A 40,938-nucleotide genomic window follows, 5' to 3' on the forward strand; every position below is an offset into this window, starting at 1 on the left:
GCGTGCAGGCCATGTTGAGCATCAAGGTCGGCAGCATGATGGGGGAGGTGCCAGGATTGGCATCCGATGCCACCGCCATGGCAACGCCCGCGCGGCGCATGGCATCGATGGGCGGATGCTGGGTCTCACGTAGCGTGTAGAACGCCCCCGGCAGCAGGACGCCCACCGTGCCGGCCTCGGCCATGGCGGCGATACCGGCGTCGTCCAGGTATTCGATGTGGTCGGCAGACAGGCCGTGGTGTTCGGCGACCAGGGATGCGCCGCCCGACAGCGATAGCTGTTCTGCATGAGCCTTGACCGGCAGGCCGAGTGCCCGAGCCGCCTCGAACACGCGCAGACACTGCTCCCGCGAGAAGGCGATACGCTCGCAGAAGACATCCACCGCATCGACCAGGCCTTCGGCGTGGGCCGCGGGCAGAATCTCGTTGCATACCAGGTCGATGTAGCCGTCGGCATTGCCGTGATATTCCGGCGGCAGGGCGTGGGCCGCCAGCAGCGTGGTGCTCACCCGTACCGGCAGTTCGCGGCCGAGGCGGCGAGCGACCCGCAGCATTTTCAGCTCGTCGTCGGTCGACAGTCCGTAGCCGGACTTGATCTCCACGCTGGTTACACCGTCGTCGATCATGGCGCCAAGGCGCGCTGCGGCTGTCGTGAACAGTGCCGCTTCATCGGCGTCACGGGTGGCCTGTACGGTGCCAAGGATGCCGCCGCCACGTCGCGAGATGTCCTCATAGGAAGCGCCTTCAAGGCGCAGCTCGAACTCGTCGCTACGCTGGCCGCCGTAGACCAGATGGGTGTGGCAGTCGATCAGGCCTGGCGTCATCACGCCGCCACTGCCCATGTCGATGCAGTCAGCCTGTTGTGCCTGATCCAGGCTATCCATGGCGCCCATGGCAGCGATGCGTCCGTCCTCGACCTTGACCCAGTAGCGGCCTGGCTGGGTGGTCAGGCCATCAAACAGGCTGAGGTCGCGCCACAGGCGTGAAGGGTGTTGGGGTTGGGATGTAGTAGCCATGAAGAGCTCCCGTGTCGTAATGTATATACAAATAAGCGCTCCGGAGCCTTTCGTCAAGCCAGGCGTTCGCTTGTCAGGTCATGTCCTTTGGCTAGGAGTAGAGCGCTAAGTCACGGAAACCGTAAGAGAAAGGCAGGTTCTGGAAGAGCTGATGGGTGCCCCTTATAGGTTGGCTTAGACCATGGTCTAGAGCGAAAAAATGGTCTCTGCGGGGCGAATTATCGGCAGGGCAGAAGCGGCGCCATAACGGCGCAAGGACGCTAGGAGATGACGTGAATCATGGGCCTCTTATGGATCTTATTGGACTATAGTCTAAAGGCGGTCTCTGGTGGTGTTTTGCCAATATAGCGCCATAGCTGTATATACAAACTACGTGACGCATCGCGACGTCGACGACACTCCTGCGAGGCTTCCTCCATGGCGACGACTCCACACTCTTCAGCCAGCCGGCAATCGCCCGGGCTGTTGCTGTTCAAGCTGCTGGTACCCAGTGCCATCGGCATCTTCATCTTCTTCATCCCGGTGACCTGGGCAGGGCGCTCAACCATACCGCTGGATCATCTGGTGACGGCGGCTCGCGCGGGTCTCGGTGATGGGGCGAGGTACTATGCGCTGGCGCTGATCGTGGCTGGCGCCGCCTATCCGTTGATCAAGGGCGAGTGGCGGCGCAGCGCGACCGATATCGTGTTCACCGTGCTCAAGCTCCTGGGCGTAGTGGCGGCGGTGCTGACCATGACCTCCGCTGGCCCCGCATTGCTGCATCAGCCGGACATGCTGCCGTTCCTGTATGACAAGCTGGTCATTCCGGTCGGGTTGATCGTACCTATCGGCGCAATCTTTCTGGCGCTGCTGCTCAGCTATGGCCTGCTGGAGTTGATCGGCATCCTGGTCCAGCCGGTCATGCGACCGCTGTGGCGGACGCCTGGACGCAGCGCCATTGATGCGGTGGCGTCCTTTGTCGGCAGCTACTCCATTGGACTGCTGATTACCAGTCGTGCCTATGCCAGCGGGCAGTATTCCGCCCGGGAGGCAGCGATCATTGCGACCGGCTTTTCCACGGTATCGGCACCCTTCATGATCATCGTGGCCAAGACCCTGGGACTGATGGAGGTGTGGAACGCCTTTTTCTGGCTGACGCTGGTCATCACCTTCATCGTATCGGCGGTGACCGCAAGGCTCTGGCCGTTGTCGCGCATGGACAATCATGCCTCCGATGGCGAACCGGAGGCCCAGAAGGGCGATCGCCTGGGCCTTGCCTGGCGCACCGGGATCAAGGTGGCTGAGCAGGCTCCGCGGCTGAGCGCCAGCGTGCGCAAGAACCTGGCAGAAGGGCTGGTGATGGCGATCAGCATCCTGCCGTCGATCATGTCGGTGGGACTGCTTGGCCTGCTGGTCGCCAAGTACACCCCCGTCTTCGAGTGGCTGGGCTGGTTGTTCTATCCGATCGTTGCGCTGTTCGGCATCGAGCATGCCCAGGAACTGGCCCAGGCCAGCGCCGCAGGACTTGCTGAAATGTTCCTGCCGGCGCTGCTGCTGGGTGGCGACGCCGGGATCGATTTCGTCGCGCGCTTTGCCGCCGGCGTGGTCTCGATCTCGTCCATTTTGTTCTTCTCTGCGTCGATTCCCTGCGTGGTGGCGACCCGCATTCCCATCACCCTGTGGCAACTGGTGGTCGTATGGGCCATTCGCGTGGCTCTGACGCTGGTGCTGGCCATCCCCATGGGCATGTTGCTTCAGTAGCCCTCAATCGATGGCGTAGCTCAAAAACGACGAAGGCCGGATGCCATGCATCCGGCCTTCGTCATTAGGGGGAGCGGCCAACAGCCGTAGAGGCCTGTATGCAGTGGTGCCCTAGTCCTTCCAGGCAGAGCGCAGCGTATAGCGGTCCCCTGGATGGATCAGCACGGCGTAGCTGATCAGCAGCTCGTTGGACCAGGTGCGACGGCGCAGGCGCAGGCAGGGCTCCTGGGTGGTAATGGACAGGGCGGCCGCCTGATCGGGCGTCGCCAACACCGCTTCTACCACGTGCTCGATATCGGTGATCGGCCAGGCCTGTATCAGCACCTGGTGAGGCGTCAGCTTAGTAAAGTCGGTGGCCAGATAGTCGGGGACATGGCGTGGATTGACGAAGCGCTCCTCCAACTGGATCGGCACGTCATTTTCATGGTGGACGATGCGAGTGTGAAACACCTTGCTGCCATGGCGCATGCCGAGCTGAAGCGCCACATCTTCGCTGGCGTCGATGGCCTCCGCCGCCTCTACCCGAGCATGGTAGCGATGGCCGCGACCCTGTACCTCCTCGGCAATGTTGTGGACTTCCATCAGCGAGGACTCGGCCTTGCGCTCGGTGACAAAGGTGCCGGCACCGGGCTGGCGCGTCAGGTAACCGCGCTGGACCAGCTCGCGAATGGCCTTGTTGGCGGTCATGCGGCTGACATTGAAATCCAATGCCAGCTGCTCTTCGCCGGGGATGCGATGATCCGTTGGCCATTCGCCCCGCTGGATCTTGGCGAGAATGTGCTGTTGAATCTCGAGGTAGCGGGGCTGGTTACGCGCCATGTGCCGTCCTTGGTGGTGAACAAGAGTACATGGCGTTAGTGTACCGAGGCAGGGCCTCGTTGGCACCGGCCTTCGTACATCCTGCCTACCTGTCATCGATTTTCTCTGAGGTACCTCTGCATGACCGATGCTCGGCTCTCCAGCCCGGCTGCCCTGCGCAATCGTGAACCCATCTTCGAGGTCCTTAAGGACTACCTTGGCCCTCAGGCGCGGGTACTTGAACTGGCCAGCGGCACTGGCGAGCATGCCCTGTACATGACCCAGCGCCGGCCTGGCTGGGTCTGGCAGCCTACCGATATTTCCGAGCCGGCGCTGGCGTCCATCGAGGCCTGGCGTGAATCGCTGACCGATGGTCGTGACAACCTGCTGGCGGCGCAGCGCCGTGACGTCTTGAGTGAATGGCCAGAGCAGCAATTTGACGCCATGGTGGCGGTCAACCTGATCCATATTTCGCCGTGGGTGGTGACGGCTGCGCTGATGGAGAAGGCGGCTCTTCATCTGGCCACGGGTGGCGTGCTGTTGCTGTATGGCCCCTATCGGCTTCATGGCGAGCACACGGCGCCGAGCAACGTTGCCTTCGATGAGGACCTCAAGCGGCGCAATCCCGAGTGGGGGATTCGCGACCTTGAAGCGGTGACTGAGCTGGCCGCGAGTGCAGGGCTGAGCCGTGAGGGGCTTCATTCGTTGCCGGCCAACAACCTGGCGCTGGTCTTCCGGCGGGGATAAGCGCCCGCGTCAGCCGAGGGCAGTGACAGACGAGGCCACCTACGCGGTGGCCTCGTCACGTTCAGCTGTCATGAAGCGCTCACAATGCGGGTCAGTCCGCGCAGCGCAAGCGGCGTTTCAACCCGCGTTGTTGAGCCATCGGTGGTAGTCCTCGAGGCCTTCGCGGATGTCGGTGAAGCGGGGCTCGAAGCCAAGGTCCTGCCGGGCGCGGGTGATATCCAGCGGGCTTCCACGCACCACGAACGGGCCAGGCCCCAGGCGCATGCCGCTGTCGTGCCCCAGCATCTCTGTCACCGTATCGACAATCTGCTGATGAGCCACCGGCACACCACAGGAAATATTGTAGTGGCGGTGCGGCACGCTGGGGGCGTCGAACAGCGCCAGGATGCCGCTGGCGGTATCTTCCACATGGGTCCAGTCGGTGGTCTGGTCGCGTCCATTGGCAGGGGTAACGTTGCTGAGCCCCTCCAGCGGGCCAAACATGGCCTGGTAGACCGCATGCATGTGCGAGGGACGCTTGCCGGGCCCATAGACAAAGAACAGCCTGGCCTGGCGAATGTCCATGCCGAAGGTTTCGCTGTACTGGTCACCGTAGAGTTCGCCGGAGATCTTGGTGGCGCCGTACAGGTCCGTGGCCTTGTAGGGCATGGTCTCGACCTGGGGGCCTGCAGCGTCTCCGTAGACAGCGCCGGAGCTCATGTTGACGACCTTGTTGATGCCCAGTAGCCGACAGGTCTCGTAGACGTTGAGGGTGCCCATGGCATTGATCGATAGATGCTTGAACGGACGAGTCTGGAAGAACGGGCCGGCGATGACGGAAACGCCGTGGATGACGCCTTCCAGCTCATCCTTGTAGCGCAGGAAGGTCTCGAACAGTGTGTGCGTATCCAGCACATCCACCGCCTCGAAGTGAATGTTGTCGCGAACGTCATCCAGATAGTCGAGGCCCATACGGTCAACGTGGGGGGCGGCCATGTCGCAGATGATGACCTTGGTGCCGCGACGGGCGAGCAGGGTGGCGACCCAGGAACCGACGTGACCGAGGCCACCGGTGATCAAAACAGCCATGACAGAACTCCTTCGCAAAGGTGCGGACTGGGGGTGATGAATGAGGTTGAAGGCTGAAACCAGAACTGAAACCAGGGCGGCGACCCGTGACCGGTCAGGCCACGGGCCAGGCCCGCGGTTGACTCATTGCAGCATCAGGTTGGGCAGGAACATCACGATGGACGGGAACAGCGTGATGATGATGAGCACCGCCACCAGCGGGATGTAGAACGGCAAGGTGGCGCGCACCAGGGCGGTAAAGGGCAGGTCGGTGATCTTCTGGATGGCGAACAGCACCGTGCCTACCGGTGGCGTGATCAGTCCGATCATCAGGTTGAAGATCATCACCACACCAAAGTGCACCGGATCGATGCCGTACTGGACCACCACCGGTACCAGCAGCGGCGTCAGCAGGAACAGCGCCGGTACCGAGTCGATGAACAGACCGATAAGCAGAATGAACAGGCTCAGCAGCAGTAACAGCACCACCGGGTCACTGACCGTGGCCAGCAGGAAGTCCGCCACCAGCGCGGTGACCTGATAGCGCGCCAGGATCCAGCTGTACAAGGCACTGCCGGCGATGATCAGCAGCAGCACCGAGGTATCGATGGCCGTATCGCGAAGGATCTGGAAAAACTCGCGCAGGCTGATCGAGCGGTAGACGCAGAACGAGATGATCAGGCAGTACAGCAGCGCCACCACCGACGCCTCGGTCGGGGTAAACAGGCCCGACAGGATGCCCACCAGGATGATCACCGGCGTCAGCATCGGCAGCAGTCCACGGGACAGCGCGCGCATGAACTCCGCCATGGTAGCGCGGGCGCGGGTCGGGTAGCCGCGGCGGTGTGAGATCACCGCGACCATGACCATCAGGCCCGCTCCCATGAACAGCCCCGGCAGAATCGAGCCAAGGAAGATCGCAGCAATGGAGGCATTGGCCAGCGCCCCATAGATGACCGCAGGAATGCTGGGCGGAATGATCGGCCCGATGGTCGCGGAACTGGCGGTGACCGCGGCGCTGAAGTCGGTAGGAAAGCCATCGTCTTCCATGGCCTTGATCTCGACGGCGCCCAGGCCACCGGCATCGGCCACCGCCGAGCCCGACATGCCCGCGAACAGCATGCTGGCGAGCACGTTGACGTGGCCCAGGCCGCCTTTCAAATGGCCGACGGCACAGCGTGCGACGTCAAACACCCGGTCCGAGATGCCGGCCGAGTTCATCAGTCTGCCGATCAGCAGAAACGCCGGAATGGCCAACAGGGTGAAACTGTTGACCCCGTACAGGGTGCGCTGGGCGATCATTTCCAGCGGAATCTCGGTAAAGCCACGAGTGTAGGCGAGCACCGCAGCCGAGGAGGCAATCATCGCGAAGGCCACCGGCACGCCGAGCATCAGCAGTACGATCAAGCCGATGAACATGATGGCGAATATTTCCATGGTGCTTACTCCTTGTCGCCGTCGCGAGGATCAGGTGTCGTCAGACGCTCGATAAAGTCCTCTACCAGCAGCAGCACCATCAGCCCGGCGGCGATCAGTTGCATCAGGTAGAGGTAGGAAAAACTCATGTCGAAGGTACTGGCGAACACGCCGGCGGTACGCTCCATCATGTTGAAGGCGCCGCCCATGATCATGCCCAGCACCAGGATGCTGACGATGTCGGCAAGCATCGCCGCCACGCGTTTCGCCCTGGCTGAGAGCAGGTCCGTGACGATGGTGATGCGAATGTGCTCCTGATAGCGCAGGGCCAGTACCGAGCCCAGGAAGATTTCGGCCAGGAACAGGTAACGCGAGACTTCGTCGGTCCAGGGCACGGCCACGCCGAGGGCGTAGCGGGAGATGACCTGAATGCCCATGACCAGCAGCATCAGGCCGAAGGCGCCGACCACGACAGCGGTCAACAGCCACCAGAAGGCTCCCAGCGCCTTGGCCAGGGTCGAATTGGTCGTCATGGATATCTCCGTGGGCCGCTGACGAATGACAGCGGCAGCAGGCGGTGTATCAGCTGTCCCGCCCCAGGCCTTGGCAGCCTTCAGGTACCGGGGCGAGACGGCCGCTGCCCCGATTACTGGATCAACGAGAGCACGTAGTCACGCACGGCGGGGTCGTATTCCTGGGCGATCTGCTCGACCGCTGGACGTGCCGCCTGGCGGAACGCGGCCACATCCGGCTCCACGATTTGCATGCCTTCTTCCTCGAGCTTCTGATACAGCTCGGCCTGGCCATCGGCCACCAGCTGGTCGCCCCAGGCGGTGGCATCGGCTACCGCATCCAGTACTACCTGGCGATGCTCGTCGGACATCTCCTGATACAGGTCTTCATTCATCAGCCAGTGGAAGAAGGAATAAACGTGCTCGGTGCGACTGACGTAGTCCTGCACCTCGTAGAGCTTACCGGCGTAGATGTTGTCGACCGGGTTCTCCTGCATCTCGATGACGCCGGTCTGCAGTGAGGTGTACACCTCTGGCCAGGCGATGGGGCTGGGCAGGGCACCGATCTCACCCCACACCGCGACCCAGGGCGCAATCTCCGGCACCCGCATGCGCACGCCGCTGACATCCTCCGGCGTCTCGACCGCTGTCTTGGCGGTCAGGTTGCGAGGGTTGCGGGCAGACAGGCCGACCAGGCGCATGTTGCCCTTGGCGATCAGGCTCTGGTTGAGCGCCTCGCCCATCTCTCCCTCATAGATCTTGCGCGCCTGGTCGCTGGAGTCATAGACGAAGGGCAGGTCGGCGGCAGCGAACTCGGGGGCGTACAGCGTCATGGGCATGGAACCGCCCAGGGCAATGGCGTACTCGCCGTAGCTGGCTCCCTCGAGGTGGTCCCGTTCACCGCCCACCTCGGTACCCAGCAAGGTGACGGTCAGCTCACCATCGGTATTGGACTCGATGGTGTCCTTCAAGCGTTCACCGATCTTGAACATCGCATGGGAAGGATCGGTATGGATGGCGATAGCCAGATCCTCGGCTGCGGCGGTGCCGGCGGAAGCCAGAGAAATGGCGGTGACAAGCGCAAGTGGGGTGAGGCGGCGTGGGTTCATTGTGATTATCTCCTCGGGACGTGAGCGGCGTGACGGCTCAGCGGGAAAGTCGGGCAAACGAGGGTATGCCCTGGCGTCATCCACCAAGGTAGTCGATGGACTTTGGGTAGCGCTACCATTTTGATGGTAGCGCTACCCATACTTTGGTCTTGGGTTACACTGCGCAGCAGGACGGGGATGATGTCCTTATGTGTTTTACAGCCCGAGGCCGCTTTCCCGCAAAGCGGACGGTCGCGGGCACGACAAGCGAGATCGAGGAACCCCATGGACAGACAGGAAGGTCGTTCACGCAAGCGTCACCGTGGTCAGGGTCGCGTCACTCTGGCGGATGTGGCTCGCCAGGCTGGCGTGGCGCCCATCACCGTATCGCGAGCGCTGAACACGCCGGGGCGGGTCTCAGAAGCGGTAAAGGCACGGGTGGATGCGGCGGTAGAGGCACTTGGCTATGTGCCGAACCTTATTGCGGGGGGGCTGGCCGCCGCGGGTACCCGGGTGATTCCGGTGATCGTGCCATCGCTGGCCATCCTGACCTTTATCGAAGTCATCGACGCCATCCAGAAACGGCTCGAGGCCGCCGGCTATCAGATGCTGCTGGCCACCACCGACTGGGATCTGGATCGCGAGGCAGGGCTGGTCGACACCGTACTGGGCTATTCACCCTCGGGTGTCATCCTGACCGGATTGCGCCATCACCCTCGGGTGATCACCCGCCTCAAGGAATGGGGGCGTCCGGTGGTCGAAATCATGGAGGTGGGGGAAGATCCCATCGACATGAACGTGGGCGTCGATGGACTGGCGCTGGGGCGTGCCATGGCGCGCCACCTGCTGGACAAGGGCTATCGCCGGATCGTATTTGCCGGGTCCCATCTGGGGCATGACTATCGTGCAGCCCAGAGGCTCGAGGGACACCAGCAGGCGCTGGCTGAGGCAGGGCTTTCACAAGGGCAGGTACTTGAATACGCCGAGCCTGCGTCCTACGCGGTGGGGGCGAGGGCGCTGGCAGACCTGCTGGCGATGACTCCCCGGCCGGACGCGGTGGCCTGTTCCAACGACATCCTGGCGAGCGGCATCTTGCTGGCGGCGAGCAAGCAGGGCATCCGTATTCCGGACGAGTTGGCGGTAGGGGGGTATCTGGGACTGCCGTTGGCCGAGCACCTGTCGCCCCCACTTACGACACTGGCGGTGGCGCGCAGTGACATGGGACGACAGGCAGCCGAGCTATTGCTGCAGCGACTGGAGGGAATGACACCAGCGGAGCCTGTGCGGGACCTGGGCTTCACCCTGGTGGAAGGGGGCAGTACCTAAGACGCTGCTCAGTTATCCGGTACCACCCCGGGCTCCCGGTAGATCACCCCTTCACGCTGGCGCTCCTGCTCGGACTTGTGCTCATCCACCGGCGGCACCCCCCAGACGGTTTCCTTGCGGCCGTCATCGTAGGAGTAGGTGGTGCACCCGCTGAGACTGGCCAGCAGCACGCAGGCCAGCAACGAGCAGGACAACACCAGGCGCGCGCTACGTCCTTGCGCTGCAGGCGTGCGGTCAGTGCTGCGGCCTGACCTGGCCAGGTGAAGCGGTGTGAAATCGGGCATGTTGACTCCCTGTCAGAGGCGACGAGGCCTTGGGACGGCTCGTGATGCATCAGTATACCTGCTGAGGGCTAGATCAGCAGCGGTACATAGACCACCAGCAGCAGCACGCCGATCAACCCCAGCAGATAGGGCAGAATCGCCCGAGTGATGCGCTCAAGCGGTAGCTGCGTCACCGACGATGCGACATATAGATTGATCGCCACCGGGGGCGTGATCATGCCAATGGCCAGCCCCACCACGATGATCAGGCCGAAGTGCACCGGGTCGATGCCGAGTTGTGTGACCAACGGCAGCAGTACCGGTGTCAGGATGATCAAGGCGCTGGCGGTCTCGATAAACACCCCCGTCAGCAGGATGACCGCCACGACCAGCAGCAGCACGATGTAGGGATTGGTCGACAGCGACAGCACCGATGACGCGATCTGAGCCGGAATCTGCGCACTCGACAGTGTCCAGCTGAGCACCGCGGAGGTGGCGATGACCAGCATGATCACCGAGGTGGTGATGGCCGACTGGATCATCACGCGGTAGACGTCCTTGAGACTGAGGTCGCGATAGACGAACAGCGACACCAGCAGCGCATAGACCACCGCGACGACCGCCGCCTCGCTGGGGGTGAAGATGCCCGAGAAGATGCCACCCAGGATGATGACCGGTGTCATCAGTCCCCAGCTGGCGGCGCGCAAGGTGCGTGCAATGGTCGCCAGTGATAGCGGACTACCGTGGGGATACTGACGTCGATGGGCCTGGACCAGAGCAATCCCGCCGAGTCCGAGTCCCATCGCCAGGCCTGGCAGGAAGCCCGCCAGAAACAGGTCGGACACCGACTCCTGGGCGATCACCGCATAGATGATCATCGGCACCGATGGCGGGATGACCACCCCGATGGTGCCGCTGGCCGCGATCAGACTGGCCGCGGAGGCCGGATCGTAGCCCTTGCGCTTGAGCTCGGGCACCAGGCTGGATCCCACCGCTGCGGTGGTGGCAGCACCTGAGCCAGAGATGGCGGCGAAGAACATGCCGGCGAGTACCGAGACCAGGGACAAACCGCCCTTGAGGAAGCCGAACAGGCTGTCGGCGAAGTCCACCAGCTTGCGACTGACCGCGCCCTGTGCCATCAGGTCACCGGTCAGGATGAACATCGGCACCGCCACCAGCGCAAAGGTATTGATGCCCTGGAACATCTGTTGCGGCACGACGGCCAGCGGCGTGCCCTGCATGACCAGCGTGGCCAGGGTGCTGGCACCGATGGTGAAGGCGATGGGCACGCCCAGCAGCATCAGCACGAAGAAGGCAATGAGCAATAGCAGCATCAGGCGTCACCCCCATGGTGGGCGGTCGTCCGTCCGGCGATCTCGTTGAGTATCGCGACAAGGGTGGTCCACGCCATCAGCACCGCCGTCAGCGGCATCACCGCATACACCCAGGTCATCGACAGGCGCAGTGAGGCTGACTTCTGAAAGCTCTGTAGCTGCATGTAGTTCCAGCCGATGATGGCCAGGGCCACCAGGAACACCAGGACGCACAGGTGCGCGCACAGGCGAGCCGCCTTGCCGCTGACGCCGGGCAGGGCATCCACAACGAAAGTGACGGCGATGTGGCGGCCGGAGCGATAGGCCAGGGTGGCGGCCAGGAAGGTGATCCAGACCAGCAGGAAGCGGGCGACTTCTTCGGTCCAGCCGACGGCGGTGAAGGCCACCCGTGAGACGATCTGCAGGGAAATGACGCCAATCAGCGCCGCCATGGCGATAAACACCACGGGGCGCGTGACGGCGTCGAGTCCCTGCTCAAGACGTTCGAGCAGGGACAGCACTTAGTTTGACTCCTGTTGCGCCTGTGCAGACTGCCCCAGCGCTTCCTGGATGCGCGGCAGATAGTCACCGAACTGGTCGCCGTAGGTCTCGTACACTGGCGTTACCGCCTGCTGGAAGGCGGCGATATCCGGCGATTCCTCGATGGTCATGCCTGCCTCGCGCAGCTCGGCCAACTGCTGTTCCGCCATGGCCGCGTTCTGTTCGCGCTCGTATTCTGCTGCCTGCTGCGCGGCCGATGCGACCACTTCCTGGGCGGCCTCGGGCAGCTTCTGCCAGCTGGGCATGCCCATCACGAAGATGGCGGGTGCATAGGTGTGGCGTGACAGCGTCATGTAGTCCTGGGTCTCGTTGAGCTTGAACGAGTGGACCACGTTGATCGGGTTTTCCTGGCCGTCGATGGTGCCTTGCTGCATGGCCGTCAGGGCTTCGGTCCAGGCCATGGGCACGGCGTTGGCACCCAGCTCGCGGAAGGTGTCGACGTAGACCGGGTTTTCCATCACGCGGATGCGCAGGCCTTCGATGTCTTCCGGGGTCTTCACCGGACGCTCGGAGTTGGTCAGGTTGCGGAAACCACGCTCAGCGTAGGCCAGGCCCTTGAGATTGACGTCTGCCAGCTTGTCGAGCAGCTCCTTGCCGATCGGTCCGTCCAGCACCGAGTAGGCTTCTTCCGGTGACGCGAACAGGAACGGCAGTTCAAACACCGCCATGGGCTCGACAAAGTTGGCGACCGGACCATTGGTGATCACGCCCATGTCGACGGTGCCGATCTGCATGCCTTCCAGCAGCGTGCGCTCATCACCCAAGGTGGCGTTGGCAAAGATCTCTACATCGACCTTGCCATCGGTACCGGCTTCCACCAGTTCCTCGAACTTGGTGGCGGCCAGGTGAAAGCCATCCTGCTCGTTGACCACGTGGGCCAGGCGCAGAGTGATCGGGTCCATGTCGGCGAAGTCGTCCGCCAGGGCGACAGGGGCGGCGAGCACAGAACCCGCAGCGATGGCAGCGGTGAGGGTAGCGAGGGCGAAGGGCGAGGACCGGCGTGACGCGAGATGGCGTGTCATGACACTTCCTTGGAGTCGTGTTCAGCGAAGCAGGGCGCCTCATCCCGAGCCGAATCATCGAGATGATTCGGACGGGAAGATAACGCACCTTGATTTTTAAGGGCTTTTATTTAGAGGCTGAAGGTCTTCAGCCACAAGGAATCATGCCGGAAGCGGCGCCACGCGGTCAATTCGGGGGGAGAGGTGCCATCAGCCCTTGAGGTGATCGGCGTTGTGCAGTTCACGCTGATCCGCGGGGGGCGGTGTCCACTGATAGATCCAGGTCTCGGTCAGGGGATTGCCGTCCTTGTCACGCAGGTACAGGCGCAGGTTGATCGGCTCGCTGCCGTCGTCCGGTGGTACGACGTCGAACATGGCGCGGTAGCCTTGGATCGCAGCCAGCGGGCGGGCCGAGGTGATTTCGATCTCGCCGGCGCTGGCCTCGATCACGGCCTCTACGTCCACCTCCTGGTCGTCGTCGAAGGGGAAAGGCCCGCCACGGAAGTCGACGGCAAACCGCCAGCTGAAGTACTCGCGCAGCTGGCCGACGACGCCCCCAAGCCCTGTACGGGTGGCGACGCAGCGGGCCAGGCTGGGCTGGCGGGCGGGCAGGTCATACCAGCTGAGGCGGTAGGAGTAGCGCAGCTCCTGGCCCGGCTCCACCGGTGTCTGTGGGCGCCAGTAGGCCACGATGTTGTCGAAGGTTTCGTCCTTGGCCGGCAACTCCACCAGGTCGATGCTGCCTTCCCCCCAGCCTTCGGTGGGCTCGACCCAGACGCTGGGACGGCGATCGTAGTAGACGCCGTCATCCTGATAGTGGTCGAAGTCGTGATCGCGCTGGGCGAGGCCAAAGCCCTGAACATCGGTGGCGGCGTAGGCGTTGTAGCGCAGGCTGGAGGGGTTGACCAGGGGACGCCACAGCCATTCGCCGTCGCCGGTGTGAATGCTCAAGCCGTCGGAATCATGGATCTCGGGGCGCCAGTCGTAGTTGACGTCGCGGTCGTTCTCGCCGACCAGGTACATGCTGGTCAGTGGTGCGATGCCCAGTCGTTCGATGGCCTTGCGTGGATACAGCGTGGCGGCGACATCCATCACCACACCTTCAACATTGCGGCGGATGTCGAAGCGGTAGGCCCCGGTGGTGCTTTCCGACTCGAGCAGCGCATAGACGATCACGCTATTGTCGCCGTCTGGCTGTTCCAGCCAGAAGCGGGTGAAGTCCGGGAACTCCTCCGGCGTATCGCGGGCGGTATCGATGGCCAGGCCGCGGGCCGACAAGCCGTATTGCATGCTCTGGCTGACCGCGCGGAAATAGCTGGCGCCAAGGAACGAGGCAATATCGCGCTCCGGCTCCTGATGATGGTGCAGGCGGAATCCCGCAAACCCGAGCTGCGGCGACAGCGCGTCGGTATCGACGACGGGGCTGTCGTCTTCACCGCCAAAGCGAAACAGCTCGGGGTCGTAGGCCAGCTCCTGGGCCTGCCCCTCGCTGACCTGGTAGATCCTCACCGGCGTGGTAAAGCCCCTGCCCAGATGAAACAGCTGTCCCGTGTAGGGGCCATTGCTGTCCTTCCACAGGGCGTGGTCGGCGCGATAGCCGATGGACTGGTAATCGTCCCAGGACAGCGACTTCAGCTGTTCAGGCAGTTCGCCCTCGTGATCGTCGTGGGGCTGCTGTGACAGGTGCCGAGCAAAGCCCTTGAGCCAGGCGTAGTCAAAGGCCACCTTGTCGCCGGTGGTGTTCAGGCGCTGGTCCATCGCCGCGAGCAGGGGGGAAATCGGCAGGGCATAGGCGCTTAGCGCGGTGGCGGCCTTCAGAAAATCACGTCGCTGCATGTCCATCATCCTTGTGGTGAGCAAATGCCGTGTCAGCAGGTGGCTGCTGTGAAGTGCGCGGTACGGGCCTGGGAAGACCCGAGCATCCAGCGCTACGACTGCTCGAATCAGCAAAGGTTCACCGATGGGAAGATCGTCGACGCGGTGACCGCCAGCAGCGGATGCGTCGATAGATCCGTGGGGAAGGCAGCGAAGGGGAAAGGCAGCGAAGGGGAAAGGTGTCGTAGGAAAGATGGCGGGGAAGGATGGCGGGGCAAATGTGTCTGTTATTGTTACCATGCTAATTAAATGCTAGTCTTCGCGGCCGCCCTGGGCGCTCGTCGAGTGAAGCATTGGGCACGTTGACCTGTGCATGGCGCATCACCGCCGCCCCCAGGGAAGGATGACGGCGAAGTGAGCGATTTCGAGCAAGAGGAACCCCATGACCCCCGATCAGCGCTTCAAGTGGCTAGTGCGCCTGGCCTTGGGCCTGTTTGTCCTGATGTTTGGCTATTTTGTGGTGGCCGATACCTACATGCCGATGACCCCGGAAGCGCGAGTCATGCGTCCGGTCGTGCGTATTGCGCCGGAAGTCAGTGGCCCGGTGGCCCGTGTCGACGTGTCCAACAATGTCCACGTCGAGGCTGGCGATGTGCTGTTTCGCCTGGACCCCGCGCCGTTCGAGCTGGCGCTGGAGCAGGCGCAGCTAGAGCGGGAGGCCGCGCGCCAGGAAAATGACACCCTGGGCGCGAGTATCGCCTCCGCCAGGGCGACCTTGGATGCCGCCAGGGCGCGAGCGCAGGAGAGCCGCCAGGAGCGCAGTCGCGGCGAGCGCTTGATTGGCCAGGGCAGTATCTCGCGGCAGCGGCTGGATGGCCTGGTGGCCACCGATCGCCAGGCTCAGGCAGAGGTCAAGGCAGCCGAAGCGGAAGTGGCGCGCCTGGAGGTGGAGCTGGGGGCTGAAGGTGACGCCAACCTGCGCCTGCGTCAGGCCCGTAACGCGGTGGAACAGGCGCGCCTGGACCTGGAGCACACAGTGGTGCGCGCCCAGCATTCCGGCATCATCAGTAACCTGCAGCTGGAAGTGGGCGACTACGCCACCCAGGGACAGCCGCTGGTGGCGCTGATTTCCGACGAGCTGGACGTGATCGCTGACTTTCGCGAAAAGAGTCTGCGCAAGGTCGCGGCCGGTGATGATGCCAAGATCGTGTTTGATGGCCTGCCCGGCCAGGTGTTCAGTGCCCGGGTTGAACAGCGTGATGCCGGTGTCCGCGATGGCCAGGTCAGCGCCGATGGCAACCTGGCTGACATACCGACCACCGACCGTTGGCTGCGCGATGCGCAGCGTCTGCGCCTGCATCTGACGCTGACCGATGACGTGCCTCAACGGCTGCCGACAGGGGCTCGTGCCACCGTGCAGCTGTTTCCCGGTGACCACCCCATCGCCCATCCGCTGGGGGCCTTGCAAGTGCGGCTGATGTCCTGGCTTCACTATGTCTATTGATCGCTCTCGATCCTCTGACAGCGCACGGTCGTCCGATACGCCCGTGCCGAGCGACAAGCCCGCACCGCGGCCGTCGAAACTAAGCCGTAACGACTTGCGCCAATGCCTGCGTATCGCGGTAGGCGCCTGGATCGGTTTTCTGGTCAGCCAGTTGATGCATTGGAACTACGGCGTCTTCTTTACCGTGTTTCCGATGTTTCTGCTGGGCATCATCCCCGTGTTCAATGCCCATGTGGTGCGTCAGTTCCTGGGCAATGCCTGTCTTAACGTGGTGGAGATCAGCTTGGTGGTGGGCCTGACCCAGCACCTTCCCGCAGTGATGACCGGCCTGGTGTTCCTGATGTTTCTAGGGCGCTTCACCTTGATGGCGCGCGGCCCGCTGTTCGTGTTTGGTGCCAATGGGGTACTGACCCTCAGCATCATGCTGCATTTTTCCAGCTATCCCGATCTCGACCTGTTCGACCTGCTGACCAGCAATACCGTAGCCAGCCTGTTGGCGGTGGCGATCGCGGCGCTGATGCATAGCGTCTTTCCTGACGTTGACCCGCGCCAGCCGCCTCCGCCCCAGCTCAAGAGCGTGTCGCTGCAGCGTCATCAGGCATTGATTGGCGCGATTACCGCGACGCTGTCGTTTCTGGTGTTTCAGCTGCTCGATCTGCGCGATTCCCTGTCGGCGCAGATGGCGACCATCCTGATTCTGTTCGCCCTTGGCTATCACGGCGCCAAGGCGTCTGCTCATCGTCGGGCGATAGGGACCTTGCTGGGCTGTAACCTGGCGCTGTTGCTGCAGTTGATTCTGTTCACCAAGAGCAGTCACCTGCCGCTGGTGCTGCTGGCCTACGGCATTGGCCTGCTGCTGTTTGCTCGCGAGCACGTTATCGAAAAGGCCGGGTCGGGTATCGGCTTTGGCGGGCTGACGACGCTGGGCATCCTGTTTGGCCAGTATCTTCGCCCCAACCAGGACCTGGTGGTGGATGCGCTGTACCGGTTCAGCTCGATGTGCGTCGCCCTGATGGCGACCTTGGTGGCCATGGCCGTGCTGCATCGATTGCTGGATCTGTGGCCGGCGGTATCCAGTCGCGGCGACGACGATCAGGGCTGAGGTTTCTCGGCGGACTATTAGTGATTGAGTGCTGGTGGGTGAGTGTTCGTGGATAAACGCCGCTGACGCTGTTGGCATTCTGCTTAAGACGCCCATCGCCTGGCCAGCCTACGCTTGCAGATAGGGGCCGCACCGCTATGGCCCCAATCCGTTCCTAATCGACCCTATTCGACGCTATCCGACCGTATTCGATAGTGCGCTTCAGTCACGTCCCGCTGGCGTCAGGCCGTTGGGCTCTGCGCCAATCTACTCCTTGCTGGCCAGCGTCTTTTCGCCCGGTACCGGTATGGTCACCAGCCCGTAGGAGTGCACCTCGGCACTGCCCGGATAGGCGTCGACCACCGACAGGCTGCCATCGTCGTGGTCGATCTCGAACACCCAGGTCTTGCCGGTGTTACCGCTGATGACGTTGACATAGTGGCCGTCGGCGCTCAGGTCCATGTCGGCGAAGTACTCGTTGTAGTCCTCGGCCCGATAGGCCGCTTCCTCGAGCAGGGCGATGCTGCCATCTTCCGGATCGATGCTGTAGGTCGACAGGCTGGACGTGTGGGAGTTGGTGGTCCAGGCGTAGCGTCCGTCCGCCGAGGTGGTGACCCAGCAGGCGGCCTGCTCGCCACCCCAGATGTCGGTTCCCGTCATCACATCCGCCGACACCATGGTGAGCTGGCCGTCGGCGTCGATGTCATAGGATGACATCGAGCCCGTCTGGCCCTCGTACTCCTGCAGGAAGGGGTATTTGGCCTTGCTCTCATCCGAGGATGGATGGAACTGATAACCCTGGGTGATATAGCGGGTCTCGGTAACCAGCAGGGTACTGTGGCCATCGGGCCGAGTGATCAGCTTGGTGCCGATGGGCAGCGCAAAGAAGCGGTCTTCCGACAGGTGCGGCGACGGCAGGCTGGATACTGGCGTCTGCGACAGCAGGCCATCGTCGTCGACCGCGTAGACGTGCACCATTCCTGTAAGAAAGCCCACCACGGTGAGGTACTTGCCGTCCTCGGTAAATTCCATGCTGACCGGTGAGTCGTCCAGTGGTCGCAGTGAATTCGCCAGCTCCGTCAGCTGGCCGTTTCCATCGATGGTGAAGCCCTTGATCACGCCGGGCTCGTCATTGGCCCCATTGGTGCTGGCGACGTACACCAGCCCGGCATGGCCATCGATGGCCTTGGGCTTGGCCCCGCCAGCGTCAACCACGTTGTTGAGGGTAAGGGTCAGGTCGTCTTGTACGTGCAGCGATGACAGGGTGCCATCGCCGATGTTGGCCACCAGCACATTGCGGTCGTCGGCGGAGCGCCAGACGCCATAGGCCGAGCCTAGAGGATCAAGGCCGCCATCCATGCCGTTGCCAGCGCCACCGGTGGGGTATTCGCCAATCTTTTCCAGGGTGCCGTCATCAAACTGACGCCAGGCCACCAGCGAGTTCTGTTGCTGATGGTTGGTGGCGACATAGACGCCCCCGGTCACTTCCTTGGCCATGGTCGGCAGGGAAACCGAGAGCAGCAGCGCTGTCATTACGACGGGTGTCTTCATAGGGGTGCCTCTTCCTCGGCCTGCTCCTGGGGCTGCCTGTCAAACTGTGCTCGACAGGCGCTTAGTTCAGGTAAATCTTAGGCAAGAATGGCGGCCATGAAGGCTTTTAACTGTCGTCAAACGAGCGTTGCTCGCGGAAGATGCGCAATTCCGTGCTATGGCTAGGCGATGTCCGAAAAGTCGGCGAGCGAAGGTTAGACAAGGCAAAAATCGGTGAAAAAGCGCAGTTTACGGGGTGTAAATGAGCATTTTGATCCTATTTTTAACGCTGTATTACCGAGCGCAGGCACTTTTCAGACGAGCCCTACGGCTCCTGGGACAGGGGACGGCGGTCCCATAGCGGCGGGTCCCCTACCTGTTCCGTGACGTAGTCGACGAACAGCGCCACCTTGCGCGGCCCCAGGCGAGACGCGGCGTAAAGCAGGTGAATGGACCGCTCTTCCGGGGCCACCTCCCACTGCCATTCGGTAAGTAGCGCTACCAGGCTGCCTTCATCCAGCTCCTTGGCGATCATCCAGGAGGGAAACAGCACGATGCCCTGGCCCAGTACCGCGGCGTGGCGAAGGCTCGGCGCGTCGTCACTGTGCAGCGAGCCGTCCACGTCCAGGCGCTGAAAGTCCGCCGTGCCAGGTTGGCGCCAGAACCAGCGCTGGCGGCCGTACTCACCCTGGTAGCGCAGGCAGTCGTGGTCGAGCAGGGCGGCCGGAGATGTCGGGGTGCCAGCTGTCGCAAGATAGTCAGGAGACGCCGCCACGATATAGCGCATGGGCGCCAGCGTGCGTGCGACCAGGTTGGAGTCGGTCAGTGGGCCGACGCGAAAGGTCACGTCGGCTGCGCTGCGCACCGGGTCGACGAACTGGTCGGTCAGGCGTAGTTCTGTCGTGATCTTGGGGTAGCGCCGGGAGAAGCCACGAATCAACGGCACGACCTGGCGCTCGCCAAAGGCGACCGGGGCGTTGATGGTCAGGGTGCCGGCCGGTTCATTCTTGGCCGCGGTGATGTTCTCCGTGGCGGCGTCCAGGTCGGCAAGCACAGGACGAATCGCCTCGATGTAGTGCTTGCCTGCCTCGGTCAGCTCCACTGCGCGGGTGTGACGGTGGAACAGGGCTTGCCCCAGGCTGCGCTCCAGCGTCTGAATCTGCCGTGAAATGGATGACACCGCACGATGGCTGCGGTGTGCCGCGGCGGTGAAGCCACCAGCATCCACGACCAGCCGAAAGGTGCGCAGCGCGTTCAGGTCAACGTTGCCTTTCATGCAATAAACCTTTGCCATCATAGCGATTGTCGCAAGTGTTTATAGGTCCACAATGGGACACCGTCAATCCACAACGACGGCTACCGTCTAGGGATATCTTCATGCAGAAAGGCAACGCACTTGTTGTCGGTGCGACCGGCATCACCGGTGGCAACCTCGCCCAGTACCTCGTCGCCAGTGGCTGGACCGTCTACGGCATGTCGCGCAGTGGCACCACCACCAGCGGCGTCATCCCGGTCGCCGCTGACCTGCTCGATCCGCAGGCCACCGCCGACGCCCTGGCAGGGCTGCCGATCAGCCACGTGTTCTACTGCACCTGGACACAGCGCAGCACGGAGCGGGAGAATGTCGAGGCCAATGGCGCCATGATGAACCACCTGTTCGCCGCGCTGGACCCTGCGCGCCTCGAGCACGTGTCTCTGGTGACGGGCACCAAGCAGTACCTGGGATCCTTCGAAGCCTATGGCAGCGGCCAGGTGGAGACACCGTTTCGCGAGTCCGCTGAGCGGGTGCCGGGTCCCAACTTCTACTACACCCTTGAAGACATCATGCTGGAGGTGGCGGAACGCTACGGCATCCGCTGGAACGTGCACCGTCCCCATACGGTGATTGGCTACGCCTCCGGCAACCTCATGAACATGGGCACCACGCTTGCGGTGTATGCCTCGATCTGCCGGGCCACCGGTCAGCCGTTCATCTTCCCGGGGTCCCAGCAGCAGTGGAACTACCTGACGGACCTGACCGATGCCCTGCTGTTGGCCCGCCAGATGGAATGGGCCGCGCTGGCGCCGGGAGCGGCCAACCAGGCCTTCAACACGGTAAACGGGGACACCTTTCGCTGGCGCCGGATGTGGCGGGAGATTGGCGAGTACTTCGGCCTCGAGGTGGGCGAATGCCCCCAGACCCCACAGCCTCTGGCAGAGCAGATGGCCGGTATCGAGGACACCTGGAAGGACATTGCCAAGCGCCATGACCTGGTCCAGGACGATGTCAGCAAGCTGGCGTCCTGGTGGCACACCGACGGCGACCTTGGCCGCACCCAGGAGTGCGTGAACGATATCAACAAGAGCCGCGAGTTTGGCTTCCACGAGCATCGCGAGACCCGGGCGGTCTTCCTCGACCTGTTCGACCGCTTGATCGCGGAGCGGGTGATTCCACCGGTGGCGTAAGCCAACATCGCTGTCGCCGCACGTTCGGGCCAGGCCATAACAGGCCTGGCCCGCTTGTGTTCTGCCCCTGGGACTGCCTATAGCCTGGCGACCGGCAGCTCGTCCCAGCGGGTGGTGTAGCGGGGTGTGCGGTGTTCGCACTTCAGTTGCCAGGCGGCGTTGTCACTGGCCTTGCCGAGGCTCAGTGCCCCGCGTCCGTGCTTGCGGTTGATCGCGTCCAGAGTATCCATCAGGCGTTCATTGCGCTGGGTATCGGCGCTTTCGCTGGCGAAGATGTCATGCTGCAGGGTGGCCTTGTCCTGCAGGTCGAGGAGCATCACCCCCGCCTTCATGTACTGGTGGCCCTGGCGATGCATGCGTGCCAGCGCCTGGGTCGCGGTGGCCACTATGGCCAGGCTGTCGTCGCTGGCGGTAGGGAGTGGCACCACCAGCGACGGATGATGCTGGGGCTGGTCGGGGCGGTGGCGATTGGTACGCAGAAAGACCTGCACCGCTCGGGCAACGCTGCCCTGGCGGCGAAGCTTTTCAGCTCCGCGCGTGGCGTGGGCGCGCACGGCCTGGCGAAGCTGCTCCAGGTCCCCGGTGGGGCGCCCGAAGGAACGGCTGGTCATGATGCGCTCCCTGGGGACATCGCTGTCTTCCGGGGCCAGGCAAGACTCTCCTCGTAGCTCGCGCACGGTGCGCTCCATCACCACGCTGAAGTGGCGGCGCACGTGCTTCGGGTCTGCTTCTCGCAACTGCCAGGCCGTGTGGATACCAAGCGTTGCCAAGCGCGCCGCGCTGCGACCGGCCACACCCCACACCTCGGCCACCGGCAAGTGCTCCAGCCAGCGTTGGGTGTCTGTGCTGTCTGCTTCCATCAGGCAGACGCCATGGCCGTTGGGGTCCTTCTTGGCGCGATGGTTGGCGATCTTGGCCAGGGTGCGGCTGCTGGCAAGACCCACGCCTACCGGAATCCCGGTATGGCGCTGCACCGTGCGTCGCAATTCAACACAGTGGCCGATCAGGCGATCGCTGGCGAAGCCCTCGAAGTCCAGAAAGGACTCATCGATGCTGTAGACCTCTACCTGGGGGCAGAAGGTGTTCAGGGTCTCCACCACTCGTCGTGACATGTCCCCGTACAAGGTGTAGTTGCTCGACAGCAGGACGCATTGGCGCTTCAGGCGCTGGTCGATCTGGAAGGTGGGGATGCCCATGGGCACGCCGAGATCCTTGATTTCCTGACTGCGAGCGATGACACAGCCATCGTTGTTGGACAGCACCGCCACCGGCTTGCCGCGCAGGCGCGGATCAAACACCCGCTCGCAGCTGACGTAGAAATTGTTGCAGTCGACCAGCGCGATCATGACGGCGTGCCCTGGTAGGCCGAGCTGGCATGACGGCGGGACGTCCCTTGCGGCAGCGCATGGATGCTGTGCGTCACCACTCCCCATACATCGCAGTCGTGGCCGTTCAGGGCAATCGGCGGGTAGGCCTCGTTGGCCGCCAACAGATAGGGCCGGTCGCCCAGCTTGCCCAGCTGCTTGCAGGTCAGCTCACCGTCCACGCTGGCGATCAGCACCGCGCTCTGGCGCGGCTCCAGCGACCGGTCGACGATCAGCAGGTCGCCGTCGAAGATGCCCAGCTCCTTCATCGACTCGCCCTTGGCGCGCAGATAGAAGGTCGAGCTGGGGTGGGGCACCAGGTGCGCCACCAGATCGAGCTGGCCTTCCAGATAGTCATCCGCCGGCGATGGAAAGCCCGCGCGAACCTCGCCAGCCGCCAACGGCAGCGGAGCCCCCGGCGCCCGCTCATCCACCCGGCCCAGCACCTCGAGATGCACCGTCATGGTTCCGCCCTCATCGGTATAGCCAAACGAGCAACAAGGTTGATGTGGTGCATGGTGCCTCCCGCAACGGATAGATACTGTTCGTATGTACAGTATCAGCAGCAGAAAGCCTCCGCCAGCCAGGCAGCACCCGGACCAAAGTTGGCTTGGTGGCCCTTTGGTGTGTCCCGGCGGGGTGGGTGGGGAGGGAGAGTCGGATGGCAGGAGAGGACTGGAGAGCAAGGTGGGAAGAGGTGGCGTAGGAATCATCTGAACTGATGGCGAGAGCGGAGGTGTTGGATAAGCGACTGCTTACCTGTGGAGGAGATTGTTTCGCAGTACTTTTCACGGAGTTAAGTCTGTGAGAAGCGATATAACTGGAGGTCGCTTGTTTTTATCGGTGACAAACGAGATTTTAACGTTTCAGCTACTCCGAAATTTTTTGGTCGTAATAAGACAAAAGGGAGTCTGCGAAAACTGGCGATATGGCCTGTTTCGCAGTAGTCTTCGATAGGCTGTGCTGATTTTGGTGGTGTGTTTGTGCCGAGAAGGCTGGCAATGGGATGTGTAGTGGTTGGCTGGTAATTGGAGTAGTGGGGGCCGGGCGCATGCGGGCTGAGATACAGAGGAGTGGTGTGAGGTGACCGCTTTCGACCCTAAGCGGTCATGCCTGCAAAGGCAGCAAGCGCGTTTATTGGTGTTATGTAGCCACGTCGACGAAAGTTCACATAAAAGTAAATGGGTTGGTGTGGCGGTATAAGAATGTTGAACGCGCGTGCTCGTTCAAGTCAATAAACGAGCGCGCTGTCTAATACCTGTTAAGCACAAGGAAGGTTCATGCACGCGAACATAGCCCGCTACGGAATAATTCTGAATACGGAACATTTCGAGGAGTGCGTGGCGTTCTATCGAGACCTCTTTGGATTGCGTCAGCTATTCGAGAAAAAGGAGGGTGACTTCAAGCTCACCTGTCTCGAGTATGGGCACGGCTACTTGATGATTGAGCAAGGAGGCAGGGCGAAGAGCGGCGTTAAGTCAGCGACTGAGGGTAGTTTCAAACTTCGCTTTAATGTCGAGGATTTGGAGGCGGCTCTGGCGGAAATAAGGGCATGGGGTATTCAGGCCGAAATCCAGGAAAGTTCTTGGGGCCGGACTATCAATATCAGCGATCCCGATGGTAACCGGGTAGGTGTCAGAGATGAAGCCGGTTTCGTCCACCAGCTCAATGCTTAACAAGCCGCTTAAGTTCGTTCCCGGCCTATCGGCCGTCCACCGGACGCCTTTGTCAGGGCGCCGCTTAGCTCAGCGTTAAGTGAACGAGTCAGCGCATGAGTACACAAGGATCAGTTATGGAAATATCGGAGAAGCTATTAGCTGAAATGGACACTTGGCCCACTAAGCCAGTACCCAAGGTTTTATTCCATGGGTGTCGGGATGGTGACCTCGGGTTGGACTTGAAGAGTGGCATCATATCTGGTGAGAAATGGTTTTCAACCGATCCATTTTACGCGGGAGAATACGCATGGCACTGGAGTCGTCCAGATGTTGGTGAGACTTTGCGTTTGGAAGTTGAAGTGACTCATGAGCATTTAGCTATTGAGTGTCCGCATCGGCTCGATGGTGCAAACTGGCCACCTTTTTTGGCTGAGTGTTTTCCAAATGTTCCGCTTGGCTACGAGCTGAGCTACCACTTTCAAAGTACCTTGAAATCGCATATTGATGCTCTAGCGGTAGATGGTCTGTGCTCTTACATTTCCAACGGTGGAAAAGAAGTTTGCATTCCTGAGGTTGAAAAATTTGTCGTAATCCGTCGGCAAGTGATCCTACCTAAAACCAAAGATGAGTATCGGGAGCAAAATGGACTTCTCTAAAGCACTTAACAATCGGCTGCACGGCGACCGGTTTTCCGCTGCTTCGCAGCTCCAAACCGGCGCGTGAGCCGGGCGTTAAATTCAGGGGGATTTGTGCCTGACTGGGCCATTAAGTTCTTTGGTTCGATCTCATCTGTGAAATCAGCAGCAAGAGCTCTAGGGACGGTCTTGCTTGTTCTATTTGTTTGGCAGCCAGCCTCGCAAGTATTCTCTAACATTGGCTTTCCCGATGATTACACAATTCTATTTCTTACAGTTGGGGCGCTCTCCGTTTCTTACCTTGTAGTTAGGTCGCTTGAGGTTGGATGCCTAAAGATCACAAATATGCAGAACGATCGAAAAGCCAGGATAAAAAGAGAGAGCGATCTGGCCAGCTTTGAAAAAAAGGTAAGAACATCCCTGCCACACCTAAAGCCCACGGAACTTAGGGTACTACGGGAACTGGTTGAATCTGAGCAGCGTATGGATATCCGACGTGAAGGAGTGAGCTGGCTGAGCAAGTCGGGTTGGATCTCAAAAATACATCAAGCATCCGCTACTGAGTTTGTTTTCCAGCTGAGCCCTGTGGTCAGCCAACTTTTTATTGAGTTCGAAGAAAATCGATTTAAAGAGATGGTGGATCAAACGATTTCCAACCTTACTGAGCCGCAGCGAGAGTTTATGAAGCTTTTTTGGCAAGAGTCGATAGTTCATGGCACGAGAGAAAGCCAAAACTTAATGCCCCATGAAATCTATCAGGCTGGCTCGGGATTGGTCACTTTACTTGGACTTTCAAAATCAGAATGGCGTGAAGATGGGCACCTGTGCGAGCGGTTTGTACTTAATGACTACGCAAAGTCGAGGCTAGAAAGTGAAATTTTTGGTATGCCTCCTGTTCGGATTGAAGCCGATCTGAATCTCGAATATGTAGAAGGGTCCCGTGCCACAGGTGGTGGAGCACGAGGTCGAATTTAACAACCACAGGCACGGCGACGGCTGCTGCATTGCGGCTTCGCCTCCATTCAGCAGCCGCGCGTGCTGTTGGCGTTATATCAGCTCTGGCTGAATGTCCGTTACTGGCCGATAGCTGTCATTACGCCGCTCAGGCGGCGTGATCGTCGGTTTTTATTACGCTAGTCCCTCTAAAGCAATATCAGTCGACCTTGCACCGTAGATCTAGTCGATTGAATTTTGTAACGCCCTATCGCCGTAGACAGAGTTGACTCATTCGGGGGCCTAGGGGCGAATACGGTGTGGGAACTAAAAAGCACTAGTTGTTATCACCATCTCCAGCGTCAACATCGCTCAAGCGGTCTGTGCAAATATAGTTGGGGGATATTCACAGAGGGCGACGTAGGCAGTGCAGGGGGCAGCGGCTACGGGGCATATCTCGCTCACCATATGCGCTTGCGTCGCTCTAACTGCACCCGTTTCATCTACGCCCCCTCACTCATACCTTTCCTGCCAGCGCTTGATGGCGATTCGGTCCTTCAACAGTTCCAGCATATCGACCAGTACCTGTTCGGTGATCTGCTCGGTTTCGGGGTCGGTGCGCAGCCAGGCGTCGAGGCCGCTTTCGGCCATATGCTCGACGAGGGTCGAGAACTGGGGGGAGCGCAGGCCGGCGAGGGCTTCGTCGACGATATGGCAGGCAAGGTCGGACAGGGAGGTTTCCAGGCCCTGGGTCAGCTGGCTACCCATGGGCAGGCGTTTGAGGCGCTGCAGTTCTGGGGTCTCTGCCAGGGTGCGGGCCACCAGTCCGCGCACGTAAGCCAGGGTTTCGAAGCGGTTACGGTAGGCGATATCGCCCACCATATTCTCCAGGCGCTGGCTGATTTCCCGTACCAGCGCCTCCTTGCGCGGCGTGATGATCTTGTCGATGGCGGGTGAGGCCAGGCCCTCGCCGCTGGTCAGTTCGCGCTGGACATTGTCGAGCAGGCGAGTGGCGATACGGTCGGTGAGTTCTTCCATCAGGATGTCGACGTACTTGGCGACAACGCTGTAGACGTACCAGCGGCGCACATCGATCAGGCCGAGACGCTGCAGCCGGTGCAGCAGCGAGATGACCCGCAGCACACGCAGCAGGCGAAAGCCCCCCAGCGGAATACAGCCAAGCACGTCATACCAGTGCACAAAGGGGTAGAAGAACCAGCGATGGTAGCGACGCTCGGCGATGGCGACTGCCCAGCCCAGCAGCACATCCAAGAGGAAGACCGTGACGAAGGCCAGGTCGATCGTAAAGAAATTGGCGTGGATGTAGCGGTCGTAGGCGGCGTGCAGGCCAGGGGCGATACCCTCGAAGGCGGCATTCAAGGGCGGTAGCAGGTAGAGGCTGTCGAACAGCAGCAGTCCCAGGTTGATCACCACCAGGACGATGATCGCCAGGTCCCACGCCAGGTGGGCGCGCTCCAGGATGAGTGAGCGGGTTCGCTGTGTCGACATGGGCTCTCCGGCTGTGGGCGATTTAGGCTGCGTCTGGGTGGAATTCCTGCTGCTGGTCTACTGAAACAGCCGGCTCTGGCGCTGAATCCGGCGTTCGATGGCGCGGGCCAGCACCTGGTCGTTGGCGCTGGCCAGGGTAAAGGTCTTCTTGGCTCGCGTGACGGCGGTGTAGACCAGCTCTCGTGTCAGGATAGGCGAGAGGGTGTCGGGCATCACCAGCGCGGTATGCACGAACTCGGAGCCCTGGGACTTGTGCACCGTCATGGCGAAGACCGTTTCGACCCGCTGCAGACGACTGGGCAGCACCCAGCGAATGCCGCCCTGGCCGTCACCCGCAGGAAACGCCACGCGCAAGATGGTGCCGGCTTCGGGGTTGCCGAACTCCGCCGGTACCTGCAGGGCGATGCCGATATCCCCGTTCATCAGCTTCAAGGCGTAGTCGTTGCCGGTGACCAGCACCGGGCGGCCTTCGTACCAATGGGTATACAGGTCGGGCTTGTCGATCAGGCCGTGGCGCGCCAGTGCCTGCTCGATGCGCTGGTTCAGTGTCTCGACCCCATGATGCCCGCTGCGCAGCGGTGTCAGCAGCTGGAACTGGGCGTGGGCCTTTAGAATCTCTGCCGCCCACTGGTCCCACTCGCTGCGGTCGGCCGCTGTCGCTGGGCGTTCGCGGCTACCGCTGGCGGCGTCAGTTCCTGCATCGCTGCGCGCTTCACGGGGGCGAATGGCGTCAAGGTAGTAGCGGTAGCCCCAGGCGTTGTCGTGGCCACGGCCTTCGAGCACCAGCGTCATCAAGGCCCGTTCATCGTTACGGCGCAGACTCAGGCGCTGGGCCTCAGTAAAGGAGGGGGCATCCAGTACCGCCATGGCTTGTCGACTGTCTCCCGCATTGATGGCGCGAGCCAGCTGGCCGATGCCGCTCTGGTCATCGAAGCGGAACGAGTGACGCAACATGGCGATGGACTGATCCAGCGGGCGTCCACTACTGGCCTGTTCCGGGGGGAGGCAGAGCGCTGGCGGCAACTCGATACCGGTGGCGTCCTGCAACCACTGGGCGGTGTCCGGCTGATAGTGGCCTTCCTCCGCTCGCGCACACAGGTTGCCCAGCACGGCCCCGGCTTCGACGGAGGCCAGCTGGTCCTTGTCGCCCAGCAGGACCAGACGCGCCCTGGGGGGCAGTGCCTCCAGCACTGCCGCCATCATGTCAATGTCCACCATCGAGGCCTCATCCACCGCCACCATGTCCAGCGGCAGCGGGTTAAGACGATGATGCCGGAAGTGACGGGTATCCGGGCGCGCCCCGAGCAGACGGTGCAGGGTTGTGACCTCGGCGGGAATCGACTCGCGGACCTGCTCGGCGTTGGGCAGGTCGAGGGATGCCAGGGCGGCGATCTGGTCGCGGATGGATTCACTCAGGCGAGCGGCGGCCTTGCCGGTGGGGGCAGCCAGGCGGATGGTCAGCGGCACGCCTCGTGTGGCGATGGCCTGGGCCTGCAGCAGCGCCAGCAGGCGGATGACGGTGGTGGTCTTGCCGGTACCGGGACCGCCGGTGATGACCGAGAAGGGCGTCCGCGCGCCCAGGGCGCAGGCGAGTTTCTGGGACTGTGCCTGTTGCGCACGAGGGTCCTGTGGTGGAAACAGGCTGTCCAGTACCGGGCGTAGCTGGCTGGCTTGGGGAACAGCGCCGCTAACGCTGGTCTGATTCGTGCTGGGATGGGCGGGATAGGCCGCTGCCAGTCGATCCGAGATGGCATCGGCGACCCGGCGCTCGTGACGCCAGTAGCGGCGCAGATACAGGCGGTTACCGTCCAGTACCAGCGGCGTGCTGCCGGGGCCCTGGCCCACCGCGGACCACTGCTCAAGGCGCTGGGCCCAGTCGTCGCCGATGGCGGCCAGCACCTCATCCGGTGGGGCTGGAGCGGTGTCGTCGGGTTCCACCGCGATCAGCGACTGAGGGTGCCGCCTGGCCTGGTCGAGGTCCACCAGCAGATGGCCCTGGCCGGCCTGGTGGCTGACCAGCATCGCGGCGACCAGGCAGCAGGCGTCGGCGTCCGGTGCCAGCGCGGCAAGACGATGGGCCAGGGCGGCGTCGAGGTCACGAATCCAGTCGTGTTCGGCCCAGGCGAACTGCAGGCGCAACATGGCCTGGGGATCGGCCAGGGCCTCACTGACGCTGGGGCTGTCAGCGGCGGTATCCGCGCCAGGGCGGTCATGGGGCAGCGTCTCGTTCATGCCGGAGTCTCCTCTTGGCGTTCCCCGGCCAGGCAGCGATCCAGCGCCTCGATGAAGGCCAGCGGTGGCTTGATCGCGGCAACGCCTCGTGAGGGGGCATCGATACCGCGCAGAAACACCAGCATGGCGCCGCCCACGTGCTGCTCGTAATCATAGTCCGGCAGCGTCTGGCGCAGGTGTCGATGCAGCGCCACCAGGTAAAGGGCGAGCTGCATGTCGTAGCGCTTGTCGAGCATGGCGTCGCGCATGGCATCGGGGTGATAGGCAGCGTCGTCGGGGCCCAGCCAGTTGGACTTCCAGTCGATGACGTAGAAGCGCCCATCGTGTTCCGCCAGCAGGTCGATAAACCCCTTGAGCAGTCCGTTCAGGCGCTGGAAGCCGAGCTGCGGCCGTGGGGCGCCAGGGAAAAGATGGTCCCGGGTGAGTCGGTCCATCGCTGGGGTAATCGCATTGTGGGTGGCAAACCAGAAGTCGGGTTCCGCCCGGTAGCGCGATAGCTCGCACAGCGTCAGCCCGTCTGTGAGTCCAGCCGTCGCTTCAGCCGCCACTTCAGCGGTGGACGAGGTGGCACCCGTGGGTTCCATGGCCCCAGGCGACAGGGGGGTGGTCAGCCAGCGCTGCATGCCTTGGGTCAGGGCGTCGATGTGGTCGTCCCAGCCTCGCCGTCGGCAGCGCTGTGCCATGCGTGCCTGCAGTGTGGTGTCGTCCACGGCGGCGGCAAAACCATGTTCGGCCATGGCTTCCAGCACGCCGTGGAGGAAGGTACCGGGCCCAGGTCCACGAGGAAAGGCATGCAGGCTACCGGGCTCGGGCTGGCGGGTGTCGGCGCGACTTACTGCCTGACGCTGGTCGCTGTCTTCTTCTTCCAGCACTTCGGCGGCAGGTGTTTCTGGTGCCGCCGCGCCCTTCTGGGCCAGTGCCGAATAGCTGGCAATCCACCAGGGGGCAAAGGCCTGGTGGGCGGCGGAAAGCGCCGGCTTGTGGGCTCGCGTCGACTGCCGGGGCACGACGTTGATGATGGGAGAAGCCACGCTTGAAGGGGCGGTCTCCAGCAGGACGTCGCCACTGTCCCCCTGCATCTGTTGCCAGCAGGCACGCAGGCTCTGTTCGTCCGGGATATTCGCGCCCCCGGCCAGCAGGTGACCAAGGGCCGACTTGTGCAGGGTCGCGGCCTTGCCATTGCCGTACTTGAGGGGCGCGAGGCCGATAAAGCTGGCGTGACGGGCACGGGTCAGGGCCACATAGATAAGTCGGACTTCCTCGGACAGCCGTTCATCATCGGCCAGCTCGAAGCCTTCCTTGGCCATCTCCTTCTTGGGCGCCAGTTCCAGCACCGGGCGGTCGTCAAGGTGGTAGAGCGGGGTCCCGGTCTTGCCGCTGACTTCCTTGTAGGTGCACAGGAAGGGCAGGCATACCACCGGATACTCCAGGCCCTTGGACTTGAAGATGGTGACCACCTGGATGAGCTCGGCATCGCTTTCCAGGCGCAGAATCTGTTCGTCGTCGGCGGGCTCCTGCACATGCTCCGACAGCAGGCGGATCAAGGCGTGGTCGCCATCCAGGGTATCACTGGCCTGCTGGGCCCATTCTGCCAGGTGCAGCAGGTTGGTCAGGCGCCGCTGGCCCTGGTCGGCATTCAGCAGGCGGGCAGGGATGCGATAGTCGTGCATCAGCTTGCGCAATGCCGGCAGAACGCCGCGCCGCTGCCAGCGCTGGCGGTAGGCCATGAAGCGCTCTTGAACGCGCTCCCAGGCGCTTTCGTCGCGCTGCAGGTGATCCAGCTCCACCAGACTGAGCCCCAGGGTGGCGGTAGCCAGGGCGGTGCGCAGGGTGGACACGGACTCGGGGTGGGCGATGGCCTTCAGCCAGTAGAGCATGTCACGGGCTTCTGCGGTGGCGAAGACGCTGTCCCGGTCAGACAGGTAGACGCTGGCAAGGCCGCGCTGGCTGAGCGCCCGGCGAATGGCGGTGGCCTCGACCCGGTCACGCACCAGAATGGCAATGTCACAGGCGTTCAAGGGCGTCAGGCGGTCGTCGCCCGGGCGGGCGAAGCCGGCGCGGGGCTCGCCACCCTCAGGATGGGACTGGTTGAGCCATTCGGCGATGCGGTTGGCGCAGTGATGGGCGGCCTCGCGCAGATAGCGTTCCTTGTTCAGGCAGCCGCTGTCGCTGTCGTCATCGCTGACCAGCCAGCCGGTCAGGGCCGTGGCGGGCTGGCCATCCAGCATCAAGGTTTCCTTGCGGCCGTTGGCCTTGACCGTGACAAAGGGCAGCGGGTTGGTGGCCTGCCCGGTGGCGTCGGCAAAGCGAAAGGCCCCTCGCTCATGGTGCTGCTCGGCGAAGGCGAACAGCTGGTTCACCGAGTCGACGGCGGCCTGACTTGAGCGGAAGTTGGTGTCCAGGCTGTGGTGATGACCCAGGGTGGCCTGGCGGGCCGCCAGGTAGGTATAGATGTCGCCACCGCGAAAGCCGTAGATCGCCTGCTTGGGGTCCCCGATCAGGACCAGCGCACTAGGGTCGTCAGCGTCGTCGATGCTGGCGTCCTCGGTCGCCTTCGCGTTCGCCTGGTCGATGCGGTAGATGCATTCGAAGATGTGGTACTGGGCCGGATCGGTATCCTGGAATTCGTCGATCATCGCCACCGGGAATTGCTGGCGAATCCGCCGCGCCAAGGCGTCTCCGCCCTCGCCATCGAGGGCCTCGGCAAGCCCGGTGATCATGTCGTTGAAGCCCATCAGGGCGCTGGCCTCAAGCTGCTCGCGCAGGCGCTGGCTGATCCAGCGGCTGGCATCGGCAAGAAACTGGGGGAGCAGCTCACGCTTGAGGTCATCGGCGTGCTGCTGATAGGTGCCCCACTCCTCCAGAGCGGCAAACAGGGCGATGTCCGGGACCTCTACGCCTTTCTTCACCTTCAAGCGGGAGCGCGCCAGTTTCTGCACGAACTTCGTGTCGCCGGTGGCGATGCCGCCCTGGGCCCAGTGGTCGAGCTCTTCCAGCCAGCCGGCAAAGGTCTCGTCGTTGTCCTTGCCGCGAAAGCTGTTGCCGTTGAGGCTTGGGCGCAGCGCTTGTAAAGCGTCGCGCACCTCCTGCGCTTCGTCGAGGTAGCGCTTGCGCGCCTGCGCTTCCAGGCTGTCGGCCTTGGCGCGATGGTCACTGAAGGTGGTCAGGGTAGCGGTCAGGTCGGTGCTGACCAGCGGCTCGCCGCAGAACATCAGCGCGGCGTCATCCCGGGCGAGCAGGTTGCGGACGTTGCTGTACAACCCCTGAGGCGATGAGAACAGCTCGACCACCGAAGCCGCCAGCGGCTCGCTGAGGGGGTAGACCCGGGTGCGCCAGTAGTCGTTGACGGCCTCCTGGGTCAGCTCACTCATGTCCTGAATGACTTCCTGACGAAACAGCTTGCCGCTGTCGAAGGCGTGTTCCTTCAGCATCCGCTGACACCAGCTGTGAATGGTGGAGATGGCGGCATCATCCATCCATTCGGCGGCCAGTATCAGGCGGCGGGCGCAGACAGGCCAGGCATCCGGGGCGAAGTCATTGCGCAGCTCGGCCAGTAGCGGGTCGCGGCCGGCCAGGTCGTCGTCGTGAGCAGGGTCGGCGCGAAAGGCTTCGGCGGCCTGTACCAGGCGCGCCCGAATGCGCTCTCGCAGCTCCTGGCTGGCGGCTTCGGTGAAGGTCACCACAAGGATGTCCGGGGGCACCAGCGGCTGTGAAAAGCCGTTGTCCGCGCGACAGTCGCTGCGCCCCGGCTGGCCATGGCCCAGTACCAGGCGCACGTAGAGCAGGGCGATGGTAAAGGTCTTGCCGGTCCCGGCACTGGCCTCGATCAACTGGCAGCCGGTCAGTGGCAGGGCCAGCGGTAGCGCCTTGGTTGACGGGGGCTGATGTGCGTCTGACACCAGGGGGCCGTCAGCGGTGGTCTTGGCTGAGCTCATGCTTTGGCCCCCTTGGTGGAGTGACGGTTGCCTTGCGTTGCAGGGGCAACCGCAAGGGGGGACTGACGCGCGCGGCTGATCCAGGTGTGCAGGTCGGCATACAGCTCCCGGGTGGCGTCGGCAAAGTCTGGGGCGGTGACCAGTGCTTCCAGGGTAGGGAACTCCCGCAACATCAGCGGGCTGCGTTCGGCCAGGCGTTCCCAGCGGTCTTCCCATGAGGTGCGAAGCTTGGGATCGGACGCCAGGTCAGGCGGTGGCCAGTCAGGGTCATCCGCCGCGGGATAGGCCTCGAGGGCGTTGAAGGCGATATCGGGATGGGTCGGGGTGGCATGCTGCATGGCATGCTGCCACCGCTCCATCAGCCGGTTCAGCCTCTGTTCGGCCTGGGGTCGGGTCATGCCCGGTATGGTGAGCTGGCCGCTGGGCGATACCAGGTGAGTGACGGCCCCCGGATAAAGGGTTTGCAGCGCCAGGTGAGCAGGCCAGTGGCGCAGGATCTGGCGCCAGTTGAAGTGCTCGCCCTGGTGGATCTGACTGGTCAACAGCACGATGCGGGCCACTTCGGCAGAGGCATCTGCGCTGGCCTTTTCTCCCAGTTTCTCTCCCTGTCTTTCGCCCAGTGAGAGGGGCCGGTCGGCGTGCAGCTGGGTCAGGGTGTCTTCCAGCCGCAGGGTGAGCGCCTGCGTGTCGTCATCAGCGGCCAGTCGGCTTGCATCCAGCGTAAGCCCGCTGTCGTGGCTGACCCGTGGGGCGATCTCCAGGGCATAGGGATAGCGGGCGAGCAGCGCCCGATAGGCCTCCAGGGCAGCGGGAATCCGTTCCAGCAGGCGTTGTCGAATGACCGGGCCCACCGGGGCCGGTGGATAGTGGCCGGCGCGCTGCTGGCGCAGGACCTGGCGGTCGATCAACTCGCTCAGTGAGGCGGCGTCGTCTGGCCGGTGCGCCAATTGCTGACCAATAGGCTGGACCAGGGCCTCGCGCTGTTGCCAGGCGGCCAAACCCGCAAAGCCAAAGGGCTCGTCGTCGTCATTCAGCACGTTGTCATCGCGCATGCTGGTGGACAGGCGCTGCTGAAACAGCGCTTCGACCGGGTCACGCAACAGCCCGGCCAGGTGCGACAGCTGAAGGGGGCCTTCCGGTTGCCATGGGCCCAGGCCGTTGGTCGCGGAATCTGCTCCATGCGGCCCGTGGGGATCCGTCGAGTCGACTGCCGACCCCGGCGAGTCAGCGGTCGCGCCAGTAGCGGCCCCAGCGGCAGTGTCCATGGTGCTGCCAGAGGCGGCGTGCAAGTCCTGCCACTCGTCGGCGTAGGTGAACAGTCGGGAATCCGCCTGGAAGTAGGCGGCGCCAAAGGGCTGCAACGGGTGCTGGGCCGTCAGCGCTTCAAGCAGAGCTTCGGCCATCTTGGCATCGTCGGCCAGGCTGCGCTGGGCGTGAGGCGGCTGATCAGGGAGGCGCCAGCCTTTGGCCAGGTGGTCGCGCAACTGGCCCACCAGCACGCTGGGGGGCTTTTCACCGTTGTCCTGTGGGCTGCGACCGCACCAGCTGATGGTCAGGCGCTCCCGTGCGGACAACAAGGCCTCCAGAAACAGGTAGCGGTCATCGTCTCGGCGTGAGCGATCTCCCGCGCGATAGTGACCGCGCATGGCCATCAGGTCGAAGTCCATGGCGGTGGCCTGGCGCGGGTAGGCGCCGTCATTCATTCCCAGCAGCACCACCTGTCGGAACGGAATGGCACGCATCGGCATTAGGGTGGCGAAGGTGATGCGCCCCATCATGAAGCTTTGGGACAGCTGCGGGTCATCGATACGCGATAGCCAGCTCTCGCGCACCACGGCCAGGGGCAGATCGGTGGTCACCGCTGCCGAGGTGATCTCTTCCTGCCAGGTCTCGAGGGAGGCCTGGATGCGACCCATCAGGGTCTGCTCCGCGCTGGTGCTGGGGGTCAGGGTGCGTTCGAGCATGGTCGATAGCACGCGGTCCCAGTCCGCCGCCGGACGGGGTGCGGACAGCAACTGGCGCAGCTCACTCAGGGTCATGATCAGCCGGTACAGGGGGCCGACCAGCGCCGCGTCAAGGCCTGCCACCTCGTCGTAGGGCACCACCTCGAGCCAGTCGTCGCCACTGTCTTCGGCCTCGCCGACGGCGTAGCCCATCAGCATGCGTTCAAGACCAAAACGCCAGGTATGCAGTTCGTCGTGCTCCGGCAGTCCCAGTTCGGCCCGCTGGGCGGCGTCCAGGCCCCAGCGCACGTTGGCCTCGCGGATCCAGCGCTGCAGGGTGGGCAGGTCGCCTTCACTCAGGCCAAAGCGTTCGCGTACCGCCGGGATGTCGAGCAGGTCGAGAATCTCGCTGGCACGGAAACGCATGCGCGGAAGCGACAGCAGCGTTTCCAGGGCGACCAGCAAGGGCTCCCGATGTCGCTGCTGCTGGTCGGCGACGTGGTAGGGCAGATGACGACGTTCGCCCGGGGCGAATTGCCCAAAGACGGCGTCGATGTAAGGGGCGTAGTCGTTGATGTCCGGCACCATGACCATGATGTCACGGGGCTCTAGCGTCGGGTCTGCGGCAAAGCTTGCCAGCAGCTGATCGTGCAGGACTTCGAGCTCGCGCTGGGGGCTGTGGCAGATGTGAAAGCGGATCGAGCCATCTTGCTCAGGATCCAGTGCCGGCCATGTCTGCTGGGTCTCGGACAGTGGCCGCAGGTTGAGGATGTCGTCCTGCAACTGGCCCAGTAGGTGCTCGGTAGGCGGTTCGAGAAACAGGTCGACGGCGCCATCGAGCAGGGCGCTCATGGCCTCGACATCGGTATGGTCATGTTCGCTCAGCAGCTGCAGGTAGTCGCGGCCCTGCTTGCCCCAGGCCGCCAGCAATGGGTGGGCGTGCAGGTGCAGGTGTTCCAGCGACTGATGCAGGTCGGCGGGCATGCCTTCACGCCGGCGCTGACGCACATGGCGACGCAGCACTTCCTGGGTCTCGATGATCTCGCCCCAGTAGAACTGGCAGGGATTGAGCAGGCACAGCACCACCTCGCAGACCCCGGAGAGCGCCGCGAGAACTTCAAGCGTCTGCTGTGGCAGCGACGAGATGCCGAACACCACGATACGTGGCGGCAGCTCGTCGGGACGCTGCTGCAGGGTCTCTGCGGCGGCCTTGAAACGCTGATGAATGGCGCCGCGATGGGTGTGACGCAGGCCGTCCTCCAGGGAGTCGCCGATCATGCGCCACAGGGCGGGTTGCCAGAGCTGCTCTTCTGGTACCGGTATGCGGCGATTGCCGGGCAGAATCAGGCTATCGTCACCCTTTTCCCAGGCGCTCAGCCAGTCTGCCCGGTATACCTGATACTGGTCGAACAGGTCGGCCAGGCGTTCCGCCAGCTGGTAGTGCTTGCGGCGCTCATCATCGTCGCGCAGATAGCGTTCCAGAGGGGCGAACAGCGGATCCATCAACGCCTTGGGCAACAGCTCCATCAGACGCCAGCGCAGTCGGCTCTTGTCGAAGGGCGACGTCGTGGGCACCGTACCTGGTCCTTCGACATCCTCGATGACCGCACGATAGGCCTGCCACTGTAGCCGCGCCGGCAGCGCCACATCCGTTCCCAGACAGATACCGTAGCCGGGAGCGCCCTGACGCTCGGCGATAGAGGTCTTGAGCCATTGTGCAATGCCGTTGCTCTGCACCAGGAAAAGCGTACGTGCGAGCGGATGGAGGGGGCGGCGGCCGAGCCATTTCAGCGTCAGATCGCGCAGGTCTTCCATGCGGTTGCCCTGCAGGACAATCATCCCGGAGGCGGCTGTATCGGTCATGGCTTGCTCTCTTTGCGGCGCGGGAAGGCCTGTGGCGGAGGCCTGCGTCGTGACTGTCTCGGCATAGCCTAATAGATGCAGCGCCAAGGATCATCTGCGGGCAGTCACGCTGCGACAGGTCGTCGGCTACTTCGGGTCACGTCGACGCTGGCGTTCACTGAAGAACAGCCAGATGCATAGGGCGGCGACCAGATAGACTACGAGGGGAATGGCCAGGCCGTAGGCCAGTACCTTGAAGGAAAAGTCGTTTTTGACAAAGAGGAACAGCAGAAGCACGGGGAACCAGCAGAGAGCGATGCCTTGCGCGAGCTTCTTTAGTGCGGTGATGACCACCGACGGTGCCTTGTCCTGCATTTACGCCTCGTCATATCCATATGGGCTGAAGAATTCTCCTGCCATGTCTAGGGGCACCTTGTGCACCCTAGTCGTCATGCACCGCAGCCATCAGGCACCACAGCCATCGTGCACAGAATGCTCGCACCCGCGCTAGTCGGTCTCTTTTGGAGGTGGCGGGAAAGCACGCTGTATCTCTCGTTGGTTGGTATGACACACCTCGAGAGGAAAGTGCGATTCGATCCAGCGGGTAAAGCGCTGGCCTTGCATGGCGTTACGCTGTGCGCCTAGCCCGCGGCATAGGTTCAAGGCATTTCCCACCTCGCCGCCGACGATAATGACCTTGAACAAGGTGCCGGCAGAGTAGCACATGACCGCATGCGCAGGCCGGTGTGGGCGGCTCACGTCCTTCACTTCGAAGTCGTGGACGTGATCGGTGTATTGGTATTCGGGGAAGTCGGAGAGTGCACCTAGCATGAATCATGGCTCCTTGTGCGGTGTCTTCACGTCATCCGTGACGTGAACAGCGAAGGACTGCGTCAGGTTGCCCAGGGGCGATGGCTTGGGGCTGTTTACCCGCTTGCCTGGGGTCGATAATGCCAGAGCTGGCGTCACGATCAATCACCAGGCAAGAGGACTTCCTGTGCCCCTTCCTTGTGCCCCAGGGCCTCTAAGGGTCTCCCGGGGCTCAAGACAGGTTGAGTCGTCCCGGTGGCTCGGAGAGCAAGCGGTAACGCTTAGATGAGCTCTTCGATGTTGTCGACGGTGGGCTCGAGGATGAGCTCGCCAGTGCCTTGCTTTACCACGCGGTTGGGTTCGATAAAGCAGGTGACGAGGCACCTGGCGCTCTCGCCACCGTCAGAGATGGTGTAGGTCTTCTTGGTCGATACAACACGACCCTGGACGAAGACCAGGCTTGTCTTTCCTTCTTCTTCCGCAGTGAAGGGCAGTTCAAGCAGTTCGTCTGTGCCGGGTACTTCCAGCAAGGTATCGATCTGATGTTCGGGCATGTCCAGCGGTGACGGTTTCAGCGTCAGGGGTTCGAGAGACTTTGTGTTGAGGGAGTCTGTGAGTTGGAACATCAATCGGTAGTTCATGTCTCGTCCTGGTTGGTTTCCTTCCGGCGTAGTGCCTTCACACGCCTGTTCCCTGCGGTGCTCACTCACCCTCCGCGGCGCTGAGGGCCCGGCCGATCTAGGAGGTTCCCGACCATGGCTACAACGCCTGCAGTATCAGTGACTTAAGAATTATACAGCGAGCGCCCCTTGTATAGCATTTGTGATGCGTCAGGGCTAATACTTTATGCCGAGGCGGGCAGAAGCTGGCTGGCACAGCCAGGGCTGGGCGTGTTGCATCACCCCCTTTCGAAGGGTGTGGCTGTGTCGTGGTTGGGTCATATGAGCGTGTCGTAAAACAGGGCGTGGTGATTTTTTGCTCATTTTTCCCGCTTTCTGTCGGCACTTTCTATCCCCACTTTTTATCAGCCCTTCCTATCAGCCCTTTCTGTCTACACTTGCTATCTGCCTATCAGGTGAGGTTAGGAAATAAGAGTTTTCTTTGTAGGAAATATTGGACAATTCAAGATGTGGTTGAATGACCTCTTTTTCCTAACTGCTTTCCTTTCTTCACCCTTCCTATGTCAATTCTCCTATCGTTGTGCTTTTCCGCTACGACATTCATTTCTGCTGCATTTTTTCACTTCCTTTTCTTGGGGTAGTATCTCGATAATATCGAGTCTCCTCAGCATGTCTTGTCAGCCAATTGGCGTGACGCTAGGTGACGATAAATATACGTCTGGAAACGTTGAGCAGGGTCACCATATTCAGGCATCACGGCCGTTGAGTGAGGTCTTGCGGTAGCCATTGCTACGCCGTATGAAGTGGCAAAGTAATAAGCAGAGTTAAGTTTAGCTATGAGTAATATTATTTCAAAAATACATGGTAGTCAGGCAGTGGCGCAGCGCATTTTTATCGGCGACATGCCAGAGAAATTATGGCTATAGCGTTTGATCACTGAGTGTAAATTCCGGGACAAACCGTTGCCAAAATTTCTTGGATGAAGACGACGTTTTACGTCCCCCCTCCGGTAGTGCTCTGGTCGACCGGCGTGATGACACCCTTGCCTATGAGGCGGGCGTCATCCAGGCCGATGCCATCGATCATCGCGAAAGTCCCGTCTACTTCACCGTTCAGGCGCGCTTCTAGTGGCTGCGCCAGATACGTGCCATGCCCTCCAGGAGGGACGTTTGATGAACCCACGCCGTCCGCTGTTTCGCCATCTGGCTATCGTCATGATCAACGCCCTGTTCTGGCATCCCGTGGTGGTGCTGGCAGACGGCATCGTGGTGGCGCCGGGGGGCAACACCCGGCTCGATCAGGCGGGCAACGGCGTGCCGGTGGTCAACATCGCCACCCCCAACGACAAGGGCCTCTCCCACAACCGCTTTCGCGACTACAACGTGGACGCCCGCGGGCTCATCCTCAACAACGCCACCGGCAAGACCCAGTCGACCCAGCTTGGCGGCATCGTGGTCGGCAACGCCAATCTGCGCGGTCAGGCGGCCCAGGTCATCCTCAATGAGGTCAATGGCGGCAATCCGAGCCGACTGGCGGGCTACACCGAAGTGGCCGGCCAGGCCGCCAAGGTGGTGGTGGCTAATCCCTACGGCATCTCCTGCGATGGCTGCGGTTTCATCAACAGCCCCCGGGTCACCCTGACCACCGGTGCGCCGGTGATCGAGGACGGCCGGCTGGACCACTACGCGGTGGACCAGGGGCAGGTCGCCATCGAGGGGCTGGGGCTGGACGCCCGTGAGGTGGATCAGTTCGAGATCCTTACCCGGGCCGCGGCGCTCAATGCCGAGCTGCACGCCCAGGACCTGACGATTGTCGCAGGCGCCAACGATGTCGACGCCGCGAGTCTCAGCACCACGCCGCGTACCGGCAAGGGCACGCGCCCGGCCCTGGCCATCGATTCCTCGGCGCTCGGCGGCATGTACGCCGAGCGCATCCGCCTGGTCGGCACCGACGCCGGAGTCGGCGTGCGCTTGGCCGGTGACATGGCCGCCAGTGCCGGCGACATTCGCATCACCGCCGATGGCCAGCTGAGGCTTGCCGACGCCTCGACCCCGACGCGCCTGATCACCCAGTCCAGTGACGCTAGCTTTGGGGGTGACGTGCATGCCGACCAAGGGGCCGACATTCAGGCCGACAATGCCCTGGACATCTCTGGCCGGCTGACCAGCGGCGGGGATATCGCGCTGTCAGCGCAGCGCCTGACCACCACCGGTGATGTAGTGGCCGGCGTCCGCGGCGGACAGCGACGCGCGGGG

Annotated in this window: 33 protein-coding genes (1 of these 33 only partly in view); 11 read left to right on the forward strand and 22 right to left on the reverse strand. The window is 62.4% G+C overall.

Translation table 11 applies throughout. The features are described from left to right. Positions 1-1,015, reverse strand: the 5' portion of a protein-coding gene (gene hutI / locus KUV41_RS13715; RefSeq protein ID WP_222486533.1) for an imidazolonepropionase. It extends 209 nt beyond the left edge of the window; the window shows 1,015 of its 1,224 coding nt (coding positions 1-1,015); its start codon is at positions 1,013-1,015; its stop codon lies beyond the left edge, outside the window. A 417-nt stretch (positions 1,016-1,432) separates the two neighbouring features. Here hutI and KUV41_RS13720 point away from each other — a divergent pair, with 417 nt between their 5' ends. Next, a complete protein-coding gene (locus KUV41_RS13720) occupies positions 1,433-2,755 on the forward strand; it encodes a YjiH family protein (protein WP_206938369.1) in 1,323 nt (440 codons plus the stop codon). A gap of 111 nt (positions 2,756-2,866) precedes the next feature. Here KUV41_RS13720 and hutC read toward each other — a convergent pair whose 3' ends face one another. After that, a complete protein-coding gene (hutC, locus tag KUV41_RS13725; RefSeq protein ID WP_222484591.1) occupies positions 2,867-3,574 on the reverse strand; it encodes a histidine utilization repressor in 708 nt (235 codons plus the stop codon). Between the two features lie 120 nt (positions 3,575-3,694). Between hutC and KUV41_RS13730 the strand changes: the two genes are divergently transcribed. After that, positions 3,695-4,300 (forward strand): DUF938 domain-containing protein, encoded by a 606-nt coding sequence (locus KUV41_RS13730; protein ID WP_222486534.1) that lies wholly within the window; start codon positions 3,695-3,697, stop codon positions 4,298-4,300. Positions 4,301-4,417: 117 nt separating this feature from the next. On the opposite strand, the gene KUV41_RS13735 is transcribed toward KUV41_RS13730, so the two are convergent. From KUV41_RS13735 to KUV41_RS13750, 4 genes are all read right to left on the reverse strand, one after another. Beyond that, entirely contained in the window at positions 4,418-5,368 is a 951-nt protein-coding gene (locus KUV41_RS13735; protein ID WP_206938375.1) for an NAD-dependent epimerase/dehydratase family protein, read from the reverse strand. Positions 5,369-5,491: 123 nt separating this feature from the next. Then, complete coding sequence (locus KUV41_RS13740; RefSeq protein ID WP_222486535.1) at positions 5,492-6,784, reverse strand: TRAP transporter large permease; 1,293 nt, start codon at positions 6,782-6,784, stop codon at positions 5,492-5,494. Between the two features lie 5 nt (positions 6,785-6,789). Beyond that, a complete protein-coding gene (locus tag KUV41_RS13745) occupies positions 6,790-7,296 on the reverse strand; it encodes a TRAP transporter small permease (RefSeq protein WP_206938379.1) in 507 nt (168 codons plus the stop codon). Positions 7,297-7,409: 113 nt separating this feature from the next. Continuing rightward, positions 7,410-8,384 (reverse strand): TRAP transporter substrate-binding protein, encoded by a 975-nt coding sequence (locus tag KUV41_RS13750; protein ID WP_206938381.1) that lies wholly within the window; start codon positions 8,382-8,384, stop codon positions 7,410-7,412. 264 nt (positions 8,385-8,648) lie between these two features. On the opposite strand from KUV41_RS13750, the gene KUV41_RS13755 reads away from it, so the two are divergent. Next, complete coding sequence (locus tag KUV41_RS13755; RefSeq protein WP_222484581.1) at positions 8,649-9,689, forward strand: LacI family DNA-binding transcriptional regulator; 1,041 nt, start codon at positions 8,649-8,651, stop codon at positions 9,687-9,689. A gap of 8 nt (positions 9,690-9,697) precedes the next feature. Here KUV41_RS13755 and KUV41_RS13760 read toward each other — a convergent pair whose 3' ends face one another. From KUV41_RS13760 to KUV41_RS13780, 5 genes are all read right to left on the reverse strand, one after another. Continuing rightward, positions 9,698-9,973, reverse strand: a complete 276-nt coding sequence (locus KUV41_RS13760) for a hypothetical protein (protein WP_224852013.1) — start codon at positions 9,971-9,973, stop codon at positions 9,698-9,700. Positions 9,974-10,041: 68 nt separating this feature from the next. Next, positions 10,042-11,289, reverse strand: coding sequence for a TRAP transporter large permease (locus KUV41_RS13765; RefSeq protein ID WP_222239428.1), 1,248 nt, complete (start codon positions 11,287-11,289; stop codon positions 10,042-10,044). Next, positions 11,286-11,777, reverse strand: coding sequence for a TRAP transporter small permease (locus KUV41_RS13770; RefSeq protein WP_224852048.1), 492 nt, complete (start codon positions 11,775-11,777; stop codon positions 11,286-11,288). The genes KUV41_RS13765 and KUV41_RS13770 overlap by 4 nt, the downstream gene beginning before the upstream one ends. Positions 11,778-11,786: 9 nt before the next feature. Beyond that, positions 11,787-12,848, reverse strand: a complete 1,062-nt coding sequence (locus KUV41_RS13775; protein ID WP_206938385.1) for a TRAP transporter substrate-binding protein — start codon at positions 12,846-12,848, stop codon at positions 11,787-11,789. Positions 12,849-13,037: 189 nt separating this feature from the next. Further along, entirely contained in the window at positions 13,038-14,663 is a 1,626-nt protein-coding gene (locus KUV41_RS13780; protein ID WP_222486536.1) for a glucan biosynthesis protein, read from the reverse strand. Positions 14,664-15,084: 421 nt separating this feature from the next. Here KUV41_RS13780 and KUV41_RS13785 point away from each other — a divergent pair, with 421 nt between their 5' ends. Continuing rightward, on the forward strand, positions 15,085-16,146 hold the full coding sequence (locus KUV41_RS13785; protein ID WP_222486537.1) for an HlyD family secretion protein: 1,062 nt from the start codon (positions 15,085-15,087) through the stop codon (positions 16,144-16,146). A gap of 43 nt (positions 16,147-16,189) precedes the next feature. Beyond that, complete coding sequence (locus KUV41_RS13790; protein ID WP_315900592.1) at positions 16,190-17,248, forward strand: DUF2955 domain-containing protein; 1,059 nt, start codon at positions 16,190-16,192, stop codon at positions 17,246-17,248. Positions 17,249-17,494: 246 nt separating this feature from the next. Here KUV41_RS13790 and KUV41_RS13795 read toward each other — a convergent pair whose 3' ends face one another. Both KUV41_RS13795 and KUV41_RS13800 read right to left on the reverse strand, forming a co-directional pair. Further along, positions 17,495-18,778: a lactonase family protein gene (locus tag KUV41_RS13795; protein ID WP_222486539.1), complete on the reverse strand. Its 1,284-nt coding sequence runs from the start codon at positions 18,776-18,778 to the stop codon at positions 17,495-17,497. 304 nt (positions 18,779-19,082) lie between these two features. After that, positions 19,083-20,033, reverse strand: coding sequence for a LysR family transcriptional regulator (locus KUV41_RS13800; RefSeq protein ID WP_222486540.1), 951 nt, complete (start codon positions 20,031-20,033; stop codon positions 19,083-19,085). A gap of 101 nt (positions 20,034-20,134) precedes the next feature. On the opposite strand from KUV41_RS13800, the gene KUV41_RS13805 reads away from it, so the two are divergent. Continuing rightward, positions 20,135-21,202 (forward strand): SDR family oxidoreductase, encoded by a 1,068-nt coding sequence (locus tag KUV41_RS13805; protein ID WP_222486541.1) that lies wholly within the window; start codon positions 20,135-20,137, stop codon positions 21,200-21,202. Between the two features lie 77 nt (positions 21,203-21,279). On the opposite strand, the gene KUV41_RS13810 is transcribed toward KUV41_RS13805, so the two are convergent. Next, complete coding sequence (locus tag KUV41_RS13810) at positions 21,280-22,548, reverse strand: Y-family DNA polymerase (RefSeq protein ID WP_222486542.1); 1,269 nt, start codon at positions 22,546-22,548, stop codon at positions 21,280-21,282. Next, positions 22,545-23,030 carry a LexA family protein gene (locus KUV41_RS13815; protein WP_222486543.1) on the reverse strand — a complete coding sequence of 162 codons (486 nt, stop codon included), beginning with the start codon at positions 23,028-23,030 and terminating at the stop codon, positions 22,545-22,547. Before KUV41_RS13815 ends, KUV41_RS13810 begins: the two co-directional genes overlap by 4 nt. An 816-nt stretch (positions 23,031-23,846) precedes the next feature. Between KUV41_RS13815 and KUV41_RS13820 the strand changes: the two genes are divergently transcribed. The 3 genes from KUV41_RS13820 (at position 23,847) to KUV41_RS13830 (ending at position 25,834) form a co-directional block, all read left to right on the forward strand. Beyond that, entirely contained in the window at positions 23,847-24,242 is a 396-nt protein-coding gene (locus KUV41_RS13820; protein WP_222486544.1) for a VOC family protein, read from the forward strand. 95 nt (positions 24,243-24,337) lie between these two features. Continuing rightward, on the forward strand, positions 24,338-24,880 hold the full coding sequence (locus KUV41_RS13825; RefSeq protein ID WP_222486545.1) for a hypothetical protein: 543 nt from the start codon (positions 24,338-24,340) through the stop codon (positions 24,878-24,880). A 324-nt stretch (positions 24,881-25,204) separates the two neighbouring features. Further along, complete coding sequence (locus KUV41_RS13830; RefSeq protein WP_222486546.1) at positions 25,205-25,834, forward strand: hypothetical protein; 630 nt, start codon at positions 25,205-25,207, stop codon at positions 25,832-25,834. A 471-nt stretch (positions 25,835-26,305) separates the two neighbouring features. Here KUV41_RS13830 and KUV41_RS13835 read toward each other — a convergent pair whose 3' ends face one another. The 7 genes from KUV41_RS13835 to KUV41_RS13865 form a co-directional block, all read right to left on the reverse strand. After that, positions 26,306-27,301 (reverse strand): ion transporter, encoded by a 996-nt coding sequence (locus KUV41_RS13835; protein ID WP_222486547.1) that lies wholly within the window; start codon positions 27,299-27,301, stop codon positions 26,306-26,308. 57 nt (positions 27,302-27,358) lie between these two features. Continuing rightward, positions 27,359-29,533 (reverse strand): exodeoxyribonuclease V subunit alpha, encoded by a 2,175-nt coding sequence (recD, locus tag KUV41_RS13840; protein ID WP_222486548.1) that lies wholly within the window; start codon positions 29,531-29,533, stop codon positions 27,359-27,361. After that, on the reverse strand, positions 29,530-33,468 hold the full coding sequence (recB, locus tag KUV41_RS13845) for an exodeoxyribonuclease V subunit beta (protein WP_222486549.1): 3,939 nt from the start codon (positions 33,466-33,468) through the stop codon (positions 29,530-29,532). The genes recD and recB overlap by 4 nt, the downstream gene beginning before the upstream one ends. Then, the gene (gene recC, locus KUV41_RS13850) at positions 33,465-37,274 is read right to left on the reverse strand and encodes an exodeoxyribonuclease V subunit gamma (RefSeq protein ID WP_222486550.1); all 3,810 of its coding nucleotides are present in this window, start codon (positions 37,272-37,274) and stop codon (positions 33,465-33,467) included. The genes recB and recC overlap by 4 nt, the downstream gene beginning before the upstream one ends. Positions 37,275-37,400: 126 nt before the next feature. Further along, complete coding sequence (locus tag KUV41_RS13855) at positions 37,401-37,628, reverse strand: hypothetical protein (RefSeq protein ID WP_222239416.1); 228 nt, start codon at positions 37,626-37,628, stop codon at positions 37,401-37,403. A gap of 132 nt (positions 37,629-37,760) precedes the next feature. Further along, positions 37,761-38,084: a hypothetical protein gene (locus KUV41_RS13860; RefSeq protein ID WP_222486551.1), complete on the reverse strand. Its 324-nt coding sequence runs from the start codon at positions 38,082-38,084 to the stop codon at positions 37,761-37,763. Between the two features lie 260 nt (positions 38,085-38,344). Then, a complete protein-coding gene (locus KUV41_RS13865) occupies positions 38,345-38,704 on the reverse strand; it encodes a hypothetical protein (protein ID WP_206938463.1) in 360 nt (119 codons plus the stop codon). Positions 38,705-39,658: 954 nt separating this feature from the next. Here KUV41_RS13865 and KUV41_RS13870 point away from each other — a divergent pair. Then, positions 39,659-39,811 (forward strand): hypothetical protein, encoded by a 153-nt coding sequence (locus KUV41_RS13870; RefSeq protein ID WP_222486552.1) that lies wholly within the window; start codon positions 39,659-39,661, stop codon positions 39,809-39,811. Positions 39,812-39,855: 44 nt separating this feature from the next. Continuing rightward, the coding region (locus tag KUV41_RS13875; protein ID WP_222486553.1) for a filamentous hemagglutinin N-terminal domain-containing protein at positions 39,856-40,938 on the forward strand (1,083 nt) is incomplete at its 3' end.

Origin of the sequence: Halomonas sp. DP8Y7-1, assembly GCF_019801685.1 — a bacterium.
Lineage (GTDB): Bacteria > Pseudomonadota > Gammaproteobacteria > Pseudomonadales > Halomonadaceae > Halomonas > Halomonas litopenaei_A.

Coding starts and splice junctions, on each gene's coding strand:
- KUV41_RS13720 (WP_206938369.1), top strand. CDS start 1,433: ATGGCGACGACTCCACACTCTTCAGCCAGCCGGCAATCGCCCGGGCTG.
- hutC (WP_222484591.1), bottom strand. CDS start 3,574: ATGGCGCGTAACCAGCCCCGCTACCTCGAGATTCAACAGCACATTCTC.
- KUV41_RS13730 (WP_222486534.1), top strand. CDS start 3,695: ATGACCGATGCTCGGCTCTCCAGCCCGGCTGCCCTGCGCAATCGTGAA.
- KUV41_RS13735 (WP_206938375.1), bottom strand. CDS start 5,368: ATGGCTGTTTTGATCACCGGTGGCCTCGGTCACGTCGGTTCCTGGGTC.
- KUV41_RS13740 (WP_222486535.1), bottom strand. CDS start 6,784: ATGGAAATATTCGCCATCATGTTCATCGGCTTGATCGTACTGCTGATG.
- KUV41_RS13745 (WP_206938379.1), bottom strand. CDS start 7,296: ATGACGACCAATTCGACCCTGGCCAAGGCGCTGGGAGCCTTCTGGTGG.
- KUV41_RS13750 (WP_206938381.1), bottom strand. CDS start 8,384: ATGAACCCACGCCGCCTCACCCCACTTGCGCTTGTCACCGCCATTTCT.
- KUV41_RS13755 (WP_222484581.1), top strand. CDS start 8,649: ATGGACAGACAGGAAGGTCGTTCACGCAAGCGTCACCGTGGTCAGGGT.
- KUV41_RS13760 (WP_224852013.1), bottom strand. CDS start 9,973: ATGCCCGATTTCACACCGCTTCACCTGGCCAGGTCAGGCCGCAGCACT.
- KUV41_RS13775 (WP_206938385.1), bottom strand. CDS start 12,848: ATGACACGCCATCTCGCGTCACGCCGGTCCTCGCCCTTCGCCCTCGCT.
- KUV41_RS13780 (WP_222486536.1), bottom strand. CDS start 14,663: ATGCAGCGACGTGATTTTCTGAAGGCCGCCACCGCGCTAAGCGCCTAT.
- KUV41_RS13785 (WP_222486537.1), top strand. CDS start 15,085: ATGACCCCCGATCAGCGCTTCAAGTGGCTAGTGCGCCTGGCCTTGGGC.
- KUV41_RS13795 (WP_222486539.1), bottom strand. CDS start 18,778: ATGAAGACACCCGTCGTAATGACAGCGCTGCTGCTCTCGGTTTCCCTG.
- KUV41_RS13800 (WP_222486540.1), bottom strand. CDS start 20,033: ATGAAAGGCAACGTTGACCTGAACGCGCTGCGCACCTTTCGGCTGGTC.
- KUV41_RS13805 (WP_222486541.1), top strand. CDS start 20,135: ATGCAGAAAGGCAACGCACTTGTTGTCGGTGCGACCGGCATCACCGGT.
- KUV41_RS13810 (WP_222486542.1), bottom strand. CDS start 22,548: ATGATCGCGCTGGTCGACTGCAACAATTTCTACGTCAGCTGCGAGCGG.
- KUV41_RS13815 (WP_222486543.1), bottom strand. CDS start 23,030: ATGACGGTGCATCTCGAGGTGCTGGGCCGGGTGGATGAGCGGGCGCCG.
- KUV41_RS13820 (WP_222486544.1), top strand. CDS start 23,847: ATGCACGCGAACATAGCCCGCTACGGAATAATTCTGAATACGGAACAT.
- KUV41_RS13825 (WP_222486545.1), top strand. CDS start 24,338: ATGAGTACACAAGGATCAGTTATGGAAATATCGGAGAAGCTATTAGCT.
- KUV41_RS13830 (WP_222486546.1), top strand. CDS start 25,205: ATGCAGAACGATCGAAAAGCCAGGATAAAAAGAGAGAGCGATCTGGCC.
- KUV41_RS13835 (WP_222486547.1), bottom strand. CDS start 27,301: ATGTCGACACAGCGAACCCGCTCACTCATCCTGGAGCGCGCCCACCTG.
- recD (WP_222486548.1), bottom strand. CDS start 29,533: ATGAACGAGACGCTGCCCCATGACCGCCCTGGCGCGGATACCGCCGCT.
- recB (WP_222486549.1), bottom strand. CDS start 33,468: ATGAGCTCAGCCAAGACCACCGCTGACGGCCCCCTGGTGTCAGACGCA.
- recC (WP_222486550.1), bottom strand. CDS start 37,274: ATGACCGATACAGCCGCCTCCGGGATGATTGTCCTGCAGGGCAACCGC.
- KUV41_RS13855 (WP_222239416.1), bottom strand. CDS start 37,628: ATGCAGGACAAGGCACCGTCGGTGGTCATCACCGCACTAAAGAAGCTC.
- KUV41_RS13860 (WP_222486551.1), bottom strand. CDS start 38,084: ATGCTAGGTGCACTCTCCGACTTCCCCGAATACCAATACACCGATCAC.
- KUV41_RS13865 (WP_206938463.1), bottom strand. CDS start 38,704: ATGAACTACCGATTGATGTTCCAACTCACAGACTCCCTCAACACAAAG.